Origin of the sequence: Aromatoleum toluclasticum ATCC 700605, from assembly GCF_000378245.1 — a bacterium.
Classification (GTDB): domain Bacteria; phylum Pseudomonadota; class Gammaproteobacteria; order Burkholderiales; family Rhodocyclaceae; genus Aromatoleum; species Aromatoleum toluclasticum.
Genome location: NZ_KB899515.1, coordinates 1 through 56019, shown reverse-complemented (window position 1 = coordinate 56019; position 56019 = coordinate 1). Strand labels below are relative to the sequence as shown.

General features: G+C 66.5%; 57 protein-coding genes and 1 pseudogene. 13 read left to right on the top strand and 45 right to left on the bottom strand.

The annotated features are described in order from the left end of the window. Positions 1 to 129 precede the first annotated feature (129 nt). From F464_RS0126225 to F464_RS0126140, 18 genes are all read right to left on the bottom strand, one after another. Positions 130 to 621: a hypothetical protein gene (locus tag F464_RS0126225; RefSeq protein WP_018992844.1), complete on the bottom strand. Its 492-nt coding sequence runs from the start codon at positions 619 to 621 to the stop codon at positions 130 to 132. Then, a complete protein-coding gene (locus F464_RS0126220) occupies positions 618 to 1118 on the bottom strand; it encodes an SRPBCC family protein (protein ID WP_018992843.1) in 501 nt (166 codons plus the stop codon). Before F464_RS0126220 ends, F464_RS0126225 begins: the two co-directional genes overlap by 4 nt. Before the next feature lie 12 nt (positions 1119 to 1130). Beyond that, positions 1131 to 1751, bottom strand: a complete 621-nt coding sequence (locus F464_RS0126215) for a LolA-like protein (RefSeq protein WP_018992842.1) — start codon at positions 1749 to 1751, stop codon at positions 1131 to 1133. A 109-nt stretch (positions 1752 to 1860) separates the two neighbouring features. Beyond that, positions 1861 to 2133 carry a hypothetical protein gene (locus F464_RS0126210; RefSeq protein WP_018992841.1) on the bottom strand — a complete coding sequence of 91 codons (273 nt, stop codon included), beginning with the start codon at positions 2131 to 2133 and terminating at the stop codon, positions 1861 to 1863. Positions 2134 to 2272: 139 nt separating this feature from the next. Next, positions 2273 to 2674, bottom strand: coding sequence for a cupredoxin domain-containing protein (locus F464_RS0126205; RefSeq protein ID WP_018992840.1), 402 nt, complete (start codon positions 2672 to 2674; stop codon positions 2273 to 2275). 375 nt (positions 2675 to 3049) lie between these two features. After that, complete coding sequence (locus F464_RS0126200) at positions 3050 to 3763, bottom strand: class I SAM-dependent methyltransferase (RefSeq protein WP_018992839.1); 714 nt, start codon at positions 3761 to 3763, stop codon at positions 3050 to 3052. After that, positions 3760 to 4563 (bottom strand): HpcH/HpaI aldolase/citrate lyase family protein, encoded by an 804-nt coding sequence (locus F464_RS0126195; RefSeq protein ID WP_018992838.1) that lies wholly within the window; start codon positions 4561 to 4563, stop codon positions 3760 to 3762. The genes F464_RS0126200 and F464_RS0126195 overlap by 4 nt, the downstream gene beginning before the upstream one ends. Before the next feature lie 53 nt (positions 4564 to 4616). Next, entirely contained in the window at positions 4617 to 5822 is a 1206-nt protein-coding gene (locus F464_RS0126190; RefSeq protein ID WP_018992837.1) for an MFS transporter, read from the bottom strand. Beyond that, a complete protein-coding gene (locus tag F464_RS0126185; RefSeq protein ID WP_018992836.1) occupies positions 5819 to 6592 on the bottom strand; it encodes a GntR family transcriptional regulator in 774 nt (257 codons plus the stop codon). The genes F464_RS0126190 and F464_RS0126185 overlap by 4 nt, the downstream gene beginning before the upstream one ends. Then, a complete protein-coding gene (locus tag F464_RS0126180) occupies positions 6589 to 7779 on the bottom strand; it encodes a CaiB/BaiF CoA transferase family protein (RefSeq protein ID WP_018992835.1) in 1191 nt (396 codons plus the stop codon). Before F464_RS0126180 ends, F464_RS0126185 begins: the two co-directional genes overlap by 4 nt. Further along, entirely contained in the window at positions 7776 to 8927 is a 1152-nt protein-coding gene (locus F464_RS0126175; protein WP_157354215.1) for an acyl-CoA dehydrogenase family protein, read from the bottom strand. The genes F464_RS0126180 and F464_RS0126175 overlap by 4 nt, the downstream gene beginning before the upstream one ends. 42 nt (positions 8928 to 8969) lie before the next feature. Beyond that, positions 8970 to 10373 carry an MmgE/PrpD family protein gene (locus F464_RS0126170; protein ID WP_018992833.1) on the bottom strand — a complete coding sequence of 468 codons (1404 nt, stop codon included), beginning with the start codon at positions 10371 to 10373 and terminating at the stop codon, positions 8970 to 8972. Between the two features lie 13 nt (positions 10374 to 10386). Continuing rightward, entirely contained in the window at positions 10387 to 11658 is a 1272-nt protein-coding gene (locus F464_RS0126165; protein ID WP_018992832.1) for a TRAP transporter large permease, read from the bottom strand. Positions 11659 to 11666: 8 nt separating this feature from the next. Further along, positions 11667 to 12251 (bottom strand): TRAP transporter small permease, encoded by a 585-nt coding sequence (locus F464_RS0126160; protein ID WP_018992831.1) that lies wholly within the window; start codon positions 12249 to 12251, stop codon positions 11667 to 11669. Between the two features lie 10 nt (positions 12252 to 12261). After that, a complete protein-coding gene (dctP, locus tag F464_RS0126155) occupies positions 12262 to 13263 on the bottom strand; it encodes a TRAP transporter substrate-binding protein DctP (protein WP_018992830.1) in 1002 nt (333 codons plus the stop codon). Positions 13264 to 13360: 97 nt separating this feature from the next. Continuing rightward, the gene (locus F464_RS0126150) at positions 13361 to 13873 is read right to left on the bottom strand and encodes a MaoC family dehydratase (RefSeq protein ID WP_018992829.1); all 513 of its coding nucleotides are present in this window, start codon (positions 13871 to 13873) and stop codon (positions 13361 to 13363) included. A gap of 68 nt (positions 13874 to 13941) precedes the next feature. Beyond that, positions 13942 to 14934: a TRAP transporter substrate-binding protein DctP gene (gene dctP / locus F464_RS0126145; protein ID WP_018992828.1), complete on the bottom strand. Its 993-nt coding sequence runs from the start codon at positions 14932 to 14934 to the stop codon at positions 13942 to 13944. A 42-nt stretch (positions 14935 to 14976) separates the two neighbouring features. Next, on the bottom strand, positions 14977 to 16635 hold the full coding sequence (locus F464_RS0126140; protein ID WP_157354212.1) for an amidase: 1659 nt from the start codon (positions 16633 to 16635) through the stop codon (positions 14977 to 14979). Positions 16636 to 16870: 235 nt separating this feature from the next. Here F464_RS0126140 and F464_RS0126135 point away from each other — a divergent pair, with 235 nt between their 5' ends. The 5 genes from F464_RS0126135 (at position 16871) to F464_RS31475 (ending at position 22423) form a co-directional block, all read left to right on the top strand. Beyond that, entirely contained in the window at positions 16871 to 17461 is a 591-nt protein-coding gene (locus tag F464_RS0126135) for a chromate transporter (protein WP_018992826.1), read from the top strand. Continuing rightward, on the top strand, positions 17458 to 18006 hold the full coding sequence (locus F464_RS0126130) for a chromate transporter (protein WP_018992825.1): 549 nt from the start codon (positions 17458 to 17460) through the stop codon (positions 18004 to 18006). Before F464_RS0126135 ends, F464_RS0126130 begins: the two co-directional genes overlap by 4 nt. Positions 18007 to 18345: 339 nt before the next feature. Further along, on the top strand, positions 18346 to 20838 hold the full coding sequence (locus tag F464_RS0126125; protein WP_157354209.1) for a bifunctional diguanylate cyclase/phosphodiesterase: 2493 nt from the start codon (positions 18346 to 18348) through the stop codon (positions 20836 to 20838). Position 20839: 1 nt separating this feature from the next. Continuing rightward, positions 20840 to 21712 (top strand): hypothetical protein, encoded by an 873-nt coding sequence (locus F464_RS0126120; protein ID WP_018992823.1) that lies wholly within the window; start codon positions 20840 to 20842, stop codon positions 21710 to 21712. Positions 21713 to 21718: 6 nt separating this feature from the next. Beyond that, positions 21719 to 22423, top strand: coding sequence for a hypothetical protein (locus F464_RS31475; RefSeq protein ID WP_232429038.1), 705 nt, complete (start codon positions 21719 to 21721; stop codon positions 22421 to 22423). 24 nt (positions 22424 to 22447) lie between these two features. Here the strand turns inward: F464_RS31475 and F464_RS0126110 are convergent, their stop codons facing one another. The 15 genes from F464_RS0126110 to F464_RS0126040 form a co-directional block, all read right to left on the bottom strand. Then, positions 22448 to 23878 (bottom strand): aldehyde dehydrogenase family protein, encoded by a 1431-nt coding sequence (locus F464_RS0126110; RefSeq protein ID WP_018992821.1) that lies wholly within the window; start codon positions 23876 to 23878, stop codon positions 22448 to 22450. 188 nt (positions 23879 to 24066) lie between these two features. After that, the gene (locus F464_RS0126105) at positions 24067 to 25425 is read right to left on the bottom strand and encodes a sigma-54-dependent transcriptional regulator (protein WP_018992820.1); all 1359 of its coding nucleotides are present in this window, start codon (positions 25423 to 25425) and stop codon (positions 24067 to 24069) included. Beyond that, positions 25422 to 27305, bottom strand: coding sequence for a sensor histidine kinase (locus F464_RS0126100; protein ID WP_026296342.1), 1884 nt, complete (start codon positions 27303 to 27305; stop codon positions 25422 to 25424). Before F464_RS0126100 ends, F464_RS0126105 begins: the two co-directional genes overlap by 4 nt. Positions 27306 to 27383: 78 nt before the next feature. Then, complete coding sequence (locus F464_RS0126095; protein ID WP_018992818.1) at positions 27384 to 28112, bottom strand: amino acid ABC transporter ATP-binding protein; 729 nt, start codon at positions 28110 to 28112, stop codon at positions 27384 to 27386. Between the two features lie 53 nt (positions 28113 to 28165). Further along, positions 28166 to 28855 carry a glutamate/aspartate ABC transporter permease GltK gene (gene gltK, locus F464_RS0126090; RefSeq protein WP_018992817.1) on the bottom strand — a complete coding sequence of 230 codons (690 nt, stop codon included), beginning with the start codon at positions 28853 to 28855 and terminating at the stop codon, positions 28166 to 28168. A gap of 1 nt (position 28856) precedes the next feature. Beyond that, positions 28857 to 29594, bottom strand: coding sequence for an amino acid ABC transporter permease (locus F464_RS0126085; RefSeq protein WP_018992816.1), 738 nt, complete (start codon positions 29592 to 29594; stop codon positions 28857 to 28859). A 153-nt stretch (positions 29595 to 29747) separates the two neighbouring features. Beyond that, positions 29748 to 30833 carry a type II asparaginase gene (locus F464_RS0126080; RefSeq protein ID WP_018992815.1) on the bottom strand — a complete coding sequence of 362 codons (1086 nt, stop codon included), beginning with the start codon at positions 30831 to 30833 and terminating at the stop codon, positions 29748 to 29750. Between the two features lie 70 nt (positions 30834 to 30903). Further along, positions 30904 to 31812, bottom strand: coding sequence for a glutamate/aspartate ABC transporter substrate-binding protein (locus tag F464_RS0126075; RefSeq protein ID WP_018992814.1), 909 nt, complete (start codon positions 31810 to 31812; stop codon positions 30904 to 30906). A gap of 276 nt (positions 31813 to 32088) precedes the next feature. Next, the gene (locus tag F464_RS0126070; protein ID WP_018992813.1) at positions 32089 to 32661 is read right to left on the bottom strand and encodes an NADPH-dependent FMN reductase; all 573 of its coding nucleotides are present in this window, start codon (positions 32659 to 32661) and stop codon (positions 32089 to 32091) included. Positions 32662 to 32846: 185 nt separating this feature from the next. Further along, positions 32847 to 33302, bottom strand: a complete 456-nt coding sequence (locus F464_RS0126065) for a potassium channel family protein (protein ID WP_018992812.1) — start codon at positions 33300 to 33302, stop codon at positions 32847 to 32849. 245 nt (positions 33303 to 33547) lie between these two features. Continuing rightward, the gene (puuE, locus tag F464_RS0126060; protein WP_018992811.1) at positions 33548 to 34483 is read right to left on the bottom strand and encodes an allantoinase PuuE; all 936 of its coding nucleotides are present in this window, start codon (positions 34481 to 34483) and stop codon (positions 33548 to 33550) included. A 69-nt stretch (positions 34484 to 34552) separates the two neighbouring features. Next, the gene (locus tag F464_RS0126055) at positions 34553 to 35632 is read right to left on the bottom strand and encodes a porin (RefSeq protein ID WP_018992810.1); all 1080 of its coding nucleotides are present in this window, start codon (positions 35630 to 35632) and stop codon (positions 34553 to 34555) included. A gap of 191 nt (positions 35633 to 35823) precedes the next feature. Beyond that, positions 35824 to 37212, bottom strand: a complete 1389-nt coding sequence (locus tag F464_RS0126050) for an NCS1 family transporter (RefSeq protein ID WP_018992809.1) — start codon at positions 37210 to 37212, stop codon at positions 35824 to 35826. Positions 37213 to 37279: 67 nt separating this feature from the next. Next, the gene (locus F464_RS0126045; protein ID WP_018992808.1) at positions 37280 to 38011 is read right to left on the bottom strand and encodes an aspartate/glutamate racemase family protein; all 732 of its coding nucleotides are present in this window, start codon (positions 38009 to 38011) and stop codon (positions 37280 to 37282) included. A 35-nt stretch (positions 38012 to 38046) separates the two neighbouring features. Then, positions 38047 to 38799 (bottom strand): GntR family transcriptional regulator, encoded by a 753-nt coding sequence (locus F464_RS0126040; protein WP_018992807.1) that lies wholly within the window; start codon positions 38797 to 38799, stop codon positions 38047 to 38049. 343 nt (positions 38800 to 39142) lie between these two features. Between F464_RS0126040 and F464_RS0126035 the strand changes: the two genes are divergently transcribed. The 4 genes from F464_RS0126035 (at position 39143) to F464_RS0126020 (ending at position 42980) form a co-directional block, all read left to right on the top strand. Then, positions 39143 to 40609 carry an NCS1 family nucleobase:cation symporter-1 gene (locus tag F464_RS0126035; protein WP_018992806.1) on the top strand — a complete coding sequence of 489 codons (1467 nt, stop codon included), beginning with the start codon at positions 39143 to 39145 and terminating at the stop codon, positions 40607 to 40609. 213 nt (positions 40610 to 40822) lie between these two features. Further along, entirely contained in the window at positions 40823 to 41857 is a 1035-nt protein-coding gene (gene alc / locus F464_RS0126030; protein ID WP_018992805.1) for an allantoicase, read from the top strand. Continuing rightward, positions 41854 to 42399, top strand: coding sequence for an ureidoglycolate lyase (locus F464_RS0126025; RefSeq protein ID WP_018992804.1), 546 nt, complete (start codon positions 41854 to 41856; stop codon positions 42397 to 42399). The genes alc and F464_RS0126025 overlap by 4 nt, the downstream gene beginning before the upstream one ends. Positions 42400 to 42464: 65 nt before the next feature. Then, positions 42465 to 42980, top strand: a complete 516-nt coding sequence (locus F464_RS0126020) for an AmiS/UreI family transporter (RefSeq protein ID WP_018992803.1) — start codon at positions 42465 to 42467, stop codon at positions 42978 to 42980. Between the two features lie 36 nt (positions 42981 to 43016). On the opposite strand, the gene F464_RS0126015 is transcribed toward F464_RS0126020, so the two are convergent. From F464_RS0126015 to F464_RS0125995, 5 genes are all read right to left on the bottom strand, one after another. Then, a complete protein-coding gene (locus F464_RS0126015; RefSeq protein ID WP_018992802.1) occupies positions 43017 to 43391 on the bottom strand; it encodes a GFA family protein in 375 nt (124 codons plus the stop codon). Between the two features lie 11 nt (positions 43392 to 43402). Next, complete coding sequence (locus tag F464_RS0126010) at positions 43403 to 44038, bottom strand: glutathione S-transferase (RefSeq protein ID WP_018992801.1); 636 nt, start codon at positions 44036 to 44038, stop codon at positions 43403 to 43405. 120 nt (positions 44039 to 44158) lie between these two features. Next, entirely contained in the window at positions 44159 to 44497 is a 339-nt protein-coding gene (locus tag F464_RS0126005) for a hypothetical protein (protein WP_018992800.1), read from the bottom strand. Positions 44498 to 44670: 173 nt separating this feature from the next. Continuing rightward, positions 44671 to 45135 (bottom strand): SRPBCC family protein, encoded by a 465-nt coding sequence (locus tag F464_RS0126000; RefSeq protein ID WP_018992799.1) that lies wholly within the window; start codon positions 45133 to 45135, stop codon positions 44671 to 44673. A gap of 90 nt (positions 45136 to 45225) precedes the next feature. Further along, positions 45226 to 45720, bottom strand: coding sequence for a hypothetical protein (locus F464_RS0125995; protein ID WP_018992798.1), 495 nt, complete (start codon positions 45718 to 45720; stop codon positions 45226 to 45228). A gap of 222 nt (positions 45721 to 45942) precedes the next feature. Between F464_RS0125995 and F464_RS31955 the strand changes: the two genes are divergently transcribed. Together F464_RS31955 and F464_RS30135 are read left to right on the top strand one after the other, a co-directional pair. Further along, on the top strand, positions 45943 to 47628 hold the full coding sequence (locus F464_RS31955; RefSeq protein WP_018992797.1) for an ExeA family protein: 1686 nt from the start codon (positions 45943 to 45945) through the stop codon (positions 47626 to 47628). A 1-nt stretch (position 47629) separates the two neighbouring features. Next, positions 47630 to 48511: a general secretion pathway protein GspB gene (locus tag F464_RS30135; RefSeq protein WP_018992796.1), complete on the top strand. Its 882-nt coding sequence runs from the start codon at positions 47630 to 47632 to the stop codon at positions 48509 to 48511. 115 nt (positions 48512 to 48626) lie between these two features. Here the strand turns inward: F464_RS30135 and F464_RS0125980 are convergent, their stop codons facing one another. Both F464_RS0125980 and F464_RS0125975 read right to left on the bottom strand, forming a co-directional pair. Beyond that, positions 48627 to 49535 carry a LysR family transcriptional regulator gene (locus F464_RS0125980; RefSeq protein ID WP_026296336.1) on the bottom strand — a complete coding sequence of 303 codons (909 nt, stop codon included), beginning with the start codon at positions 49533 to 49535 and terminating at the stop codon, positions 48627 to 48629. Positions 49536 to 49631: 96 nt separating this feature from the next. Next, complete coding sequence (locus F464_RS0125975; RefSeq protein WP_018992794.1) at positions 49632 to 49958, bottom strand: DUF2917 domain-containing protein; 327 nt, start codon at positions 49956 to 49958, stop codon at positions 49632 to 49634. Positions 49959 to 50166: 208 nt separating this feature from the next. On the opposite strand from F464_RS0125975, the gene F464_RS0125970 reads away from it, so the two are divergent. After that, complete coding sequence (locus F464_RS0125970; protein ID WP_018992793.1) at positions 50167 to 51594, top strand: aminotransferase-like domain-containing protein; 1428 nt, start codon at positions 50167 to 50169, stop codon at positions 51592 to 51594. A 161-nt stretch (positions 51595 to 51755) separates the two neighbouring features. Here F464_RS0125970 and F464_RS30130 read toward each other — a convergent pair whose 3' ends face one another. From F464_RS30130 to F464_RS31225, 5 genes are all read right to left on the bottom strand, one after another. Continuing rightward, positions 51756 to 52577: a chitosanase gene (locus F464_RS30130; RefSeq protein ID WP_018992792.1), complete on the bottom strand. Its 822-nt coding sequence runs from the start codon at positions 52575 to 52577 to the stop codon at positions 51756 to 51758. A 95-nt stretch (positions 52578 to 52672) separates the two neighbouring features. Beyond that, entirely contained in the window at positions 52673 to 53224 is a 552-nt protein-coding gene (locus F464_RS0125960; protein WP_018992791.1) for a dihydrofolate reductase family protein, read from the bottom strand. A 65-nt stretch (positions 53225 to 53289) separates the two neighbouring features. Further along, entirely contained in the window at positions 53290 to 53622 is a 333-nt protein-coding gene (locus F464_RS0125955; RefSeq protein ID WP_018992790.1) for a YnfA family protein, read from the bottom strand. A 145-nt stretch (positions 53623 to 53767) separates the two neighbouring features. Further along, positions 53768 to 54799: a tellurite resistance/C4-dicarboxylate transporter family protein gene (locus tag F464_RS0125950; protein WP_018992789.1), complete on the bottom strand. Its 1032-nt coding sequence runs from the start codon at positions 54797 to 54799 to the stop codon at positions 53768 to 53770. A gap of 287 nt (positions 54800 to 55086) precedes the next feature. Further along, on the bottom strand, positions 55087 to 55740 hold the full coding sequence (locus F464_RS31225; protein ID WP_157354206.1) for a hypothetical protein: 654 nt from the start codon (positions 55738 to 55740) through the stop codon (positions 55087 to 55089). Positions 55741 to 55867: 127 nt separating this feature from the next. On the opposite strand from F464_RS31225, the pseudogene F464_RS31220 reads away from it, so the two are divergent. Continuing rightward, positions 55868 to 56019: pseudogene (locus tag F464_RS31220) on the top strand (IS110 family transposase); the annotation flags it as partial.

Sequence of the window (56019 nt, the reverse complement as noted above, 5' to 3'; positions counted from 1 at the left end):
ACCAACGAATCCGCTGCAGCGCTGAAGAGGCGCGAATTATATAGAGCTCAATCAAGCCGTCAAGCGCTTTAGCGCGGTTCATCGAATTTAGTTCGTTTCGGGCTGCGGCAGTCCGTGGGGCTTCGCTTGTTACCGGCTCCCGGAGACGAATCGCTGCGGGGGCATCCGACGGGCGAGGCAAGCGCCGCTCGCGAACAGGGCGGCGCCGAATACCAGATGCGCGAGGATGGTGACCCATCCGCGGGAAACATCGAACCAGGGAAATACGCAGGTGAAGCCGTGGAGGTTGATCACGTAGATTGCGGCGCCGTAGAGGGCGCCGAAACCGACGGCGGCGGCGAGGTTCAGGGCGCGCGCGAGCGGCCAGGCAATCAGTGCGTAGATGAACGACAGCGCAAAGTGGACGGCGGTTGCCCACGCCATGACGTCCCAGCGCCAGCCGGGCCCCTGCTGCAACACGTCGGCGCCCATGATGATGGCGGCGGTCAGGCGGGCGTCGCGCAGGAGCGTATCGATGACGGGCGTCCCCTCGAACCACCACAGCAGCATCTGGGCAAAGGTGGCGACGGTGCCGGCAAAGATGGCGGCGCAGGCCACCGCAAGAGGGTACGGCGGGATCATGAGGATCGGGTCTCGTGGCAATGCAGGCGGGCGCAGACGTGGCGGGCGAGGCCTACGCCGCCGGCGCGCATGAGGGCATCGTGGTTCCAGCGGAACACGGGACGGGCCAGGGGCGCGAGCACGTTCATCCACAGCGACCTGGTGCAGACGAGCCACTCATAGCGGAGGGTCGTCATTCCGTCGCTGACGGCGAAGTGCCAGCGGCCGACGCCTTCGACTTCGCCCACGACGCGCGCTTCGAGGAGACGATGGCGCTCGACACGGGTGACACAGCTGGTAAAGCGCAGGCGGTAAGGCAGGCGCCCTTTCCAGGTGTATTGCTGGCGTGCGCCGATGCCGTCGGGGTCGCCGGCATCCAGCGCGACGACGGATTCGGCGCCGGCCCACCAGTCGGGCCAGCATTCGGGGTGCGTGATGACGTCCCAGACAGTCTCGATGGGCGCATCGAGCTGCCAGAGCGTCGTCAGGTGGTATTGGTTGCTGGCCGGCGGTCGCATGATTGCTCGCTGTCAGGGAGTGAAGAGACGCTCCGGGAAGGCAGGGTCGAGCTCGGCATCGCTCATGTCGACCGATTCGATGAGATCCAGCGCCGCGTCGTAGCTTTGCACCTTCAGGGGAAAGAGGGTCTCCTGTTCGAACCAGACGCGGTAGCGATGCACGCCGTCGACGTGGGCGCTCCCCGCTCCGGTGATTTCGACGAAGTGCGCGGGGCGGCGGGCGACTTCGGCGTCGGCCGGCGCGCCGGCTCCGCCCCTTGAGCGCAGTTCGACGAGTTTTGCGAGCAGCGATCCGACATCGGAGCGATCGACGCTGTGCCCCCCGGCGCTGCGGATCAGGGGGTTGTCGGGGGCAAGGTTGAGGACGGGGAAGTGCCCGGAGCCGAACGGCCGGAGGTGCACGCGGCGTGCGGCGGGATCATAGACGAGCGCCGCGCCGCGATGGGGTTCGACGAAGACCAGGCGTATCCAGCCAGGTTTGCGGTAGGCGTAGACGATCACTTGCCGCTGGCCGTCGGCCGCGAGAGAACGGAGGGTGACGCGGTAGCCTTCGAGCGCACGAAAGCGTTCCTGTGAGTCGTGCAGGAGATCCGCTGCAGCCGGACCGGCCGCACTCAGGGCCAGGGAGAGCATCAGCCAACGCACGTCGCATGCCCGCAGGTCATGATGGCACCGCCCCTAAATCGGGGTATGGCCCGGGGCTTAGGGGCAGGATCACGCCTCGGAGCTCCGGGGCCGGTTCTCAGAATGTCGAACAATGGAAGAATCCGCGATGACCGATGCAGGTGGTGGATGTGGGCATCCGGCTGTAACGCTCATAGCGCTCCTGCGCATTGAGCCGCAGGATGCAGTCTCGCCACGGGTCGGTCTCCTGCTTGTAGCCGAGTCGTTCGCAGGCCGGCCCATACACGGTGATCATCTGTTCGACCTCGCGTTCGACCTGGGCAGCACGCTCGGCGGGGGTGGCGCAGGACGCAAGCAGTGCGGCGAGCGCAAGCAGGAGGGCGGTACGCATCTCTGACTCCGGAGTTGTCGAGGGGGATGGACGCTTATTCGCGACCTTGTCTATTAGAGTGAAACCGACACATGGTGGTTTCCGGGTCGGTCGGGGCCACGCCCGGCGTGGTCCGACGCGGGCGGTGGAGACGGTGGGGCTAGTTGCGGATTTCGAGCGTGCCGGACATGCCGCGTTCGCGATGGCTCTTGAACATGAGGAGGCGGTTCGGACAGCTGAATGCATACTGCCCCGGCGGCAGCTCGATCTGAACCGTCTTCGGTTTCGTGGCGAGCTCGATATCGGCGACCGGTTTACCGTCCGGGCCGTCGAGCACGAAGCGGTGCGGAACGATGCCCTCCTCCATGCTGACGATGAGATGAAGCGGCCGGCCGGCCTTGGCGAGGATGCGATCGGGCCGGAAGAAGTAGCTCCCGCCGACGATGGTGACGCGCTGGACGCCATCGGTGTCGATGGCGGCCGGGACGGGCTGGTCCTGTGCGGGAAGGTTCGGCATCCAGGCGAGGGACAGTGCGATGCAGCCCGCTGTGGCGCAGCGCATGGCAAAAACGCGGGGAGTGATTGCTGAGGCAGGCTGCACACGAATCGTTCCAGGGGCGCCGGGGATTTTCTTCGGGCAGGTTTTGTTCTTCAGTCCGCTGCTCGAACGAGCGTGGCAAGCGGAGTGCCGGGGCCGCGTAGGGGGAACCGCTTCAGCAGGCGGACCATGCCGCTTCAACGTCTTCCCGGCTGCTCTCGCGACTGTGACGTCCGCGGCGCGCAACCTCGGCCCCACGGCACCGGCGTGTACGTTGACTGCGGGATCGAAAAAAATATCCCGGCCGCCGACACGTTGTTCGGGCGGCCGGGGAAGGTTCGGCGACCTCGCGGGAGAGGGAGGGAAGATGGGTCGCCGAAGAGACAGCCGCCGGTCGCTTCAGTCGACCCGGCGCAGGCGGTTGACGCGCATCGGACGCGCGAAGCGGACGGCGCCGGTACCCGCCGACTGAACGAAGCGATGGCGAACGCGTTCGATGCGGTCCGGATCGAGATCGAATCGGGAATGGGTGACGTGCATCATGCGCGCCTCGAAGTCCGCGAAATCGCGGAAGGCGATCGGGGCGACGAAGTGCAGTTCCTCGACCTGCGCGAAGATGCCGGCCCGGGTAGCGCGCTGCGTCGCGGCGAGGGCTGCGGCGCGGACTTCTTCCTCGTCGTGGAAGAGGCGCATGATTTCGTTGAATTCGCCGGCGAAGACGGGTTCGGAGACGTAGAGTTCGCCGCCGGGGCGCAGTACCCGGCGGATCTCGGCGAGCGCGCGGTCCATGAGGCCAACCGGGACGTGGTGCAGCGACTTGAACATGGTCACGAGGTCGAAGGTGGCGTCGGGATGGGCGATGGCTTCGGCGCCGCCGTGCTCGAAGCGAAGGCCGGGGATGGGCGCGGCGGCGAGGTTTGCGGCGTGCTGAACCGTGTCGGCTTCCATCGCGACGACCCGCTCCGCCCCGCCCTCGTTCAATATGCGGCGACTCATGTCGGCCGTGCCGCAACCGAGGTCGAGCACGCGGGCGCCCACCAGCGGGAACATGCGCACGAGTAGCGCGAACTCGTCGGCGATCAGTTCGGGTGGCGCGGACACGGGGGCATTCATGCTGTCACCCGCTCCAGGATCTTGCGTGCGCGTTCGATCACCGGGCGGTCGATGAGTTTGCCGTCGAGCGTGATGACCCCGACTCCGGCTGCGGCGTCCACCGCGGCCATGATCGCGCGGGCGTGGGTGACTTCGGCCTCGGCGGGCATGAAGCCGTGGTTCACGGGAACGACCTGTTTCGGGTGGATGCACAGTTTGGCGCCGAAGCCGAGCTGGCGCGCACGGCGGGTGTCGGCCTGCAGTTGTCCGGCGTCGTGGATTGCAACGGTGACGCCGTCGACCGGGGCATCGATGCGGGCGATCGCGGAGGCGAGGACGAGGCGCGAGCGCGCGTAGAGGAGTTCCTCGCCATCGCCGAGGATGCCGCAGTCGAGCTGGAAATCGACGGAGCCGAAGGCGAGCCGCTCGACGCCGGGGGCGCCGGCGAGTTCGAGCGCGTTCCACAGACCGAGCGCCGTTTCGACGATGGGAACGATGCGCACGCCCGGGCGCAGCCGGGAGGCGAGGCGCTGCAGCTGGTCGGCGCGCTCGGCCTTGGGCAGCACGACGTTGACGACGCCGGACAGGTCGAGCAGCGCGCAGTCGTCGTCGAACCATTCGGTGTCGGTCCCGTTCAGGCGCACGCAGGCTCGCCCCCCGGCCGCAAGCCAGGCCCGGACTGCCTCGCGGGCAGCGGCCTTGCGCTCGGGCGTTACCGCGTCCTCGAGGTCGATGATCACTGCGTCGGCGCCGGCGGCGCAGGCCTTGTCGAAGCGCTCGGCACGGTCGCCGGGGACGAAGAGGTAGGAACGGGGGGACATGCCGGTGTCTCCTTTGTGATTATCGCGAGTCGGGGTCGAGTGGATATAGGGAATCAGGCGGTTTCGGTGCATTCGGCCGGGCGGCGCGCCTGTGTCAGAACCAGCAGGAGGCCGATGGCGAGGATCACGCTGCCGATCGCGGCGTAGCCGGCCGCAAAGGATCCGGTCGCGCCGACCAGGGCAGCAAACGCCGGTGGTCCGGCGACGACCCCGAAGTAGGTGAAGAACAAGGTGCCGCCGGTGAGTGCGCCGGCCTGCCCGACCGGGGCGAGGCGCGCGACTTCGGCGAGGTAGACGCCGTTCCAGCCTATCGCGGTGGCGCCGAAGGCCATGCTGACGGCGATGACTGCGACGAGCGGCCAGTGCGGATCGAAGGCGGCGGTGAGGAGCGACGATGCGGCCATCGCCAGTGCGAGCAGGCTCAGCAGGCGACGCGGCGCGATCCAGCGGTCGGCGACGAGCCCCCACACGAGGCGTCCGCCGATGCCGGCGCCCTGGGTCGCTGCGAGCACAAGGCCGGCGGTGACGAGCGGCATGCCGTAGGCGGCCGTCAGGTAGGTGACGAGATAGGTCGTCAGGCACAGTTGCATCGCACCGAAGAAGAAGGTGCAGATTGCGAGGTCGCGGATGCGCGGATAGGCGAACACCATCGCGAGGGGCTTGAACACGCCGGCGAGCGAGATGCGGCGCGCGGGGTCGCGGTCTGCGTCGAAGCCCGCGCGCGTCGGCTGTGCGAGCAGTGCCATCGCTGCACAGGCGGCACAGACTGCGAAGGCGGCGCCGCGCCAGCCCCACAACATCACGAAGCTCGGTACCAGCGCGCCCGCAAGGGCACCGCCGAGCGGCACGCCCGTCTGCTTGAGCGAGAACATGAAACCCATCAGATGCGCGGGCGTCGTGCGCGCGAGGATGTGAGAGCTCGCGGGCGTCACGGGGCCGTAGCCGAGGCCGATCAGCAGCGCGCTGACGGCCATGAGCCCGGGGGATCCGACGGCCGCCAGCCCCACACCGGCACCGCACAGGACGAGGCATACTTGGCTGACGCGGATCGCGCCGTAGCGCACGACGAGGTTGCCGCTGGCGAGGCTGGAGAGCATCGCGCCGACGTAGATCAGGGCGACGAACACGCCAACCAGCGTGGCGGGGATGCCGAGTTCGGCGCCGGCCTCGGGGGCGAGCACCGGCGCCGTGAGCGCGGCCATGGAGACGAGCGCTTGCACGGCAAGGGTTGCCGCGAGCGGGATGACGACGGCCTTCACCGGCCCTTGCCTCCGTTCTGGAGTTCGAGGCGTTGTGTCGACGAATAGCTGAAGCGCTCGCCGGGGTGAAGACTGACGCCGACTTCGAGCAGTTCGTCGTTGGGGGCGAAATACTTGCGCACGACCTGCAGGCCGGCCGAGCCGGGTTCGACATGCAGCCGCGCGGCGTCCGTGGTGCCGATATTGACCGCGCGCACCTGCTGGCGCACCTCTACGACGCGCAGGCCGTAGCGCTTTTCGATCAACGAGTAGATGGGGACCTGTTCGTCGCCGAGATCCTCGACGATGCCGCGGTAGGCGCGCGCGATATAGACGTCGGTGCGCGCGATCGGCACCGTCTCGTCGGCGACGTAGCGCAGGCCCTCGACGTGCAGCCAGGCCTGCCCGCGTTTGCATTCGAGGAGTTCGGCGAGTTCTTCGTCGGCGATCACGTCGCCGTGGCCGGAGACTGCGAGGCGCACATCGCGGACGAATTTGTAGAGGTCCTCTATGCCATCGCTCGACTGCGTGTAGCGCGAGGCGATCTGGGTCGCCTTGACGCGCGTGCCCACCCCCGGCTGCCGGCTGATCAGCCCCAGGTCGCTCAGTCGCCGGATGGCCTCGCGCACGGTGTGCCGGCTGACGTTGAACTGCTGGCACAGTTCGATCTCGGTCGGCAGCAGGCCGTCGAGCGGATAACGCCCGGACACGATGTCGTCCATCAATGCCTGCGCGAGCACGACATAGCGGGGCTGACCGGAGGCCAGCAGCTGCGGGGGTTGGGGGTTCATATCACCTGATTCCTGCTCAAGTTCGCGATCCATTGGTCATCGTCCCTGATGCTGCCGAGGACGGCGAGTGTATCCGCTCCGAGCCGGGGCGCGGGACGTCTGGGGAGCTCCTCGCCGGGGCAGCGGATCGGGCAGGCGACGGTGCGGATGGTGCCGCGCGCGGGGTGCGGGACATCTACGACGAGGCCCTGCTCGCGCGCGAACGGATTGTCGAGCGCCTGGGCGATGTCGTTGACCGGGGCGGCGGGCACGCTGCCGCCGAAGCGCTGCATCCAGTCGGCAGTTGTGGCCGTCATCAGCACGGCGTCCAGCATCTCGGTGAGTTCGTCGCGGTGCGCGAGGCGCGCGGCGAAGTTCTCGAAACGCGGATCGGTCGCCCATTCGGGCCGGCCGATCAGTTCGCACAGCACGCCGAAGAATTTCTCCTTGTTGCACATGATGAAGATCCAGCCGTCCTGCGTACGGTAGAGCTGGCTGGGCGTAAGCGAGGGGTGGGCGGAGCGCGGCGCGCGGCCGGTGACCACGCCTTCGTTGAGGTACCAGGTGGCGAGGTAGCTGAGGTTGTGCATGGCGACGTCGAAGAGGCTGACGTCGACATCGCGCCCCACGCCGCTCGCGCGGGCGCCGACGATGGCCGACACGAGGCCCAGCGCGGACATGGTGCCGGTCATCATGTCGATGATGGAGATGCCGAAGCGCGCCGGCGGGCCGTCGGGTTCGCCGGTGACGGAGAGGTAGCCGGCTTCGGCCTGCATCAGGTAGTCGTAGCCGGGCCACTTCGCGCGCTCGCCCGTGCGGCCGTAGGCGGAGAGGTGGCCGCAGACGATCTTCGGGTTGTATTCCTTCAGGTGCTCGTAGGTGAGGCCGAGCTTTGCAGGGATGTCGCCGCGCAGGTTGTCGAACACGGCGTCGGCGGTCTTCACGAGCTCATGCAGCACTTCCTGCCCTTCGGGCTTCTTCAGGTCGAGCGTGATGCTCTTTTTGTTGCGGTTGAAGGACTGGTGGAAGTGGCTGTCGCCCTTGTCGAAGAAATAGGGGCCGACGCTGCGGCCGACGTCGCCGCCGTCGCCCGGGTTCTCGACCTTGATGACCTCGGCGCCGAGGTCCGCCAGATGTTGCGTGCCGAAGGGACCCGCGCCGTACTGTTCGACGGCGATGATGCGCACGCCTGCAAGGGGGAGACTCATGCCGGGTTCCTCTCGATGAGTTGCTTGGCGATGATGATGCGCTGCAGTTCGTTGGTGCCTTCGCCGATGGTCAGCAGCGGCGCGTCGCGGTACAGGCGCTCGATGTTGTATTCCTTGGAGTAGCCATAGCCGCCGTGGATGCGCATCGCATCCATCGCGTTGGTCACCGCCGATTCGGTGGCGAAGTACTTGGCCATGCCGGCTTCCATGTCGCAGCGGCGGCCTTCGTCGTAGGCCCTGGCGGCCGATTCGACCAGGAGGCGCGAGGCTTCGACGCGGGTCGCCATCTCGCCGAGCATGAGCTGGATGGCCTGGTGCTCGCAGATCGGCTTGCCGAAGGTCTTGCGCACCTGCGAGTAGCTGGTCGCCTCCTTCAGCGCGGCGCTGGCGACGCCGACGCCGCGCGCGGCGACGTTGATGCGGCCCAGCTCGAGGCCCGACAGCACCTGCTTGAGGCCGACGCCTTCGACGCCGCCGATGAGGCGGTCGACCGGCACGCGGTAGTCCTCGAACACCAGCTCGCAGGTGTCAATGCCGCGGTAGCCGAGCTTTTCGAGCTTGCGGGCGACCTTGAAGCCGGGGCCCTTCTCGGCGATCAGCAGGCTCATGCCCTTGTGGCGCGGCTGGGCGGCGGGGTCGGTCTTCACCAGCAGCGCGATGGTGTTGCCGTACATGCTGTTGGTGATCCAGGTCTTGGTGCCATTGACGACGTAGTGGTCGCCGTCGCGCTTCGCGACCGTGCGGATGGCCTGCAGGTCGGTGCCGGCGTCGGGCTCGGTGAGGCCGATGCCGCCGCGCAGCTCGCCGGTGGCGAACTTGGGCAGGTAGTACGCCTTTTGTTCGGGCGTGCCGTGGCGCTGCACCGCGGCGGCCATGATGAGGTGCGAGTTGATGATGCCGGACAGCGACATCCAGGTCTCGGAGATGCGCGCGACGATCTTCGCGTAGGTGGAGGTCGAGAGGCCCAGGCCGCCGTAGTCGGTGTCGATGATGCAGCCGAAGAGGCCCAGCTCCTTCATCTTCTCGACGATCTCAGCCGGGTAGATGTCGTCGTGCTCGAGCTGATGCACGTGCTGCTTCACTTCGGTCTCGAGGAAGCGGTCGAGCGAATCGAGGATCAGCTGTTCCTCTTCAAGATGCGTAGCCATGTTCATGTCTTGGTCTCTGTGTTCGTCGGTCGGGGTCGGGGGTCAGGCCTGTGCGGCGAGCGCGTCGGAGAAGGCGCCGGCGGGCATTTCGTCGAGCGCGAGCACGGTGTCGCGGATCTGGCGTGCGCGCTGCGGCGACACGGCGAGGCAGGCGTTCTCCATGTACTTGTCGACGACTTCCTCGTTGGTGATCGGGCGGTCGGCGGCGCCGCGGTTGACGTGCTCGCGGTGCGTGAATTCGCGCCCGTCGCGCAGCGTGACGATGACTTCGCCGGAGTAGTACCTGGGGAAGGCCGAGTTCGGGTCGACCTCGTAGGCGACCTTGCCGGCGACTGCCAGCACGGCGGGATCTGCGAGCGCGCCGTCCTCCAGCTCGCCCAGGCCGAAGCGCCCGCGCACGAGGCCTGAGGCCACCGCATACGGGATGCTGAACTGGGCGTCGTAGCTGTTCTGCGGCTTCTGCTTGTTGACGACCGGCTCGCACACGGTCTTGACGACCTCGGCAGGGATCAGCGCCCTCACCTTCTCGATGTCCTCGGGGCGGAAGGTGTGCGCGCGGGCGATCGCCATCGCCGAATCGGCGCAGGAGTGCGTGAAGTGGCAGGCGGGCAGCGGCTTGACCGCAACCTGGGCGACCTCCCAGGCTTCGCCGAGACCTTCGGTGGCGAGCACGTAGTCGCAGTTCTCGGCGAGCGCGCCGAGGTGGCTGTTGTAGAGGCCGAAGCGCCCTTCGTAGGCCGCTTTCGGGCCGACGAAACCGTGCTTCGCGAGCGTGGCCGCAGTGATGCCGGCGACCCCAGCCCAGCCGGGGTGCATGCGCTTGGTCCACGCGCCGTCCTGCAGGAACTCGAGGCTGCCGGAGGCGACCGAGAGCGCGATGCCCTGCGCCATCGCGAGCTGATCGGCGTTCATGCCGTGCAGGCGGCCGGCGATCAGCGCGCAGGCGAAGGTGCCGATGAGGCCGGTCGGGTGGAAGCCGGTCTGGTGGAAGCCGCCCTTCGCGACCGAGCCGAGACGGGTCGCGACTTCCATGCCGACGATGTAGGCGGCGAGGAGTTCGCGGCCGGTGAGGCCCGCTTGCGCGGCCACGCCCAGCGCCGTCGGAAAGCAGCTCGCGGTGGCGTGGATGACGCCGCGGGCGTGGGTGTCGTCGTAGTCCAGGCCATGCACGAGGATGCCGTTCATCAGCACCGCGTCGCGCAGCGTGAGCTTGGCTGAGAGGCCGATGACGTCGGCGTCGCCGCGGCCGAACTCGGACACGGCCGACAGCGAGCGGTGGGCGAAGTCGTAACGGGTCGAGGCGTGGGCGATGCCGACGGCGTCGAGGATCAGGTACTTCGCGCGTTCGCGCACCTCGGCGGGGATGGCATCGTAGTCGAGATCGGCGGCGAATTTTGCGAGGATCGGCGCGATCAGCGCGTCGGCGGGGGATTTAGGAGCATTCATCGGGGGTTCTTCCTCAATCGACAAGGAACAAAGAGATCTGCGGGATGTAGGAGACGAGCATCAGGCCCACAAGGCGCACGCCGTAGAAGGGCAGCACGCCGCGGGCGACTTCATGCACGGGCAGCCTGGTGATGCCGCTCATGACAAACAGGTTGAGGCCGATCGGCGGGGTCAGCGTTGCGATCTCGACGTTGGCGACCATGATCACGGCGAAGTGGATCGGGTTGATGCCCAGCGCGGTGGCAACCGGGAACAGCAGCGGCGCGGTCAGCACGATCATCGCGACGCCGTCGAGGAACATGCCCAGGATCAGCAGCACGACGTTCGCGAGCAGCAGGAACTGCCACGGGCTCATGTCCATCGCGGTGATCGCGGCGACGAGCTGGGCCGAGACGCCCATGCGCGCCAGCACGAAGCCGATCAGGCTCCCGCCCATGACGACCGCGAAGATCATGGTCGTCTGCAGCAGCGAGTCCTTCGCGACCTGCCACACGCCGCCCAGCGTGACACTGCGGTAGACCAGCACGCACAGCAGCACGGCATAGGCGGCGGCGAAGGCGGAGACTTCGGTCGGGGTCAGGTAGCCCGTGTAGATGGCGCCGAGGATCAGCACCGGCATCATCAGCGCCGCGCCCGCTCCCGGAAGGCGGCGCGAGAAGCCGCTCCAGTCCGGACTCTGCGCGCTGGCACCGAAGTTGTAGCGACGCGAAATGACCACCACCGCGATCATCAGCAGGGTCGCTTCCATCAGGCCCGGTAGCACGCCGGCGATGAAGAGCTTGTCCACCGGCAGGCCGACGATGGAGCCGATCAGGATGAAGCCGAGCGAGGGCGGGATCATCAGGCCGAGGGTGCCGCCGACCGCGACGATGCCGGCAGAGAAGCGCGCGGGGTACTTCTCGCGCTTGAGGCCATCGACGGTGGAGGCGCCGATCGCCGCCGCCGAGCCGACGCTGGAGCCGGACACCGCGGCGAAGAACACGCTGGCGATCATGACCGTCAGCGCGAGTCCGCCCTTCACGGCGCGCACCAGGCTGCCGACGAGGTCGATCATCAGGCTCGCGATGTTGCCGCGCATCATCAGGTTGCCGGCGAGCACGAACATCGGGATCGCCATCAGCGGGTAGCTGTTGACCGACTTGAAGGCCGTCTGCGCGATCACCGTGGTGGGCACGCCGTCGAGCATCAGGATCAGGCCCGTGCTGACCAGCCCGAGCGCGACGGCGACATGCGTGCCGACGGCGAGCAGGACCAGCATCAGCACGAGGGAAGTTGCGATGAGCATGATGTCTCCTAGAGTTCGGAGCCGGTCGGGCCGTGCGAGGATGCGTAGGGATCCTCGCCGCGCAGCGCGCGCACGAGACAGCGGAGGTAGTAGCCGAGCAGCAGCAGCGCGCCGAGGGGCATGGCGAGGAACAGGATCCACACCGGCAGGTCCAGGTTCGATTCGGTCATCATCCCCATCGTGTAGTAGCGCTGGACCTGCGGCAGCGAGGCGTAGAAGAGCCCCACGCCGAAGCCGATGCCGACGAGGCTGGCGACGACGTGCATGGCCTTGCGGATGCCCGCCGGCATGTGGTCGACCAGCAACTCGGTGCGGATGTGGTTGCCCGCGGTGCCGGCCGCCCCCAGCGTCAGGAAGAAGGCCCACACCATCAGGTAACGCACCGACTCCTCGGCCCAGAAATAGCTTTCGTCGAACAGCGAACGGCTGCCGCCTTCGATCAGCATGATCGCGGTCGAGGCGAGGAACATCAGCGTCGCAAAGCTCAGCAGCGGGCCGGATTCGAACCACTGCCACCAGCTCCGGCGCGGCTCCGTCACGCGCCCCTGCGGGGCAATCGTCGGCGCGGGCGCCGGGATGGACTCGTGTTTCATGGCTGCAGCCTCAATTGCCATAGCCGCACCGCTTCTCGAGCTCACCGAGCTTCTGGATCGCCTCCGGATACTTGTCGGTGAACACCTTCTCGTTGCTCTTGGCGAGCGCGCGCCAGCGCTTCGCTTCCTCGGGCGTTGCGGTGCGGAACACGGCACCCTGGGCGACCATCTTGTCGACGAGTTGCTTGTCCTCGGCGGTAACTTCCTTCCACTGGCGCGGCGTGATCTCCTTGATCGTATCGGTGATGGCCTTGCGTTGCGCTTCCGGCAGACCGTCGATCCAGCCCTTGTCGACGACGATCGCGTAAGTCGTCAGCGAGAAGCCGGGGACGTACCACGCGTACTTTCCGGTCATGCCTATCATCTCCGCCCAGCCGGCCGGCGAGGTATACACGCCGTCGATCGCCCCTTGCGCGAGCGCGGTGCTCATCTCCGAGGCGGCCATCGACACCGGGCTGGTGTTGAGGCTCTTCATCGTCTCCTGGAACACCTTGCCGCCGGTAACGCGGATCTTCGCGCCCTTCAGGTCCTCCATCTTCTGCACGTCGCGGTTGCGGAACACGAAGAACAGGTCGGCGGTGCGCAGGAAGCCGAGGATCTTCAGGTTGCGGGGCTCGACATACGACGACATCAAGGTCGTGAGCCCGTCGGAAAAGCACTGGTTCGTCATCATGTCGTCGCTGACCGCGAACGGCAGATTGACGATGCCGGTGCGCGGTTCGATCGATTCGACGCGCACCGCGACCGGCCACACCATGTGCACGGCGCCGGTGCCCAGCGCCGCGAGGGCGTCCTGGTCGTTATAGAGCTGCCCCGCGGGGAAGACCTTCACGTTGAGTGCGCCGTTGGTGCGCTTGGCGACGCCCTCGGCAAACTGGTTCATGTACTTGGTCTTCCAGTGGGTCGCGGCGACCTCGCTGGGCAGGACCAGATCGGCGGCCGATGCGCCGCCCGCGTGCGCCATCACGCACAGGGAAGCGATCGCACTTGCGGCAAGACGCTTGAATGTCATCACGGAAGGTCTCCTCTCGGTTGTGTCGGGGCGGTGTCGCCCGCTTTGTGTTTGCGTTGCGCGGCACACCGCTGCCGGGCGGCCCTGCCGCAGCGGCTCAATAACCGGCGTCGGCATCCTGGCTGCCTTCGCGCTTCTGGATCAGCGCGCTGCGCACGAACTCCATGAAAACGGTGCCGTCTGCCTTCTTGCCGAGCGTGCGCACCGTGACGATGCCCTGCGTCGGGCGGGATTTCGATTCGCGCTTTTCCAGCACCTCGGACTCGGCGTAGATCGTGTCGCCGGCGAACACCGGGGCGAGCAGCTTGATTTCCTTCCAGCCGAGGTTGGCGATCGCCTTGCCGCTGACGTCCGGCACCGTCATGCCCAGCACCACCGCGAGCGTCAGGCCGCTGTTCATCAGCAGCTTGCCGAATTCGCTCTTCCCGGCGAACGCCGCGTCGCAGTGCATCGGGTGGTAGTTCATCGTCAGCAGCGAGAACTGGATGTTGTCGTTGTCGGTCAGCGTGCGGCCGGGGCGGTGCTCATACACGTCGCCCACCTCGAAATCCTCGAAGTAACGGCCGATCTGGCCCCGGTAGCGTTGTTCGCCGATCTGTCTGACGCTCATTGATATCTCCTCGTATATTGAATGGATGACCGGCCGCGGCCGGCCCGTCGGGGATCACGCAGCACCGCTCACAGGCAGGTCTTGCGCAGATCCTCGACCTGCCTGAACACGTCCGGATGCTTGTCGCGGAAGCCCTGGCCGGCGCCAAGGAAGCGCTCCTTCAAGCGCTCCGTTTCGGCGGCGGAGAGCACGCGGTAGGTGCCGCCCTGATCGACCATCTGCTTCACCAGTTGCTCGTCCTTGACGACGGTCTCTTTCCACTGGCGCACGATGATTTCGTCGAGCGCGGTCTGGATGACCTTGCGCTGGGCTTCGGGGAGGGCGTCGAACCAGGCCTTGTCGACTGCGACGGCCGAGGTCGCCAGCGCCATGCCGGGGGCGAGCGCCGCGAATTTCGCGGTGCTCCCGAGCACATCCACCCAGCCCGCCGGCGAGGTCATCGCCCCGTCGATCGCGCCCTGCGCGAGGGCCGCGGACATTTCCGAGGCGGCCATCGATACCGGGCTCGCGTGGATCGACTGCATCGCATCGAGCATCACCTTGCCGCCCACGACGCGGACCTTCTGCCCCTTCAGGTCCTCGACACGCTGCACGTCGCGGCTCTTCATGATGAAGAGCAGCTCGGCCGTGCGCAGGAAGCCCAGCACCTTGACGCCGCGCGGCTCGATGTAGCCCGACACCTGGCGCGTGAAGCCGTCGGCGAAGCAGCGGTTGGTCATCTCGCGCGTTCCGAGCAGGAAAGGCAGGCTGATCGCGCCCAGACGCTGGTCCATCAGCTCGAGGCGGCTCGCCACGGGCCAGACCATATGCACGCCGCCCGTTCCCAGCGCGGCGAGCGCGTCGCGATCGTTGTAGAGCTGCGAGGCGGGGAAGTACTTGCCCTGAATCGCACCATTGGTGCGCTTGCCGACCTCGGCGATGAACTGCTCGATATAGGGGCTGGGGTTGGTCGAGATCGGCACTTCGCTGGTGATGATCATTTCGGCCGCTCCGACCTGTGTGCACCATGCGGCGGCAAGCGTCAGCGACCATCGTGCGAGGCGATTCAGTGCAATCTTCATGTCTTCTCCTTGGTGGGTAGGGGTGCCCTGTTGCCGGCGTTCTCAGCGGGCCGGATTCATTGCGTGGCGATCATCGCCGGGGGTGCGGAGGTGCCAGCGGGTGTGGCGCTGGAAGCAGTGTCCGAGGGCGAGGACGCGATCCTCGCCGAGCGGCGGACCGACGAACTGGATGCCGAGCGGCAGCCCGCACGCACCGAAGCCCGCGGGCACCGCCAGCGCGGGTACGCCGAAATAGTTGATGCCGCGGGTCCAGAACGACAGCTTCGCGAACTCGGCTTCCAGACGGCGCTCGTCGTCGCCGACGGTATCGACAACCCGCGGCGCGACATCGGGCGTCACCGGCAGCAGCAACGCATCGACGCCGTCGAGCGTGCGCTCGACGAAGCGGCGCATCAGCGGGGCGCGCAGGCGCAGCGCGTCGTAATAATCGACGCTCGCGGTCAGCAGGCCGCGCGACAGGCGCCGCCGGACCTGGCGCCCATAGCGCTCGGGCTGGTCTTCGAGCCATCGCCGATGCACCGCGGCGGATTCCGTCGCGAGCAGCACGGAGGCGAGTCGCCCGGGCAGATCGAGGTCGGGCAGATCCACCGGCACGATGCGAACGCCGGCATCGGCGAGGCTGCGCGTCGCTTGCTCCAGCGCAACGAGCATGTCCCGCGACAGGAGCGTCCCTACCTCGAAACGGGGCACCGCGACGCTCAGGCAATCGGCCGGCACATCGAGAATCGGCGAAACGACCGCTGCAGCGAGACAGGACGGATCGGCGGAGTCGGCGCCGGCCATCGCCACGTAGGCGTGGGCGCACAACTCCGCGGAGCGCGCGAGCGGCCCGACGCAGTCGAGGCTCGGCGCCAGCGGCATCGCACCGGCCACGCTGATGCGATGCTGCGTCGGCTTCAACCCCGTCACGCCGCACAGGGCGGCAGGCAGGCGCACCGACCCACCGGTATCCGAACCGATCGCAAGCGCGACGTGCCCGGCACCCACCGTCATGCCTCCGCCACTGGAGCTGCCGCCCGAAACATGCTCGACATTCCACGGGTTGCGCCCCGGCCCCCAGGTCGCGTTGAGGCCGGTCGGCGACAATGCGAACTCGGCCATATGCTGGGTTCCGAGGATCACCGCGCCGGCCTGCTCCAGACGCGCGACCACCGTTGCATCGGCCGCGGCGGGAGCGGCGCCCTCGCGCAGCGGCGAGCCCCAGCCCGCCACACGACCGAGCCTGTCGAACATATCCTTCACACCGAGAACAACGCCGTGCAGCGGACCACGGACATGGCCCCGCGCCCGCTCCTCGTCGAGCTGGCGTGCTCGTTGCAGCGCCCGTTCGACATCGATCTCGCGCCACGCCAGCCTTCCCGGCGCGGCCATGTCGATGCAGGCGAGATGCGTGCGCACCGCGTCTTCGCAATGCGCAACGCCCGCGCCCGCTGCCGTCGTCGCGCAGTTCCCCCCGGCAAGCGGCGGGCGCGCAAGCCGCTGCAGCGCGTCGGCAAACGGCTCCGGGGCAACTCCCGGCGCGAGGGCCGCAACCGCGCGGTCGACCGTCGCCGCCAGCTCGTCGGCGGCAGCCAGCACATCGGCGCGGTCCGCATCGGGGATGGAGAAGCCTCGTCCCGCAAGCAGCGTCGCGCTCGCATCGGACCGGGCCTGCAAGCTCGCCGAATCCCCGGCGTGACACACACCCTCGACGCCACTCATCTTTGCCTGCATCCTTGTCTGCACCTTGTTTGTACGTATGTCCGTTTGTCCGGACAAACTATGCAGCCGATGCCTGCTACCTGTCAACGGCCTCGATGGATCGATAAGAATTTTTGATACACCCCGCTGCACGCCCCTCCTTCCGGGCCGCGCCGCCCGCTCCGCTTTGCGCTAAGCTCTCGCGTTCGATCGCGGCCGATGCCCGGCCCGCCCCCACCGCAAGAACACACCGCCCGTGACACCCGCCACGCCAGACCATCCCCGCCCGCACTCGCCGTGGCATCTGTTCATCGCCTTCACCGTGCTTGCGCTGCAAGGCTTCGGCGGGGTGCTCGCCGTGGCGCAGCGCGAACTCGTCGATCGCCGACGCTGGATGACGCGGGAGGAATTCGTCGATGCCTATTCCGTCGCGCAGCTGCTGCCCGGCCCCAACGTCGTCAATCTGTCGCTGATGCTCGGTGACCGCTTCTTCGGCTGGCGCGGCGCGTTCGCGGCGATCAGCGGGATGCTGCTTGCGCCGCTGGTGCTGGTGATCGTGCTGGCCGCCAGTTACAACCAGCTCGCGAGCTTCCCGGCCGTCGCGGGCGCGCTGCGCGGGATGGGGGCCGTCGCTGCAGGGCTGATCCTCGCGATGGCGCTGAAGATGCTGGGCACACTGCGCCGCAATGCGCTCGGGCCCCTGCTGTGCGCGCTGCTCGGGCTGACGACGCTGGTCGCGGTGACGGTGTTCCGCGCGCCGCTCGCGTGGGTCGTGATCGGACTGGGCACGGCGGGCTGGTGCCTCGCGCGTTGGCGCATCGCGCGCCGGGAAGGAGCCCGGCCATGAGCAGCCTGCCCCTGGCCGATCTTTTCGACCTTTTCCTGCGCTTCCTGATGCTCTCGCTGCTGTCGATCGGCGGCGCGATGTCGACCGCGCCCGAGATGCACCGCTTCCTCGTCGCCGAGCGCGGCTGGCTCGACGACGCCGACTTCACGACGGCGATCGCGCTGGCGCAGGCCGCGCCGGGGCCGAACGTGTTGTTCGTGCCAGTGCTGGGCTTCCAGGTCGCCGGCGTGGTCGGCGCCGCCGCCGCGCTGGTCGGCATCCTGCTGCCGTCGACGCTGCTGTCGCTGGGCGTGAGCCGCTGGGGAGCGCAGCGCCGCGATACGCCGGCAGTGCGCGCCTTCACCGCAGGCCTCGCACCGGTGTCGGTCGGACTGGTGTTCGCGACCGGCTGGCTGCTGAGCCTGCCTTTCATCGCGGCGCCGGATCACCGGCTTGGCGCACTCGCCTTGATCGCCGCGACCATGGCGGTGACCTTGAAGACGCGGCTCGCGCCGATCTGGATGATCGTCGTCGGCGCAACGGTCGGCGGGCTGGGCTGGGTATAACCGGAATGAAGCCGGAACGCGCCTGTCGATCGCCTTGCCGCCGCGGGGACTCGCGAACGGCACCCTACAACTACGTAACAGTCCGCATTGATCGAAGTCAAAGATCTCTCGTACCCTTACCGCAAGAATCGGTAACCTATCAGGCACTCCCGTACATACACACGGGAGAGACGGATGCGGTGCGTTCGCGGTAGCAGAAGCGCCGGAGACGCCCGCACCCATTCCTTTGGCTTTCACCGGCGGCGCCACCCGCCCCAGGACGAGCGCCAGTACATGTCACCGAACGCCGTCGCGGAACGAGGCACGCCGCCCCCCCTGAACAGAGGGGGCGCCTGACTCATGGCGGCTCACCTGCCCTGCTCCTCTCCGTCGTGCATCCTCCAGCGCCTTAGCCCCCTCCTGTGCGCCGCGCGGAAGGCCGTTCGCGGGCTGTTCGCCGACCGCGTGAGCATGGCGCGCTTCGTCGCTCATCAGGTCATCGTCTTTGTCGCGCTGCTGCTGGTGGCGATCCAGCTCGTGACCCTGGTTGCGCTGAACTGGGCGGTATCGGAGAACGCACGCGAGTCGGTGCGCAAGGAAGTCGACGTCGGGCGGCGGATATTCGGCCGCGTGATGGAGGACCGCACCCAGCAGCTGACGACGGCCGCGAGCGTGCTCGCGTCGGATTTCGGCCTGCGTCAGGCGCTGATGAGCAACGACCATGCGACCATCGTTTCCGCAATGGCCAACCACGCGGCGCGCATCGGTGCCGCGAAGATGATGCTGATCGGGCTCGACCGGCGGGTGATCGGTGAAACCGCTGCACAGGGCAACCAAGGCGAACGGCCGCTGTTTCCGTTTCCACACCTGATCGAAAACGCCGAACGCAAGGGTGCTGCATCCGCGATCGCGCTGATCGACGATGCGCCCTTCCAGCTCGTCGTCGTGCCGGTGCTGGCGCCGGTTCCGGTCGCGTGGGTGATGGTGGCGTTCACCGTCGACAACAAGCTCGCGCAGGATCTCAGCCTGCTCACCGGCCTCGACGTTTCTTTCGCCACGTGGGCGCGCGGGCGCGGCTGGCACGTTGCTGCGACGACGCTGCCGCCGCCGAAGACCAGCGCGCTACTGGGGGCGCTCGCCCCCCCGGCGGGAGCCGCCGTGCCGCCGATCAGTCCCGACCTGCTCGGCGCCGATTTCCTGTTGTCCGGTTCGGTCCTCGGCCGGGAGGACAACGCTGCGGTCGTCGCCATCCTGCAAAGCTCGCTGGGCGCCGCGATCGCGCGCTTCGACGGGCTGCGTGTCATCCTGCTCGCGCTCGCTGCCTTCAGCCTGTGCGCGACGGTGGTCGGCAGCCTGCTGATCGCGCGCAGCATTTCACGGCCGGTATCGGCACTGGCCGAATTCGCGCGCCGCATGGAACGCGGCGAATATGACCAGGGACCGCCTGCGACACGCTCCGACGAGCTCGGGGAGCTCGCGGCCAGTTTCAACCGCATGCGGCTGGCGATCGCCGCACGCGAGCAGCAGATCAAGTCGATGGCTCTGCAGGACGCGCTGACCGGCCTGCCCAACCGTGCGCTGTTCAACGAGCGCCTGCAGCAGGCGGTCGGGCTCGCCCGCCGGCTCGCGCAACCGGTGAGCGTGCTGCTCATCGACCTGAACCGCTTCAAGGAGGTCAACGACACGCTCGGCCATCACGTCGGCGACCGCCTGCTGTGCGAGGTCGCGGAACGCCTGCGCGCAGTGCTCGTGCGCGCATCCGATACACCCGCCCGCCTGGGCGGCGACGAGTTCGCGGTGCTGCTGCCCACCGCCAGCGAGGCGATGGCCGAAGCGACCGCACGCAAGATCCTGCAAGCCTTCGAAGCGCCGGTATTCGTCGAAGGCCGCCAGCTCGACGTGGGCGGCAGCATCGGCATCGCGACCTTCCCCGACCACGGCGACGACCCCAATGTGCTGATGAGCCGGGCGGATGCGGCGATGTACGTGGCCAAGCGCAAGCGCATGGGCTGCGCCGTCTACGACGTCGCCTTCGATACTGAAGCCGAAAGCCACGGCCGGCTGTCGCTGAGCGGCGAACTGCGCCAGGCCGTCGACGAAGATCAGCTCGTGCTCTACTACCAGCCGCGCCTCGACCTCGCCAGCGGCCGGATCACCGGCGTGGAGGCGCTGGTGCGCTGGCAGCATCCGGTGCGCGGCTTCGTGCCGCCCGACCAGTTCATTCCCTTCGCCGAGCAGACGGGCTGTATCCGCGAGATCACGCGGTGGGTGATGGGCCGCGCCTTCGAGCAATGTGCCCGCTGGCGCGCGGCGGGGCTGGCGCTGGAGGTGTCGATCAACCTTTCCGCACGCGACCTGCTCGGCCCCGAACTGCCACAGCGCTGTGCCGAACTGCTGGCGAGCCATGACGCATCGCCGCAGTGGTTCCGGCTGGAAATCACCGAAAGTGCGCTCATCGATGACCCGGCGCGCGCGCTCGACACGGTGGCACGGCTGCACGAGATGGGCTTCAGCCTGTCGATCGACGACTTCGGTACGGGCTATTCGTCGCTCGCGCAGTTGAAGCGCCTGCCGGTGGCCGAACTGAAGATCGACAAGAGCTTCGTCATCGACATGGCGCGCGATCCCGACGACATGACGATCGTGCGCTCGGTGATCGACCTCGCCCACAACATGGGGCTGAGCGTCGTTGCCGAGGGCGTCGAGACGGACGAGGTGCGTCAATTGCTGTGCGCCATGGGCTGCGACTACCTGCAGGGTTATCACATCTGCAAGCCGCTGCCGGTCACGCAGCTCGAACCCTGGCTCGCGCGCCGTGGGGCGCCGCACGGCACGACGGCGAAGGAGACTTGACATGAAGTACGGTGAGAAGCTGGCCTGCCTCGCGCTGGTCCTGTGCGCAAGCCAGGCATCGGCGGCAGTGCTCGACGACTTCGGCGTCGAGCTCGTCTATGACGACAACCTCACGCGGGCGCAACTGGGGCGCGACATCAAGGGCGACCTCGCGCTCTCCGTTTCCACATCGGGCGGCCCGCGCTTCCAGCTCACCGACTACGACAGCCTGTCGCTGAAGGGCACCCTGGCGGGCACCAAGTACCGCCATTACGACGGGCTCGACAACATCAACGCCAGCCTCGCGCTGGGCTACCGCCGGAAGTTCGGGCTCGGCCCCTACGTACCGCAGTTTGCGCTGACGGGATCGGCAACGCGGTTCGAATACGACAGCCGGCTGCGTGATGGATGGCTGTATGCGGCCGAAGCCGAGGCGAGCAAGCGCGTGTCGGACCGCCTCGCACTGCGCGCCTTCGTGCGCAGCGAGCGGCGCGAATCGGACGACGTGCCCGAACGCGTCGTTCCCTTCATCCGTGCCAACGTCTTCGACCTCAGGAGCCGCAGCGTGGGCATCGGCGCCGACTTCGCGTACGACCCGCGCCACCTCGTCTCGGTGGGCTACACCTGGCATCGCGGCGACATCGTATCGACGACGCAACGCAACCTGCCGATCTTCCTCGCATCGAGCGCGATCGCGCCCGACCCGGTGTTCGGCGACAATACCTACGCCTACACGATGCAGGCGCGGACGCGGGTGTTCAGCATCGGCGTGAGCCGCGAAGTGGGCCGCCAGTCCTCGGTCAGCCTCGGCTACGAATACCGCGACAGCCATGCGGACGGCGGCATCGACTACAGCGGCAACCTGTTCCGCGCGTCCTATTTTTACGGGTTCTGAATGGCGATGAAGAAACGCACCCTGATCCCGGCCCGGCGCCGCGACCGCATCGCGAACGACGCCATTCGCGGCCTGCTGATACTGTCGGCCCTTGCGCTGCCCGTAGCGCCCGCCCTCGCGGGGGATGTGCGCGCGACGGTGCGCGACCGCGACGGCAAGCCCGTCGCCGATGCGGTCGTGGTCGCGGTTCCCGCCGGCGGCGCGGCCGGTGCCGGCAACCCGCCAGGCGTCGCGGAAGAAGACCAGCGCAACAAGGAGTTCGTCCCCTACGTGCTGCCGGTGCAGGTGGGCACGCGCGTCCATTTCCCGAACAACGACAACATCCGGCATCACGTCTACTCGTTCTCGCCGCCCAAGACCTTCGAGCTGCCGCTCTACAGCGGCACGCCGACCGCCCCGGTGCTGTTCGACAAACCCGGCGTCGTCATCCTCGGGTGCAACATCCACGACTGGATGGTCGGCTACATCTACGTGTCCGAAAGCGCCCACTTCGCCAAGACGGGCGCCGACGGCAAGGCCACGCTCGGCGGCCTGCCCGGCGGCGACTACACGTTGCGGGTCTGGCATCCGCAGCTCGAAGGCAGCGAACAGGCGACGGCGCGGCAGCTCGCGGTGCCATCGAACGGCGCTGTCGACGCCGCCACGACGATAGGGCTGACGCCGGACTTCCGCGCCCGGCGCGCACCGACACCGGGTCGCGGCGGTTACTGAGGGCGCCGGTGCGCGGCGCGACGCTCAGGCCTTCTGCGGCAGCTGGATCGCCTTGAATTCGAGGAACTCTTCCAGCCCGTAGACGCCGTTCTCACGGCCGAGGCCGGACTGGCGGAAACCACCGAAGGGCGCACGCGGGTTCCACGGCGCACCGTTGATGTCGATCTGGCCGCTACGGATGCGCCGCGCGACCGCCAGCGCGTGGTCGTCGCTGCCCGCCCACACGCCGCCACCCAAGCCATAGATCGAGTCGTTCGCGAGCGCGATCGCGTCCTCGTCGCCGTCGTGCGGCAGGATCACGAGCACCGGGCCGAAGATCTCCTCCTGTGCGACGGTGGCCTTGCGGTCCTCGACGACCAGCACGGTCGACGCGACGAAGAAGCCGCTGCCGGCGGGCGCCGCGTCGGGGCCGCCGGCGACGAGCTTCGCCCCTTCGGCGATGCCGCGGCGGATGTAGCCGACCACGCGCTCGCGCTGCACGTCGGACACGAGCGGGCCCAGCTTGCTGTCTTCCGCGAACGCCGGCCCGACCCTGAACGATGCCGTCGCCGCGGCGGCGAGTTCGGCCGCCTGCGCGAGCTTCGCGCGCGGTACGAGCATGCGCGTGTGCGCCGAGCAGGTCTGGCCGGAGTTCAGCAGGCAGTTCGACACCGTACCCTTCACCGCGGCGGCGAGGTCTGCGTCGTCGAGGATCACCGAAGCCGACTTGCCGCCGAGTTCCAGCGCGACCTTCTTGACGGTGGCCGCGGCGAGTTCGGCGACGCGACGGCCGGCGCGCGTCGAGCCGGTAAAGGACACCATGTCGACGCGCGGATCGGACGCCAGCACCTCACCGACGACCGGACCGTAGCCGGTAACGAGGTTGAACACGCCCGCGGGCAGGCCCGCCTCGGCGATGACTTCGGCGAGGATGAAGGCGTTGATCGGCGCCACCTCGGAGGGCTTCAGCACGACCGTGCAGCCGGCCGCGAGCGCGGGGGCGACTTTCAGCGAGATCTGGTTGAGCGGGAAATTCCACGGCGTGATCGCGCCGACGACGCCGATCGGTTCGCGCACGACGAGCGAATTGCCGACGCGCTCCTCCCACTGGAATTCGCGTGCGAGCTTCGCGTAGTGCTTCCAGCTGCCGACCGGCCCGGCGACCTGGAAGCGTCCGGCCATCTTCAGCGGCATGCCGACCTCGTGCGCGATCGCAGCGGCGAGCTCGTCGCGGCGGGCCTCGAGCCCGGCGGCGATGCGTTCGATGTATTCGGCGCGCTCGCTCGCGGGCAGGCGCGACCAGGAATCGAAGGCGGCATGGGCGGCGACGATCGCGGCCTCGGCGTCGGCCGGCGTACCTTCAGGGATGCGGGCATAGACCGAGGCGTCGCTCGGATCGATGACGTCGATGAGGGCGGGGCCGGAGGGGGTGGTCCAGCGGCCGCCGATGTAGAGCTTGTCGCGCAGGATGGTCATGGGGTTGTGCTCGAGGAAGGGAAACCGGTCGATTCTAGCCGCTGAAGGATCCGGGCGCCGATGGCCGCATGGCGCGTCGCCGGCGCAGAGCGAGGCGCCATGTGGGAGCGGCTTCAGCCGCGAATCAGCGGTGTCGCACGTGGCGCGGCCCATTCGCGGCTGAAGCCGCACCCACAGACCCGCGCGGGCTACCCCGCGAGGCCGTATTTCCGGATCTTGTCGTGCAGCGTGGTCTTCGCGATCTGCAGCGCCTCGCTGCTGCGGGCGAGGTTGCCGTTCTGGCGGCGCAGCTCGGCGGCGATCAGGGAGCGCTCGAAGTTCTCCACCGCCTCGGCCAACGACGCGCCGCGCGCTTCCGGCGAGGGCGTCGCGCCGAAATCGCGGCGCAGGCCCAGCACCAGGCACTCTGCCGCGTTGCGCAGTTCGCGCACGTTGCCCGGCCAGTCGTGCGCCATCAGCTGCTGCATCTGGTCGCGCTCGATTTCGGGGATGGCGCGCTGGTGCACTTGCGCGGCGTGCAGCATGAAGTGCTCGAGCAACAGCGGGATGTCCTCGCGGCGCTCGCGCAGCGGCGGCAGCTCGACACGCGCGACGTTGAGGCGGTAATACAGGTCGGCGCGGAATTTCTGGCGGTCGGCGAGTTCGCGGAGGTCTTCCTTGGTCGCGGCGACGACGCGGCAGGCCACCGGGATCAGCGCGTTGGAGCCGAGGCGTTCGACCATGCGCTCCTGCAGCACGCGCAGCAGCTTGATCTGCACCGCCATCGGCATCGATTCGACCTCGTCGAGGAAGAGCGTGCCGCCGTTGGCGTGCTCGATCTTGCCGATGCGCCGCTTCTGCGCGCCGGTGAAGGCGCCTGCCTCGTGGCCGAAGAGCTCGCTGTCGATGAGGTTGTCCGGCAGGCCGCCGCAGTTGAGCGCGACGTAGTTGGCCTTGCTGCGGCTGCTGAGGTCGTGCAGGCAGCGCGCCACCATCTCCTTGCCGGAGCCGGTCTCGCCGACGATCAGCACGTCGACGCTGGTGTCGGCGATTTCCAGCAGCAGGCGGCGCACCTTCTCCATCTGCGGCGAACGGCCGATCAGGCGCGTCTCGATCGCGTCGCGGTGATCGAGGCGGCGGCGCAGGCTCTCGACTTCCATCGTCAGCGCGCGCTTCTCCAGGGCGCGGCGCACGACTTCGACGAGGTGCTCGGGCGAGAAGGGCTTGGGGATGAAGTCGTAGGCGCCGCTCCTCATCGCCTCGACGGCGAGGGTCACGTCGCCGTGGCCGGTGATCATGATGACCGGCAGCGCGGCGTCCTGTGCGATCAGCGCGCGCAGCAGCTGCATGCCGTCCATGCCCGGCAGGCGCATGTCGGTGACGACGACGCCGGGGAAATCCGGGCCGACGAGGCGCTGCCCCGCTTCGGCCGAGGCGACCGCCTGCACCGGGATGCCGGCGAGCTGCATCGCCTGCTCGCAGCCGAGGCGCACGTTCGGGTCATCCTCGATGATAAGGACCTTGAGGTCCGCGGTCTGCTTGGGTTGGGACGCGAGCGAGGGGGTCATGCCTGTTGTTCTCCGGCCGTCGGCAGGTCGAGCGTGAATACCGCACCGCCGGCGGGATGGTTGGCCGCGGAGAGGTCGCCGCCGAAGTCGCGGACGATGTCCTGCGAGATCGCGAGGCCCAGCCCGAGGCCGACGCCGGCCGGCTTGGTCGTGAAGAAGGGTTCGAAGATGTGCGCGAGCGCATCATCCGACAGGCCGGGCCCGCTGTCGATGACGCGCACGAGGAGCCGCCCGGACGCCGCGGCCTCCGCTTCGAGGCGCAGCGTGCGCACGGGACTTTCGCCCATCGCATCGACCGCGTTGCCGATGAGGTTCACCAGCACCTGCTCGAGGCGGTTCTGGTCGCACCACGCGAGCGCCCTGCCCGGCTCGCAGCGGTTGTCGACCGTGACGCCGGCGCGGCGCAGCTTCTGGTCGAGGAGGAAGAGCGCGCTGCGCAGCGCGTGCGCGACGTCGACGGACACGGGGCGCGCGGGCGACTTGCGCGCGTAGGTCTTCAGCGGATCGATGATCTCGCCCATGCGATCGACCAGCGTCGCCATGATTTCCAGGTTGCCTTGCGCCGTCGCCTGATCGCCGCGGCGCATGAATTCGATCGCGTTGCCGCCCAGCGTGCGCAGCGCGCCCAGCGGCTGCGTGAGCTCGTGCGTGATGCCGGTCGCGAGTTGGCCCAGCACGGCGAGCTTGGCCGCCTGCACGAGTTCGTCCTGCGCCGCGCGCAGCGTCTGTTCGGCGCGTTCGCGCTCGGCAACTTCGGCGCGCAGGCGCTCGTTCGCCTCGGTGAGATCGCTCGTGCGCAGGCTCACCTTCTGCTCCAGTTCGGCGTTGGCTCTCTGCAGCAGGACCTGCGCTTCGGCGCGGCTCTTCAGCGTGCGCCGGCGCTGCTGCAGGAACAGCCCGAGCAGCAGCACGCAGCCCGTCGCGGCGGCGCCGAGCGCGGCGTCGGTCAGCGCATCGGCGCGGCGTGCGCGCAGGTCGGCGAAAGTCACCAGCTGCGAGCCGATGCCAGGCAGCAGGCGCGTCTCGACGAGGAAATCGCGCGCCTTGAGGCGGCGCTCGCCGGCGAGCGTCGGCGCCTCCGGGAAGGCGACGAGCGTCGTCTGGCCCGCGCCGGCCGTGCCGAGTGTGACGGGGAAGGCGCGGATCACGTGATCGCCGTAGCGGCGCGTCGCGCCGATTTCGGCAGCGACTTCGCCGCTAAGCGGGCGCAGCGCGGTGTATTTCCAGTCCGGCACGGACGCGACGATGACGACGCCGTTGGCATCGGCCAGCAGCACCGGCTCGTCGCGCGGCATCCAGCGGCGTTCGAGGTCGGCAAGGCCGATCTTCACGACCGCGACGCCGACGACGCGCCAGTCCTGGCCTTCGTCGCGGATCGGCTGAGCGAAGAAATAGCCCGCCTCGCTGCGCGTTTCGTCGATCGCGTAGTAGCGGTCCGGCGCGCCGCGCACGGCGGCCTGGAAGTAGGCGCGCAGCTTCTGGTTCTGGCCGAGCAGGTTGTCGGAGTAGATCCAGTCGCTGGACGCAACCACCGTGCCCTCGGTGTCGAGGACGAAGATCGCGAGGCCGCCGAAGAAACTGTTGAGCTGCTCGAGGTAATGGTTCGCCGCGGGCTGCAGCGGATCGCGTTCCGCCCCTCCGGCGCGCAACAGGCGGAGAACCTCGCTGCTCAGCGCGACGGCACTGGGTAGATGCTCGTAACGGGTGACCGAGCCGTCGACCGCAGTCGCCAGCAGATCGAGGTCGTGGCGCGTGTCCGCACGCAGCGCCGCGAGGCCGGCGCGGGCGCTAAAGTGGTAGACCGCGACGCCGGCCAGCAACATGCAGGCTGCGACCAGCGCGAGGCGGACAGCGACGTGGATACGTGGGCGGGGGGGCATCGAAAACGATCGGGCGGACGGTGCGGGGATTCTAGTTCAGTCCGGGCGGCGAATCCCCGCCTCGCCGCGCCGACGACATCAGTGCTGCAGGATCTTCGCGAGGAACTGCTGCGCGCGCTCCGAACGCGGGTTGGCGAAGAAGGCTTCCTTGCTGTCGTCCTCGACGATCTTGCCGTGGTCCATGAAGATCACGCGGTGTGCGACACGCTTGGCAAAACCCATCTCGTGCGTCACGCACATCATGGTCATGCCTTCCTGCGCCAGCTCGGTCATCACGTCGAGCACCTCGTTGATCATCTCCGGATCGAGCGCCGAGGTCGGCTCGTCGAACAGCATGCAGATCGGGTCCATCGCGAGCGCGCGGGCGATCGCGACGCGCTGCTGCTGGCCGCCGGAGAGCTGGCCCGGGAACTTGTGCGCATGCGCCTTGAGGCCGACGCGGTCGAGGAAGTACATCCCCTTCTCCGCCGCCTCGTCCTTGTCGCGCTTGAGCACCTTGATCTGCGCGAGGCCCAGGTTGTCGCGGATGGTCATGTGCGGGAACAGCTCGAAGTGCTGGAACACCATGCCGACGTGGGCGCGCAGCTTCGAGAGATTGGTTTTCGGCGCACCGACCGAGGTGCCGTTCACATGGATGTCGCCCTGCTGGAAGGGCTCCAGGCCATTCACGCACTTGATGAGGGTGGATTTACCCGAACCCGAGGGGCCGCAGACGACGACCACCTCGCCCTTGTTCACGTGGGTGGAGCAATCGGTGAGGACCTGGAAATTGCCGTAATGCTTGCTGACTTTGTCGATCGTGATCATGACGATGCCCTTGAAGTCGATGTGTATTCGTTAGGAACGGAGTGCGGTGGCGCTCAGGCGCCCTGCAGGCGTTTCTGGAAGTGGCGCACGGCTTGCGAGGCGGCGAAGCACAGCACGAAGTAGACGGCACCGGCGAAGAGCACCAGCTCCACGAGCCGTCCGTCGCGGTCGCCGACCTTGTAGGCCGCGCCGAAGAAGTCGGCGAGCGCCGACACATAGACCAGCGAGGTGTCCTGGAACAGGATGATGGCCTGCGTCAGCAGCAGCGGCACCATGTTGCGGAAGGCCTGCGGCAGCACGACGTGCAGCATCGCCTGCGGGTAGCTCATGCCCAGCGCGTGGGCGGCGGCGAGCTGGCCCTTGGGCACGGACTGGATGCCGGCGCGGATGATCTCCGCGTAGTACGCGGACTCGAACAGCGCGAAACCGATCATCGCGGAGGCGAGGCGCACGTCGGAACCCGGCGGCAGGCCGAGGAAGCTCTCGAGGAACTTCGGCACGATCAGGAAGAACCACAGCAGCACCATCACCAGCGGGATGGCGCGGAAGAGATTGACGTAGCCGGCCGCGGCCCACGCCAGCGGCTTGATCGACGACAGGCGCGCCATCGCCAGCAGCGTGCCCCACACGATGCCGGCGACGATCGCCAGCGCGGTGATCTCGAGCGACACCATCAGGCCCTGGCCGAGGAAGTTCAGCGAGCCGGGGATCGACGACCAGTCGAATTCGTAAGAACCGAACATTTCACTTGCCTCCGAGGTAACCGGGAACGCGCACGAGCGCTTCCGTCTTGCGCATCAGGAGCATCACGACGACGTTGATCGCGAGGTAGGCCACCGTCACCGCGACGAAGGACTCGTAGGGCTGCGCGGTGTAATCGACCAGTTGGCGGCCCTGTGCGGCGAGTTCGAGGAGGCCGATCGTCGAGCACACGGCCGAGTTCTTGAACACGTTGAGGAACTCCGAGGTCAGCGGCGGCACGACCAGGCGGAAAGCCATCGGCAGCATCACGTGGCGGTAGGTCTGCGGCAGCGTCAGCCCCAGCGCGAGGCCTGCGTTCTTCTGCCCGCGCGGCAGCGCGTTGATGCCCGAGCGCACCTGCTCGGCCACCCGCGCGCTGGTGAAGAAGCCCAGGCACACCATCGCCGCGATGAATTGCTGCGCGACCGGGTTCATCGCCTTGAAGGCATCGCCGACGGCAGCCGGCAGCATCTCCGGCAGCACGAAATACCAGAAGAAGAGCTGCACCAGCAGCGGGATGTTGCGGAACATCTCGACGTAGGCGGTCGCAGCGAAGGAAAGTCCGCGGTGCGGTGCGGTGCGCAGCACGCCGACGACCGCACCGACCAGCAGCGCGATCACCCAGGCCGACAGCGACAGCGCGAGCGTCGTCTTCAGACCCGCGAACATCCAGTCGAGATAGGTGCCGTCATTGACGGCGCTGGGGAGCAGAAACACGCCCCAATTCCATTGGTATTCCATGCATGACTCCAGAAACGTCGGAGGAAAAGGCCCCGGCGGATGCAACCGGCGCAGCCGTCCCCTGCCCCCGGCGCACGAGGCGCCGGCGGTACGGGATGCTTCAGGGGCGGGAGATCGGGTGCTTACCCGGACTTGAAATCCGGGGACAAGCTCTTAGTATTCCCAGAAGATGCGCTGCAGTTCCTTGCTGTCCTGCGTCCGGGTCAGGGCGACCGCGGCGAGGATGCGCGCCTTCTGCGGATTGAGGTCGTGGGCGACGACCCAGTCGTACTTGTCGTCGGGCTGTTCGGCGTTGCGCAGCACGAAGCCGCCGCCGGTGACGCGCGCCGAGCGGATCACCTGCACGCCCTTGCCGCGCAGCTCCTGCAGCACCGGCACGATGTGCTTCGCGACCGAGCCGTTGCCCGTGCCGGCGTGGATGATCGCCTTGATGCCGGCCTTGTCGAACGCGCGGTAAGCCGCGTCGCTCATGTTGCCGTAGCCGTAGGCGACCTCGACCGGCGCGAGCTTCTCGATCTTGTCGATGTCGAACTCGGAGTTCGTCGTGTGGCGCTTCACCGGGCCGCGGAACCAGTAGCTCTTGCCCTCGACGACCATGCCCAGCGCGCCCCACGGGCTCTTGAAGGCCTCGGTGCGGATGTTGACCGCCTTGGTGACATCGCGCCCGCTCTGGATCTCGTCGTTCATCGTCACCAGCACGCCCTTGCTGCGCGCATCCTTTGCCGCCGCGACGGACACCGCGTCGTACAGGTTCAGCATGCCGTCGGCCGACAGCGCGGTACCCGGGCGCATCGCACCGACCACGACGATGGGCTTGTCGGTATGCACGACCAGGTTCAGGAAGAAGGCCGTCTCCTCCAGCGTGTCGGTGCCGTGCGTGACCACGATGCCGTCGACGTCGTCCTGCTTCGCCAGCGCCGCGACGCGCTTGCCCAGCGTCATGAGTTGCTCGTTGGTGAAGCTCTCGGATGCGATCTGGAACACCTGCTCACCGCGCACGTCGGCGACGTCGGCGAGTTCCGGCACACCGGCGATGAGCTTGTCGACCGGCACCTTCGCGGCCTGATAGGTCGCGCTGTTGGCGGCGGTGGCCCCCGCTCCGGCGATCGTGCCGCCGGTGGCGAGGATGACGACTTTGCTCTTGGCATCGGCGAAAGCGGTGCTGCTGGACAGCGCCAGCGCGGCGATCAGCGCCAGCGTGCGGCCGGCGGTCCAGCCCTTGTGGTTGCGAACTTGCATCTCGAGTCTCCTTGCGCGGCCCCGCATGGGGGCCATTTATATTTTTCAGTTGGGGTCGGGACCGGACCGATCACTCGAACGCGCGGTCGTTCGGCTCCTTGAAGAGCTTCTTCATCACATCCGAGATCGGGAAGCCGAGGTTGATGTTCTTCGGCGGGATCGCCGCGAGGAACCATTTGTTATAGATCGCCTCGGCCTCGCCGGAAGTCATGGTCTTCGCGATCGCCGCATCGACCACCTTCTTGAAAGCCGGATCGTCCTTGCTCATCATGCAGCCGTAGGCTTCATATGATTGCGGCGTGCCGGTGATGGTCCAGTCGGCCGGGCGCTTGGCCTTCGCCAGTTCGCCATAGAGCAGCGCGTCGTCCATCATGAAAGCGACCGCGCGCCCGGTTTCCAGCGTGAGGAAAGACTCGCCGTGGTCCTTCGCGCTGATGATATTCATACCGAGTTTCTTTTCCTCGTTCATCTTGCGCAGCAGGCGCTCCGAGGTCGTGCCGGCGGTCGTCACGACGTTCTTGCCGGCGAGCTGCTCGAAGTCCGTCACGCCCGACTCCTTCTTCGTCATCAGACGCGTGCCGACGACGAAGATCGTGTTCGAGAAGGCCACCTGCTTCGCGCGCTCGCTGTTGTTCGTCGTCGAACCGCACTCGATCGACACGGTGCCGTTCTGCACCAGCGGAATGCGGTTCTGTGAGGTCACCGGCATCATGCGCACCTGCAGGTTCGGCATCTTCAGCTCGGCTTTGATCGCCTCGACGACCTTCAGCATCATCTCCTGCGAATAGCCCACCACCTGCTGGTTCTGGTCGTAGTAGGAGAACGGGATCGAGGATTCGCGATGGCCGAGCGTGATGCTCCCGGTTTCCTTGATCTTCTGCAGCGTATTGGCCTGCGCGACGGCGGGCACGAGGGCGACGGCACCGACGGTGATCAGGGCGGCGAGGGTGGCATTCAGGGGCTTGCGCGGCAACATCATGTCTCCTTTGGTATGGCGGGATAAATAATCCCGATGGCCATATCCATTGCAGACGGCGTGCCAGCTTTTTTGCTGCACTGCGCAAGGCGCCCAGCCCTTGGCGCGCATGGAACAGTGGAATCGGAGTTGTGCGCGGCCGTTCGGAAATCCGAATTTCCGGCCGCAGATCCGTTCGGTTTTCCGAACGGATGGGTCGTGCCGAAACGCCACCCCACGACCGGATCGACGGGCGGAATGCCCGCCCCGCCGATCATCGGGTGACGTCCGGCCGACCGATCAGGTGGTGCGCGGCAGCACAGTCAGCACGCGCACGATGAAGGCATGGAACTCGTTCATGTAGTTGCGCAGGAACTCGGCCGTCGAGTCATCCGTGACCTGTCCGTCCTCGGTGATGAGGCCCGGCTTGAACTGGATGTATGCCTCGACCGTGTTCATCAGCGGCGCGTTGCAGTAGCACAGCACACCGCGCAGGCTATGCTGGGCTACGGCCGTGCCGATCGAGCCGGGTGAGGCTCCGATCACGGCGGTGGGCTTGCGGGCGAAGGAGTTCTGGCCCCAGGGGCGGCTCGCCCAGTCGATCGCATTCTTCAGGCCGCCGGGAATGGAGCGGTTGAATTCCGGTGTTACAAACAGGATGGCATCCGAATCACCGATCGCCTTCTTGAAGGCGCGAGCGACCGGCGGGAAGTCGGCATCGTAATCCTGGCTGTAGAGCGCCAGGTCCCTGATCGGGATTTCGGTCAGCTCCAGTTCAGGGGGCGCCAGACGTACCAGCGCCTTCGCCAGCATGCGATTGATCGAGGTGCTCGAGAGGCTGCCGACAAAGTACCCAACCTTGTACCTGGTCATACGAATCTCCTTGCTGTTCAGTGTTCCGCGCCTGCCGCTGCGGCAGTGCGCAGGCGAGGTGGCCGCCGCAGCCGGGATCGGCCATGCATCGACCATATATCACCATAGGTGTGGCGAACCTCGTCGGCAAGTGGGACGGTACGGCACGGAACTTCGGCGCGAAACGCCTGCTGACGGGGGGATCGCTATTGTCCGTCCCCGTCGCGCGGCGCTGCGGGATCGACGCTCCAGAACCGCTCCATGGCGATGTAGGTGAAGGAGGCCGACCAGCCGATCAGCAGGAGTCCGTTGAGCGCCTCGACGCCCGCCAGCAGGCGCACCGGCCCGGTCGGCGTCAGGTCGCCGAAGCCGAGCGACGTGTAGGTTTCCGCCGAGAAGTACAGGCAACTGGCGAGAGAAAAACCCGCCTTACCGGACAACTCGCCGGCGTTCAGGAAGCGGACAAGGATGTAGAGGGCCGCACCATACAGCGCGATCTCGACCGCATGCGCGAGGAAGGTCCCTCCCATGACGACGAGGAGCTTGGTGCGGTTCGGTATTCCCAACCGCGGGAGCGTCGAATTCAGCACCCGCAGGGCTTCGTAATGCAGCACCGTGCTCGACACGATCAGCAGGGCGCAGGCGAAAAACACGATGTACACGGACGCGGATCTCCCGACAGTGGCTCACGATGCGCCGGCCGCATGAACTGCGGGCCGTGCCGCCCCCATGGGCAACCGGAAACAGATTCCGCGCACATCGATGCGGAGTCTATGCGAGCATGACTTAACCGTGTCTTAAGGCCCTCACGCCGCGCAACCTGCGGCACGGCACGGGCGCGGATCGCACGCAGCGCGTACCGGACGCGGAGGCGGCCGTCCAGCGGCGACCGGCCTTCCGCAGGGGTTCAGCGTGCCGGCGCGTAGGGGTGATGCTCGCGCCAGTGGCGCGCGATGTCGACGCGGCGGCATACCCACACGCGGTCGTGCTTCTCGATGTGGTCGAGGAAGCGCTGCAGCGCGCGGAAGCGGCCGGGGCGGCCGAGCAGGCGGCAGTGCATGCCGACCGACATCATCGCGGGGCGCTCGTCGCCTTCCGCATACATCACATCGAAAGCGTCGCGCAGGTATTCGAAGAACTCGTCGCCGTGCGAGAAACCCTGCGGCAGCGCGAAGCGCATGTCGTTGGTGTCCAGCGTATAGGGGACGATGAGCTGCGGCACGGTCGCGCCGTCGCTCTTCTGCACCTCCATCCAGAACGGCAGGTCGTCGCCGTAGTAGTCGGCGTCGTACAGGAAACCGCCGTAGTCGGCGACGAGGCGGTGCGTGTTGGGGGAATCGCGGCCGGTGTACCAGCCCAGCGCGCGTTCGCCGGTGAGTCGTTCGATGATCTCCATGCCGATGCGCATGTGCTCGCGCTCGGTCGCCTCGTCGACGTTCTGGTAGTGGATCCAGCGCCAGCCGTGGCAGGCGATCTCGTGGCCGAGTTCGCGGAAGGCGGCGGTCACTTCGGGATGGCGCTGCAAGGCCATCGACACGCCGAAGATCGTCAGTGGCAGGCCGCGGCGCTCGAACTCGCGCAGGAAGCGCCACACGCCGACGCGCGAACCGTATTCGTAGATGCCTTCCATCGACAGGTGGCGGTCGGGGATCGCGGGCGGATTGAAGAGTTCGGACAGGAACTGCTCGCTGCCGGGGTCGCCGTGCAGCACGCAGTTCTCGCCGCCTTCCTCGTAGTTCAGCACGAACTGCACCGCGACGCGCGCGCGGCCGGGCCAGTTCGCGTAAGGCGGGTTGCGGCCGTAGCCGACGAGGTCGCGGGGGTAATCCTTGTTCATGGTCATGCTTCTCTCCTGCAGGTTTCCGCGGGGCGGGCGGTGCGCCCGGCCGGTCGCACCGCCCCGCTCGCCCGCTCAGTAGTAATGGATCATGCCGAGCGCTATCCCCCTCGGATCCGCGCCGGCGGCCACGCCGCCCACGGCGGCGTCGAAGTCGTTGCTCGCAGCTGCACCGTTCTTCAACCGCGCGTACTGCGCATACAGCTCGGTGCGCTTGCTCGCGTGATACGCGTAGCCGAAGGCCCAATGGCTGCTGCGCGTGTCGCTGCGCGACAGCTCTCCCCCCTTGACGCCCGAGTCGCGCGCATAGTTCGCGCGCAGCTCGTGCGGGCCGAAGGGCCAGGACATCGTCAGCGCCCAGTCGTTGATGCGGAGCGTATCGCCGGTGAAGTCGGCGCGGTGGTCCTCGTAGATCGCGCCGAGCTTCGGTCCGCCCTGGATCGCATAGGTCGCGACCAGTCCGAGCGAATTGCCGCTGCCTTCGAGCGTGCCCTTCTGGTGGCGATAGCCGAGGCCCGCGTGCAGGCCGCCGAGCTCGTAAGTGGCGGCAACGGAGTATTCGTCGGTAGCGTGCGTCGTCGCCGTCTTGTTCTCGCCGGCGCTGAACTGGCCGCGCACGCGCAGGCCGTTCCAGTCGGGCGACCAGTAATTGACGCTGTTGAGCGCCTGGAAGCCGCTGGGCGGAGCGCCGAGCTTGAGCGGCGCGACATACACGACGGCGTCGATGCTGCCCAGCGTGAGGATGTCCCACGGGTCCGCGCTCAGGCTGGAGATGTAGAACGGCCGGTGGCGCTTGCCGAGCATCAGCTCGCCCCACCCGCCGCCCAGTCCGACGTAGCCTTCGGCCCCTTCGTTGCCGAACATGCCGCCGCGGCCATCGACCGGCGTGTTGCCCTCGATCCAGAAAAAGGCGCGCTGACCGCCGCCGAGGTCTTCCTTGCCCGAGAAGCGGATGCGGCTCGCGATGTCGGTGACGCGGGTACGTTCGTCCAGGTCGGCCGCGTCGCCGGCGGTCGCGCCCTTGGCCGAGACCATGTCGATCTGCGCCGCGGCGCGGCCCGAGATCGTGACGTTGCTCTGCGCCTGCGCCGCCCCCGCCGCGAGCAGGGCGACGGCCCCGAGGGCCGCGGCGCCTGCCTTGATATTTGCTTCCATGCTGTCTCCTCTTGTTCTCTTGTCTGATGGTTTGGTGTCGGGCTTAGTAAGCTTGCGATTCGGTGCCGCGCAGCCCCCGGCACCCGGGTAGGGGCGCAGACGACGGCACAGCAAATCCCCTGCCGGCCGGATCGCGGCCATGCATCGGGCACTGCGGCGCGGTGGAAGCAGCCACCGCGCGGTACTGCGGATCAGTTGTGGCGGAAGCGCTGGCAGGCGTCCCAGTGGTTCATCAGCAGCCAGTACGTAAACCCGGCCGGAGGCAGGCTCGCGTACCAGGACACCGAAGGGAAGCTCAGCGCCACCATCGCACCCACGGCGGTCGCAACGATGCCGGCCCAGTTCACGCCGCGGTACGGGCCGTCGGCGTCGTAGAAGTGCTGCAGGTTGAGCGTGCGGCGGCGCAGGATGTAGTAATCGACGACCAGGATCGCGAAGATCGGGCCGAGGAAGGCCGAGTAGGTCTGCACGAAGATCTGCAGCCCTTCGGCCGACTCGTCCTTGACCAGCACCCACGGGAAGGTCGCGAACGCGAGCAGGCCCACCAGCACCGCCGACTTGCGGAACGACAGCTTGAACACGTCCATCAGCACGTAGGCGGGCGGCACGACGTTGTTGAGCACGTTGGTCGTGACCTGCGCGAAGGCGATGAAGAGCAGCGTCACGACGAGCAGCGGCTTGTTGTCGACGGCGCTCGAAAACACCTTGATCGGATCGGCGGTGCCGGTCGCACCGGACACCATCAGGCCGATCAGGCCCATGAAGAGCGTCGCCGGCAGGATGCTCATCGAGTAGATTGCGGTCAGCGCGCCGGACTTCACGTCCTTGTGCAACTCGCGCGAGTAGTCGCTGACGTTGAGCATCATGGTGCTGTAGATGCCCAGGAAGAGCATCGTCGCGCCCCAGAACGGCAGGCCCCAGGTGCCTTCGATTCCGGTGATCTTCGCATCGACCTGCCCGCCGAACTTGGTGATCACCGCGTAGAACATGTACACGAGCGAGAACAGGATGAAGCCGCTGCCGATGTTCTCCAGCCACTTGATGCCGTGGAAACCGTAGATCGACAGCGCGACCTGGATGAGCTGGAAGGCGATGAACCACATGACGAGGTTGTCGTAGCCGAACATCGTCGCCGACACCGCATTCAGCGCGCCGGCGCCGATCCAGCTCTGGAAGCCGAACCACACGACCGCCGGGATTGCACGCACAAAGCCGGGAAAGCGCGTGCCGGCGAAGCCGAAGGCGCTGCGCGCCTGCACCATGAAGGGAATGCCGTATTTGTGGCCGGCCGCGCCGTTGATCGCGAGTGCGATGCCGATGACGAAGCAGCCGATCGCGATCGCGGTCGCCGCCTGCAGCATGTTGAGCTGGCCGACGAGGCTCGAGCCCATCGCGAAGGTGCCGATCGACACGCAGCCGCCGAGCCAGGCCAGGAGGTAGGACCAGCGGTCCATGATGCGCGTCTGCTGCGGCGCGAGCGATTCCTCGCCTGCCGCCTTGTGCTGCGACGCGTCGGGCGCCGCCGTCCCGGCACCTGCGCCCAGTCCGGGCGCAACGATCTTCTGTTGTGCAACAGCCATCTTCCGTCTCCTTCGGTGCAAGCCGGACGCCTCTTTGCGGACGTCTCGGCGCTGTCGTCGCGGTGCTTCAGGAACTCAGGTGCTCGAATCTCCCGGTGAAGCGCTTCGGCGGCGGGAAGGCAAGATCGCCGTGCTTGCTGGTGCCGAGCTTGAGGCTCGCAAGCGTCTCGGCGAGCTTCACCGCAGCAGTGACGCCTTCGACGATGGGCAGGCCGACCGCTTCGCGGATCTCGTCGGCGAGGTCCGCCATGCCGCCGCAGCCCAGCACGATCGCGCCGATGTTGTCCTCGGCCTTCGCGCGGAGGCATTCCTCGACGATGCGGTTCACTGCGCACGCGCCGTCGTCCTCCAGATCCAGCACCGGAATCTCGGCCGCGCGCACGCGGCGGCAGTGGTGGGCAAAGCCGTAGGACTGCAACAGGTGCTCGGCGATGATGCCGGTGCGCGAGAGCGTCGTGACGATGGAGAAGCGCGTGCTGATCATCGTCGCCAGATGGAAGGCGGCTTCCGCGATGCCGAGCACCGGTGCGCGGGTGAGCTCGCGTGCCGCCAGCAGGCCGGGGTCGCCGAAACAGGCGATCACGTACGCGTCCGTCGCCTCCAGCTCGCCCTTGCGCACTTCGTCGGCGACGCCGACCGCACTGATCGCCTCGTCGAAATGGCTCTCGATCGATACCGGACCGCTGTCCGGATTGGTCGCGACGATGCGCGTGCCGGGGGCGGCAACGCGCTGCGCCGAGACGCCGATCTTCTCGGTCATGCTGCGGGTGGTGTTGGGGTTGATGACGCGTATCAGCATTGCTGTCTCCTTCTTTGTAATAAGGGAGAACGTCCTCAGCGCAGCTTGGGGCGGCGCTGGGCGACCTCCTCGAGAATCTTCTTCAGGTCCGCCGGGGCGGGTTCTTCCTCGACCAGGACGACGGTGCGCTCGACGTCGCGCAGGTGGCGATCCATCCAGCGCGTTGCACCTTCGACATCGCCGCGGGCGATGATCTCGATCACGTCGTCGTGCTCGGAATGGCGGCAGCTCGCGGTCTGCGGTGAGCCATAGGTGGCGATCACGAGCGATGAGCGCGACACGAGCTGGGTCAGGAAGTCGGTCAGCGTCTCGTTGCCCGCAAGCCGCATCAGTTCGACGTGGAAGGCGCCGGACAGGTAGATCGATTCGCGCCAGTCACCACCGTCCTGCGCGGCATGTTCGCGGCGCACCAGATCGCGCAGCGCTTCGAGCGCGGGCGGCGTCGCCTTCGCGACGACGAGCGGTATCGCGCCGCACTCGATGACGCGACGCGCGGAGAAGATGTCGCGCGCCTCGCTCACCGAGGGCTGCGCCACCGCGGCGCCACGGTTCAGGCGCACGTCCACCAGACGCTCATGCGCGAGACGCTGCAGCACCTTGCGGATGCTGGTGCGGCTGACGCCATAGGTTTCGGCGAGCGTGTCCTCGGGCAGCTTGGTGCCGGGCGCGAGGTGGTTCTCGACGATCGCGACGAACAGGTTGCGGTAGATCGCCTCGTCACGGCCGTTGCCGCCGAGTGCTTCGTCGGCGCGCGTGGTCCCCAGTTCGGCAGATGCTCGTTTTCCCATCATTGTCTCCATGCACGGGCAGGACACGTCCGGCCCGTCGTTAAACCAAGTCTAGAACCGCTTTGGACACAATTCAATATTTTTTTGTATCCACTCAAACAAATCAACGCACACATTAATTCGCTCTGCTGTTACATACTCCGGACACCAATATCGACGCGGATCACTTAGCAAAGCCATAAAAACTTCTTGACTTCATCTATTGGATACACTTTTATATCAACACGGATACAGTTAATGAGCTCATAAGAGAAATTATACGTTCCTGCCTCGACGACTGTAGGACCGCACAATCCACAAAGGTAGCCGTCGCGGCATTCGCCGCGGCCATGAGGAGACAAGCATGTCAGAGCACCTGCCGGCGGGTTACAGCGACCGCCTGTACAACGAGGACCTCGGTCCTCTGAAAGACAAGAACTGGAACTGGTACAACATCTTCGCGTTCTGGATGTCCGACGTTCACAGTGTCGGTGGATACGTTTTCGCTGGAAGTTTGTTCGCACTCGGCCTCAGCAGCTGGCAGGTCCTGGTATCGCTGATCGTCGGCATCTGCCTGGTCAACGTGTTCTGCAACCTGGTCGCACGCCCCAGCCAGCAGGCCGGCGTGCCCTACCCGGTTGCCTGCCGCCTCGCCTTCGGCGTGTGGGGCGCAAACGTGCCAGCCATCATCCGCGGCCTGATCGCGGTGGCGTGGTACGGCATCCAGACCTTCCTCGCCTCGTCGGCGCTGACGATCGTGCTGTTGCGCTTCTTCCCCGGCCTTGAGAGCCTGGCGCATAGCAGCTTTGCCGGCCTCTCGTATCTGGGCTGGCTCGGCTTCTCGATCATGTGGGTGCTGCAGGCGATCGTGTTCTGGCACGGCATGGAAGCGATCAAGCGCTTCATCGACTGGGCCGGTCCCGCGGTCTACATCGTGATGTTCCTGCTCGCGGGCTGGATCGTCTGGAAGGCCGGCATCGACAACATCAGCCTCAACCTCGGTGAGGTGAAGTACGAAGGCTGGGGCGTCGTCGGCCCGATGATCACCGCGATCGCGCTGGTCGTGTCCTACTTCTCGGGCCCGATGCTGAACTTCGGCGACTTCTCGCGCTACGGCAAGACCTTCGACGAAGTGAAGCGCGGCAACTTCTGGGGCCTGCCGGTGAACTTCCTCGCCTTCTCGATCGTCACCGTCGTCATCACCTCGGGCACGATCCCGGTGTTCGGCCACATGATCACCGACCCGATCGAGACCGTCAGCAAGATCGACAACACCCTGGCCGCGGTGCTCGGCGCCTTCACCTTCGTCACGGCCACGATCGGCATCAACATCGTCGCCAACTTCGTGTCGCCGGCCTTCGACTTCTCCAACGTCGCACCGAAGCACATCAGCTTCCGCACCGGCGGCTTCATCGCTGCGGTCGGTTCGATCTTCATCACGCCGTGGAACCTGTTCAACTCGCCCGACGTGATCCACTACACACTCGACATGCTCGCCGCCTTCATCGGCCCGCTGTTCGGCATCCTGCTGGTGGATTTCTACCTCGTGCGCAACAAGAAGATCGTCGTCGATGACCTCTACAGCGACAAGCCGGGCGGCGCCTACTGGTACGACAACGGGGTGAACAAGCGCGCGATATGGGCGCTGGTTCCCGCTGTGCTCGCCGGCGTCGTGATCACGCTGTCGGGCACCAAGGTCATGGCCGACTTCAACTGGTTCATCGGCTGCGCGCTCGGCGCCCTGTTCTACCACCTGGCGATGAAAGGCCAGAGCGTGTCCGAAGGCGAACTTGAGATCACGCCACGCCTCGCTACCGAGTCCGCATCCTGAACGCGCGCGGCGGATACGCCGGATGAACAACAGGCGTAGGGCGGGAGGAGCGAAGCGCATCCCGCCAATCACCGGCCGAACTCGTGCCGACCGTCCGATTGGCGGGTTACGCCTACGGCTCCGCCCGCCCTACGTTCGAGTCCGCTAATTCGCCCACTTGAAGCACGGTGGCACTCGATCCCGCCCGCCCCCAACCCCACGGAGAACCATCGCATGAGTCACAACGCCGGCAGCATCCGCATCGCCGAACCCGCCAACCTGCCCGACTGGGCCACCCGCTCGGTGGATCTCGCCAATCCGCGCATCGGCGCGAAGGCGCTGCATGCCTCCGACGACTTCTTCGCCGAAGTCTCGCGCATGCTCAACCCCGAACCGGCCCAGTTCATCCCCGGCAAGTACGACGACAACGGCAAGTGGATGGACGGCTGGGAAACCCGTCGCAAGCGCACCACCGGCCACGACTGGTGCTTCGTGAAACTCGGCCGCAAGGGCACCATCCGCGGCTTCGACGTCGACACCAGCCACTTCACCGGCAACTACGCGCCCGCCGTCTCGATCGAGGCGACCGTCTCGGACTGGGACGACGTCGCGGCGCTGAAGGACGCGAAGTGGGTCGAGATCCTGCCCTCGACCTCGCTCGCGGGTAACAGTCACCACCTGCTGCAGGCGAACTCCGACGCGGCGTACACGCACCTGCGCGTGAACATCTACCCCGACGGCGGCATCGCGCGTCTGCGCGTGTATGGCCAGCCGGTGGGCGTGTTTGAGAACGTCGGCGATCAACTCGTCGATCTGGTCGCGCTGGAAAACGGCGGCCGCCCCGTGGCGTGGAACGACGCGCACTTCGGCACCGCCGCCAACCTGATCCTGCCCGGACGCGGCATCAACATGGGCGACGGCTGGGAAACCCGCCGCCGCCGCGAGCCCGGCTCCGACTGGTGCATCCTGCAGTTGGGTGCGGCCGGCACGATCGAGAAGATCGAAGTCGACACCGCCCACTTCAAGGGCAACTACCCTGACCGCTGCTCCATCCAGGCCGCCTTCGTCGAGGGCGGCACCGACCAGTCCGTGATCACCCAGAGCATGTTCTGGCCCGTGCTGCTGCCCGAACAGAAGCTCTCCATGGACGCCATCCACAGCTTCGCCGAACAGATCGCCAAGCTCGGGCCCGTCACCCACGTACGCCTCAACATCATCCCGGACGGCGGCGTCTCCCGCCTGCGTCTGTGGGGGAAAGTAAAAAAATGAGTGGCACGATGAACGCCCTGCCCTTGCGGGCGGAGGTGCCTGAACCACGCCACATCGTCGCCGAAGCGCTCACGCCCGAGGCCTTCGCGCCCTTCGGCGACGTCATCGCGGCACGCGACGACGTGCGGCGCTTCGCGATCAACGGCGGCAACACGATGCGCTTCCACGATCTCGCGCACATCGACCCGGGTCCGGACGGCCGCAGCATCGTATCGGTCTTTCGCGGCCAGCCGCGGCGGCTACCCTTCACGCTGCGGATGATGGAACGACATCCGCTTGCCAGCCAGGCCTTCATGCCGCTGTCGGGCGCGCCCTACCTCGTCGTCGTCGCCCCTGCCGGCGAGGCGCCCGGCGTCGAAGGTCTGCGCGTATTCCTCGCACGCGGCGACCAAGGCGTGAACTACGCGCGCGGGGTGTGGCACCATCCCCTACTCGCACTTAACGCGGTCGCTGACTTCCTCGTCATCGACCGCGACGGTCCCGGCCACAACTGCGACGAGGTGATTCTCCCCGAACCCGTCGTGATCGATCTGTCGCACTGAAAACCGGGTCCGGCCCAACGCCGGACCCGCCCCGAACCACCCCCAACTGCCTCCCCCAATCGATCATGCTGCTCGGCCTTACCCTCTTCTACGTCGGCGCTGTCCTGATCCTCAACGGCCTGTGGATGCTCGGCCGCATCGGCGACCGCGAGATCCCGACGATCAACATCTTCGCCGGCGGCATCACGCTGCTCGTCTCGCTCAAGCTCGCCTTCGGCGAAGGCGCCGACGCCGCCTCGATCAAGGCCGCCGCATTTTCGCTGCTCTTCTCCTTCACCTACCTGTGGGTCGCAGTCAACCGCCACAACGGCGCCGACGGACGCGGCCTCGGCTGGTTCAGCCTCTTTGTCGCAATCACCGCCGTCCCGGTCGCGATCGACACGCTCGCCGGCGCACATACCGTCTGGGATCTGTGGCTGGGCGCCTCATGGGCCGCCTGGAGCATGCTGTGGCTGCTGTTCTTCCTGCTGCTCGCGCTGCAGAAGCCGCTCGCCCGCGTCACCGCGTGGACTGCCATCGTCCAGGGCATCTTCACCGGCTGGCTGCCAGGCTACTTGCTGCTCAACGGCACGATCCGCTGAGCGGATGCGACACCCCGTCCGGGCGGGCAAGGCCGCCTAGCGCGAGCGCCCGTCGTAGTGCTTCACCGGCAGCGACGCCAGCTTCACACCTTCGAGGCAGCGCACGTTGATCGCCGCCATGCGGTTGCCCTGCGGATCCGTGCCTTCGCCGAAGGTATGGATACCGCAGATCGGGCAGAAGCGGTGCTTGATCGTGTGCGTGTTGAACGTGTAGGTACCGAGGTTCTCTTCCGGCGTCAGCAGACGCAGCTTGTCGCGGGGGACGAACCACAGCAGCGCCCCCTTGCGGACACAGATCGAGCAATTACAGTCCATGACCTGCGTGAGTTCGCCTTCGACCTCGAAGGCGATCCGGCCGCAATGGCAGCTCCCCTTGTAGATCATCGCCGCGCTCCCATGATCGAAACTCATCCAGTTGTTCGCTAGGCGTGCGCCCGGTAGGTGCCCGCCCCGTGCGGCGCGGCAAGAAACTCGGGCAGCGCTTCGGCCCGGGACGAGTACGCCGCGAGCGTCGGAAAATCGGCTGCAGGGACGGCATCCGGGACAAGCTGCTGCGCGAAGTGCCACGCGATCGCCGTCGTCACCCCCGCCTGGTCGATCGTCTCGCTCGTCACCGCAAGCGGTCGCCGCTTCACCTCCTGCTCCAGAGCGCCGAAGGCGGCAAGCAGCTGCCCCGTCACGCGCTCGACCCACGGTTCGTACTGCTTCTCGGGCGGACGCTGGCCGCGTTCGTAGATGATCTGCACGCTCTTCTCGCAGGCCGCCAGCGCGAGCCCGATCACGCGCAGCGCATGCTGCATTTCCGGCAGCGGACCGGGCATCAGGCTGCGTGGCCGGGCGAGCGCCTCTGCGTACTGCAGGATCAGCGTCGAATCCATCAGCACCTCGCCGTCGTCGCAGATGAAGGTCGGCGCCTTGACGACGGGGTTGATCTCGCGGAACTGGTCGAAGGTGCGGAACACCGACAGCGACTGGTGTTCGAAGCGCAGCCCGAGCAGCTGCAGCGACACCGCCACGCGGCGGACATAGGGTGAATCGAGCATGCCGATCAGTTTCATCGTGGTTCCTCCTGGTCAGATCCCGCGCGAGCGGATGCGTTGATGATGCCGGCACGCTGCCGCCCGCGCAGCAATGCGAAATGGAAGCTTACACTCCGGGTCACCGATCCTCGGCTGAACTCACCGGCTGCAGGACGTCCGCACGTGGGACGGGAAGGCCAGCACGAGGAAAGTCAGCATCAGCACCGCGACGAGCAGCGGCCAGAAGGCCGGCGGGCGCGAAAAGCTGACGTGATCAACGATCAGGCTGCCTACCCGGTAGAGCTCGTAGGCGGCCGCCCCCATGCCGAGCCACCAGGCCCAGCGATAGTGCTTCAGCAGCCCCCACGCGACCAGGATGCCGGTCAGCCCCATGATCCACGTCAGCGGCTGCGAGAAGCTGAAGCGCAGCATCAAGGCATCGCCCGGCAGGGCGATTCGGATCACGGTGCCGCCGAGCACGATGACGGAAAAGGCCACGGCTGTCGCCGCGGCAAGGTGAATGCGGGTAATTGCCATAAGACTCGCTGTGAGTTGAACGACTGTCGCGCCCGACGAACCGGACCATCCGCCGCAGCGTGCAGCAATTCTGCATCAAGCCGCCCGCATTCTGCATGCCCGATACACATCTGCCGCATCGCGGCACGCCCGGCTCAGGCGACATTCCACACTTCGGCAGCCAGGCGGTCGAGGTTCTGTTCGTTCGCCTCGGTCACGAAATCGGCGATGCGCTGCCGCTCCGCCGCCGTGTCGAATACCTGGCGCCAGCCGACGAGCGTCTGTTCGCCCTGTGCCGTCAGCGTGATCGTCAGCTCGAAATGATGGCCGACGACATGCTCGACCACGATCCGCTCCGGCGCGACGACTTCGACGAACACGCTCTCGTTCGGGTAGTTCCTGCCATCCGGCCCGTGCATGATGAACTGCCACCTGCCGCCGGGCCGGAAATCGAACGCCTGAAACGTGTTGCTGAAGCCCTTCGGTCCCCACCAGCGCGCGAGGTGCGCGGGGTCGCTGAAGGCCCTGAAGACGCGCTCGCGCGGCGCGTCGATCAGGCGCGCATGCACGAATGCGCGGTCGGCCGCGGAGTCGATGCCGCTTGCGGGTTCTTCGTTCATGTTCGTCCTCCTCACGTTGCCACACCCGGGGCGGAACATGAGCGCCCGGTGCGGCCTGCGCGCCGACGTCGGTTCGACATGCGACGCCCCTCAGCCCACGATGTTCCCGCAAAAGATGCTTCGGTCACCGTCCGCCGGGCCTGTGAGGACATTGATCGCGTGAGGGGTTTCGCGCAGTTTCTGCAGCGATACCGGCGCGACGTTGCTGAGCGTGACCGGTCCGCGAAAGGCCGCGATGGCGCCTTGCCGTCCGAGCGGACTCGCGAGCACGTGGTCGGTCAGCGAGTAGGCGGGGCGCTCGCTCATGGCATCGCAGCGGCCTCCGTGGATATACGTGTAGAGATGGATCGGGCGCGAGGCATAGCTCGGCACGCTGCTCAACTGCAGCGTGACGGTCGTCTCGCCGCCATGCGAAACAAGCGTCGCGCTGCCGATACGTCCCGCGTTGTACCGTGTCGCGGTCAGCGGCACGCGCAGGATCTCGCTGCCCGCCGCCCCCTGCATGTCCCGTTCCGCGCCCATGCCGGCGCATCCGGCGAGGGCAGCGATCAGCGCCACCCCCGGCATCAACCAAGTCTTGCCCATTGTCGTCTCCTTCCAGGCAAGGGAATCACGTTCCTTTGACCGCCAAGGCGGCCATTCGTCCGCCGGCGCGCCCCGTCGGCCGTGCGTGACGGTTCAGGGGGCCGGCCAGCCTTTGCGAATCCGCCGCTTTGATGTGACACTAGCGTAGCGTCCCACCCTGCGGGCGCGCTGGCGATTCCCTGCAACGACGCCTGGCCGCTCCGGCGGAGACGAGACGCACGCATGTACAACGAGTATTTCGGGTTTTCCGCGGCGCCCTTCTCGATCGCGCCCGATCCGCGCTATCTCTTCATGAGTGAACGTCACCGCGAGGCGCTCGCGCACCTGCTGTACGGGCTGCGCGTCGATGGCGGCTTCGTTCTGCTTACGGGCGAGGTCGGCACGGGCAAGACGACCATCTGCCGCTGCCTGCTCGAACAGGTGCCGGACGACTGCGACATCGCCTTCATCCTCAATCCCAAGCTCGACACGGTGGAACTGCTCGCGACGCTGTGCGACGAGCTGCACGTGCCGGTCGCGGCGGGCGAACGCTCGATCAAGGTGCTGGTCGATAGCATCAACCGGCACCTCCTCGACGCGAATGCGCGCGGGCGCAAGACGGTGCTGATCGTCGACGAGGCGCAGAACCTGTCGACCGAAGTGCTCGAACAGCTGCGCCTGCTCACCAACCTGGAGACGCACGAGCGCAAGCTGCTGCAAATCATCCTGCTGGGCCAGCCGGAGCTGCGCGAGCGCCTCGCGCAGCCCGAACTGCGGCAGCTCGCACAGCGCATCGTCGCGCGCTACCACCTGGAGCCCCTGTCGCGGCAGGAAGTGGGCGCGTACGTGAATCACCGCCTCGCGGTCGCCGGCGGGCAGCAGCGGCTGTTTGCGGACGCGATCATCGATCGCCTGTACCGTCTGAGCGGCGGCACGCCGCGCCTCATCAACGTGATCTGCGACCGGGCGCTGCTGGGTGCCTACGTGGAAGGCAAGACGAGCGTCGGGCGCAGCACGCTGGACAAGGCGGCGGGCGAGGTGCTGGGCCCCATGCCGCAGGCATTCCCGGCACGGCGGATCGTGCTGGCCGCCGCGCTCGGCGTCGCGCTCGCAGGCGGAGCGGCGGCGACCTGGCACTACGGCCTTGCCGTTCCCGCAGCGGAAACGACGGCACCCGTCGCAACCGCCCCCACGGCATCCGAACCTGCGCCGCCCGCCGCCCCCGAAGGCAAGGCGGCGGACGCGGGCATCACGGCGGCAGGTGCTCAGCCCGTCGCCGCCGAAGCGGCCGCGGCAACGCCGGAGAAACCGATCGCCTGGCCGAAGCCCGACGAACACTGGCTGCACGAGGTGATGGCCGTGCGCAGCCTGTTCGCTCAATGGGGGCTGGACGCGCGGCTGATGGGCGTCGAGGATGCCTGCCGCCTCGCCGCTCGCCGCGATTTCGACTGCCTGCGGCGCGAAGGCAGCCTCGACGAGCTGCGGGCAATGAACGCGCCGGCCATCGTCGAACTGCGCCAGCCCGACGGCCCGAATTTCCTTGCGACGCTGCTTGCGCTCGACGGCGAGCGCGCCCGCATCGCGTTCGCCGGCGACACACACGACGTATCGCTCGACGCCCTGCGGCGGCAATGGCACGGCAACTACACCCTGTTGTGGCGGATGCCGTCCGGATGGCACCGCACGGTCGGCGCCGGCATGCGCGGCAGTGACGTCGCGTGGGTCGTGCGCCAGCTCGCACGCTGGGAGGGGCTCGCGGAACCGGACGCACCTGCCGGCACCTACTCCGCCCGGATCGAAGAGCGCATGCGCGCCTTCCAGCGCAGCACCGGACTGCCCGAAGACGGCGTGGTCGGCCCGATGACCGTCGTGCGCCTCGCTGCCCTGTCCGACCCCGGCACGCCCGTCCTGACGAAGCAGGCCCAATAGCATGTCCTACATCCTCGAAGCCCTGCAGAAATCCGAGCACGCGCGCCACCGCGGCAAGGTGCCGGACCTGAACACCGTTCCCGAGACCACACCGAACGTCACGGGGCAAGCCGCAACGTCCCGCCCGCCGTACCTTGCAGCAGGTTTCGCGGTCGCACTCGCGGCGGCGATCCTGGGCTGGTGGCGGCCGTGGCAGGCACCCCAGCCGGCAACGCCTGCCCCCACCCCAACGGCCGTCGCAACCGCCGCCGAAGCGCCACGCCAGCCCGCGGCGGGGGAGCAAACCGCACAACGGCCGGCGCAGGCGAAGCAGGACGTGCTGGCAGAAGCGGGCCAGGCTGCCACCCCGGCTCCGCTTGCAGCCCCCTCATCAGTCGCGCCCCGGACGGCTCCGTCCGAGCCCGCGCCTGCCGCGGCCGCGCCTGCAGCACCACCGGCACTCCAACCCCTCGCCCCCGTGCGTACGCCTGCCGCGGCACCCGAACCGGCCAAAACCGTTGCGCCCGTCGCGAAGGCACGCCGCGAACCGCCCGAATCCGAGCGCCCGGCACCGACCGCGGAGGCCGCCCCGATCCGCCGCAGCGAATCGAGCCCGGGGAAATCAACCGAGGGCACGCCCCCAGCGCCGACCACAAACCGCAAGGGACCGGACGGACGCATCCTGAACATGCACGAGCTACCGCCCGCGGTGCGCAGCAGCCTGCCGCGCCTCAGCATCTCCGGCTTCGCCGCAGCGCCCGATTCGGGCAAGCGCATGGTCGTGATCAACGACCGGCTGGTGCAGGAAGGCGAGGAGGTCGTGCCAGGCGTGACGCTCACCAGCGCCGAGAAGGACGCCGTGGTGCTCGACTACCAGGGCTACCGCTTCCGCGCGCAGCAATAGACGCGGCGTGCCGACTATTGACCGGGCCAGTCGACAGGCCCGGACACCTTTCCCCCCTTCAAGGGGCGAGGCTGAGCGTGCAGCACGCAACCCGCGTCACGTAAATGCCTGCCGGCTAGCCGCGCTCCCAGTAGCCCGGCGTGTTGTAGATCCCCTTCAGGTACTCGATGAAGTGCCGCACCTTGGCCGGCAGGTAGCGCTGCTGCGGATACACGGCCTGGATGTCGTAGGTGGGCGCGGCAAACTCGTCGAGCACGGTCACCAGCTCGCCGCGCTTGAGCTCGGCCTGGATCTCCCAGGTCGAGCGCCAGCCGATTCCGAGGCCCTGCTTGACCCAGCTGTAGAGCAGCTCGCCGTCATTGCAGTCGAGGTCGCCATCGACGCGCACCGCGACCAGCTTGCCGTCGCGCACGAAGCTCCAGCCGCGCTGTTGCCCGCCCTGCAGGTTGAACGCGAGGCAATTGTGGCGTGCCAGATCCTCCAGCACGCGCGGCTCGCCGTGGCGCGCAAAGTATCCCGGCGTGCCGCAGACGGCGCGCCGGTTCGGGAACAGCCGGACGGCGACGTAGTTGGGATCGGTGACCTCGCCGATGCGGATGCCCATGTCGTAGCCCTCGCGCACCAGATCGACGACGCTGTCGGTTAGATTGAACGACAGCTTGAGTTCCGGGTAGCGCGCCTTGAAGGCCGGCGCGTGCGCGGCCACGTGGCGGCGTCCGAAGGCCGCGGGGGCGGAAACGACAAGGTGCCCGCGCACCGTGTCGCGCCCGGCGCTGACGCTGGTTTCGGCCTCGTCGAACTCGTGGAGCAGGTGGCGGCACTGCTCGAGGAACTGCTCGCCGAGGTCGGTCAGCGTGAGGCCGCGCGTCGAGCGGTGCATCAGGCGCACGCCGAGGCGCTTTTCCAAGCCATCGAGGCGACGCCCCATGACCACCGGCGTGACGCCCTCGACCAGCGCCGCAGCAGCAAAGCTGCCCTTCTCGGCGACGAGGACGAAGCTGCGGATTTCGGTGTAGCGGTCCATGCGCGCCATGCCAGGTTGGGGATGCCACGCACTGTACCGCATGCGGGCCTCTCCCCGCTTACCGCTCCGCGCTCCCCCGCTTGCTCGACCCGCCGATCAGATCGCCGCGCCCGCGGGGCCGGCGGAACGCAGCGCACGCGGCCGATGCAGGCGGCCGAGCACGCGGCTCGCCCAGCGCACCGGCCACGGCGCGTCGGCGACGAGGCGCACGCTGCCGCGCGGCACCCCTTCGATGAGCACCAGACCGCCGCTCGTTACACGCATCCCCTCGCCCGCATCGAGGAAGAAGTCGCCCGCCTGCCCTTCCACCGTCACCCAGATCCGCCCCCGGGTGCACTCCACGCGCAATCCGCTCGCATCGCGCAAGGCGAGCGGACTCCATTCGTCCAGCTTGATCGTTCCGCTGCTCGATAACACCCGCATGTTCGCTCTCCTGAAATCGTCATTGATCGCGCAATGCCAGTCTAGGAATCGCGAACAGTCCAGTACAGACACACGGAAACGAAATTGACATCGATACACTTTGCACTTTTCCAAAGTGTACTGGTCGGAAATGGACGCAACTGTGCCTTTCGGTCGTGGACGGCCGGCAGGACAATGCGCGACAACGCCTTGCCGGGACGGAACGCAAATGGACCAGCGCACGCTGCGCTACGAACAGCTCGCCGACGAACTGGGCGGCATGATCGCCGAGCGCATCCTGCGCCCGGGCGACCGCCTGCCCTCCGTACGCACGATGGCGCGCGAGAAGAAGCTGTCGATCTCCACCGTCGTTCAGGCACTGCGCCAGCTCGAAGAACGTGGCCAGATCGAGGCCCGGCCGCAGTCGGGCTTCTTCGTGCGGCCGCCCGCCGCCTGTCACACCAACCAGCTCGAACCGCAAGCGCGTCCGCGCCGCACCCGCCCGGTGGCGGTCGACATCAGCAGCCGGCTGATGCGCGTCGTGACGCTCAACAGCCGCCCCGACATGGTGCCCCTCGGTGCCGCCCTGCCCGCCCCCGAACTGCTGCCGATCGCGGCGCTGCAGCGCCTGTACGGGCAGATCGGGCGGCACGCCGGGCACCTCCTCGAAGCGGCGAGCCACTCGATGCTCAACCACCCCGAGCTCGTGCGCCAGCTCGTGCGGCATTCGCTGACCTGGGGACAGGCGCTCGCCGCCGACGAGATCGTCGTCACCAATTCCTGCACCGAAGCCCTGCTGCTGTGCCTGCGCGCGGTCACGAAGCCCGGCGACACGGTCGCGGTCGAATCGCCGTCCTACTACCTCATGCTGCAGCTGCTGGAACAGCTCGGCCTGAAGGCGCTGGAGATCCCGACCCACCCGCGGCTCGGCCTGTCCGTCGACGCGCTGGAAATCGCGAGCCGCGAACGGCGCATCGCTGCGTGCCTGCTCGTCACCACCTTCAACAACCCCCTGTGCAGCCTGATGCCCGACGACGAAAAGCGCCGCCTCGCCACGCTGACCGCCGAACGGGGCATCCCGGTGATCGAGGACGACATCTTCGGCGAGCTGTATTTCGGCCTGCAACGCCCCTGGCCGCTCAAGTCCTTCGACGCGACCGGCAACGTCATGCTGTGCTCATCGCTGTCGAAAACGCTGATCCCGTCGCTGCGCCTCGGCTACGTCGCAGCCGGGCGCTACCACGCCGACGTACTGCTGCAGAAGACGCTCACCTCCGGCGCGACGAACCCGGTGACGCAGGCGGTTGCCGCGCGCTACCTCGAATCGAGCGCCTCCGACCGCCATCTGCGCTTCTTGCGGCGAGCCTTTCACAAGCAGGTCATGCAGATGTCCGAAGCGGTGCTGCGCTACTTCCCCGCAGGCACGCGCATCTCGCAGCCGCAGGGCGGATTCGTGCTGTGGGTCGAACTGCCGGCCGACGGCGACGGCATGGCGCTGTTCGAACAAGCCGCACAGGCCGGCATCGCCATCGTGCCGGGAGAACTGTTCTCGCCCGGCGGGCACTTCAAGAACTGCCTGCGCCTCAACTGCGGCCACCCGTGGTCGCCGCGCATCGAGGACGCAATCCGGCGCCTCGGCGCATTCGCCGCAGGGTGACGACCGGCCGTCCAAAAATAGGGGACAGACCACGATTTTGCGGTTTCACATCCGTCTTGTCTGGCTCGACTTCTCGTTCCCGACTACGTTCACCGTCAAAAAAACGTGGTCTGCGCCCTATCTCGTCCCCCACAAGGGGCTCGCGGCTTCTCTCCATCCAGCTAAGGTGAGGGGCGCGTCTCATGCGGCGCGCCCGCCTCCACCGATCCGTTGGCCGTCGCGACCGTATCGAGGTCCCAGTCTCCCTTCTCCACTAGCCCCCGGAGCCGATCAATTCGTGGCTTGATCGACGGGTAAAACTTGGCCAGAGCCCCCTGCTGCATTGCCTTATCGCGCAGGTCGAGGAACGCATCCAGCCACGCCGCCTCCTTCTCTCTCGAGCTTAGCGGAGGCGGCACCCTCTCAGAGGCTGCTGCCTGTAGCTTCCGGGCACGGCCCTGGCCAATCTGAATGGCTGTATCGTAGAGGATCGCAACCCCCAATTTCGATGACACGCCGAGATCCCTAGCGGTTTGCTGTGCCCACCTCGCATAAGGAACTCTCTGTTCAGGGCGTTCCGTCTTGAGCTGAGCCTCACTGGGTTCTGGCGTACCGAATTCAGCAATATTTACGAGTTTCTGAGCTTCATCGAGTGACCGCAAAGCATCGGCCGCATTTGCCTGCACTTGCGGCGAACCGACTCTCTGCAGTTCAACCAGCACGGATCGCCCTGATTCATCCTTCTTGAGCTGCACGATTCTCACTGCAATGTCTTCATAGCCCAAGGCAGCAAAGGACGCGTAGCCAAATTCCCGTTCCTCCGGCTTATCAGAAGTCAGTAACGGACGGAGCTTGTCGAGGGCCGCAATTTGATTCAATTGCAGTTGGCGAAAATTGTACACCTGAGTGAAAAGGGCACCGACCCCCGTAACAGCGATTCCAAGTACCAGCGGCGTCACTGAGGCCACTTTATCCCACAGATCCTTGCGTCTTTCGTCTGCCACGGGTACCTCCTGGATTGCAGCCGTTCCGATGCGCGCGCCGGAGCAGCCGCCCGTGCCGATGGCGTTGTCAGACGAACCGTCTCGGGACGAGGTTGTCACTCCATTCTTTGATAGCGAAGGATCACGCAGCCGACCGAAAGCGGGCGTGATTCGAGCAACTGAAGCCCTTGTTGTTTTAATCCGTCAGCAAACAAGAGTCTGCCGCTGCCATGAATCACCGGGGCAATACCAATACGATATTCGTCAAAAAGCCCCTCGTTCATAAGAGTCCTCGAAAGATCGGCACTCCCGAAGACGAATATGTTTCCATTTCCCTGTTGCTTCAGCCTGGCCACTTCCTCTGCGACCTTGTCCTTTACCAATGTCGTGTTGTTCCACGCCGCAGTCTGCAGGGTGCGCGAACAGACCACCTTCGGAAGACTGTTCATGTAATCCGCAATATTTCCCTGTTCCGTCTGCCAATATGCGGCCATGCCCTCATAGGTTACGCGTCCGAACAAAAGCGCATCGGCTGACTCCAACTGCTCAAGCGAGAATCGTTCGAGTTCTTCGCCCCAGACCCGCTCGTGCCAAGGCAAGTCCCAGCTCTTCGCACCCTCGAAGTAACCATCGAGGGTGACGAGATTCCACATGATCAGTTTTCGCATCGCATGATCTCCTTTGCGTTCCGCTCGACTGCCGGGTTGGGCCACAGACGCGAAGACTGTGGAGGCTATCCATGCCTTGGAGCAAACATAATGATTGCCATGCCAACCACCGCAACGAGAGAACCGGCAATATCCCAAGCGGTGGGTTTGATTCCATCGACGAGCCATAGCCACATGATCGCGACGAAAACGTAAACGCCGCCGTAGGCAGCGTAAACACGCCCCGCTGCTGCAGGATGGAGCGAAAGCAGCCATGCAAAAAGCGCCAGACTCAGAGAAGCGGGAACGAGAAGCCACGCGCTCTTGCCTTCTTTGAGCCAAAGGTATGGAAGGTAGCAGCCAACAATTTCGGCGACTGCCGTAACGAAGAACAGTGCAATAGTTTTTAGCTCAAACATTCGAATGCTCCACAGGCCGCAGAGAAGAATACAAGAATCGGCACTGGTGGTACGGCATGCAACGCTCGGTCAAAAATGAAAGGTGGCTCATGGGGCCCAACGCTTTTGCTAATCCCTTCGTCAGCTCCTTTGCGCTGGAGAATATCTAGAAACGAAATGCATTGACGTGTCGCAGGAGATAGCGGGCAAACCCCGCGAATACCGTTATCCACGCAGCCAGCGCGATGTACACGAACAGCTCCGGCAGGAAGCCAAGGAATTCGAAACCCATCGCCTCGATCATCCGGTGCGTGCAGGTCGCGTACATGCCCAGGGGGAACACCGCGCCCCAGTAAAGCGGATCGTACCGCAGGGGGAAACGCCGATAGCCGTGGCGCCACACGCCCAGGAGCAACAGCATCGGTATCCACCATGTGCCGGTCGCCCAGTAGAAGACGGTGAACCCCTTGATGAAAGGCAGCAGCGACAGCAGGAAAGGCGCGTCATGCCCGTTCAGGATGAGCAGCGACCCCGCCAGCGTCGAGATCGCCATCGCGCCCATGTTGATCCAGTACGGCGGCGACAGATCACTGGGAGAGAACGGAAAGAATGTGTAGCGGTAGAAGATCAGCGACATCATCCAGATATAGAGCATGCCGCCCCATAGCCACATCGAAAGCACCAGGAAGTTCATCTCCAGTCGACCTGGCTGCTCGATATGCGCCGCCAGCAATGCGCCGAGCACCGCGATCGATTGCGTCGCCACCACGGCGAGCAACCAGGCGCCACTGATCCCCTGATGCAGCGGCGGCTTGTCCTTCTTGACCGTGAAGCCGGTGAAGATCGCGTAGGTGAGTCCGATCCACAGCACGGCCGCTCCTCCCCAGAGCACCATGGCGATGCGGTATTCCCCCTCCAGCAGCACGAACTGGCTGCCGAGGATGCATGTGGCTGCCACGGACGTGAAAAAGCCGGGCCCGCGAAGGTGATCGATCAGGTCATCGAAGAGTCGCCGCGGGTAGCGCACGACGCGCAATATGGTAAGAAACCACAGCACGATATAAACGACGCAATTGAGCAGGAACAACGCCCTGGCTACGGATCGCATCTCCAGCAGGTGTGCCGCGAGCGAGACAATGCCCGTCGCCATGACCATGCCGAAATATGCCGGCGACAGCCCCGCGAGCTGAGCGACCACCGGTTCCCCCTGCGACGCAGGCCCTAGCAAGCTTTCTGATTCGTCTGGAATGGTTCTCATGACGTGGGCAGCAGGAAGAGATTTGGCGGCTTCGCGGCAAGCTTACTACCGACGAGGCTCGAGTGCATAAGTGTGCAGCCGGGGGCAGGCCATTTTGACCGGTCGGCTGCAGCGTAGTGTTGGGCGACATCGCTTCGGCTGGACTCGTGGTATTTTCGCAATCGCTGGTATCGAACGCTAATTCCCGTTGATCGTTCACGCATATTGAGTTGGCTAAATGCATAAATTTAGTCCGAACGATAAAAGCCTGAACCATCCTGAAATCTCCACCATTGCAAAGAGTTCCAGTCACATTCGCACTCTGCACGTCCAGGGCAGAGACGTGCATACGTGTTTTCCTCAGAATAATAGTGGAGGGTAACCGTATAAAACGATTTGCCGCGGTTCCTTGCAAGGGGGATAGCCTTCCTTTCACCATAGTGTGACAGCATGAACAGGCTACCCCATGCCTCTTTAGGTGCGGTAGTCACCTCGATTCCAAACTTGCAGGGAAACGGTTTGATGCAAGCATCGAGCCCAGCGTATTCGTAAGCGGGCCTTGTTGGCGCGATATCTTTCGGGTTGTACGGGTAGGTCTTGACTCTACACCCATCGCGAGAGGCCCAGTGTTCTGGAGATAGCGAAGAATAAATGGCCCTACAGATTTCCGCTGGCGCCATATCGGAAGAAAACAACTTCCTGATCTCGGCCATTTTGCACTTACGGCTTGCGCTGCCTTCCTCGTAGACAAGCGTGCCCATCGAAGGAAACGGAAGCTCGTTGTACTTCGATGCGACGATTTCACGCAGACGATTGTTCTCTTCATCATTGTCTGCTTCCCGTGCTCTGAAATATTCGGTAGCGAGATAGATAATAGAAAGGACAGTGAAAATCGCAGCCAATACAGGTAGCCGAAGCCTCGCTTTTATCATGGCGCCCAACGAATGAAATGGACTCCCCCTGCACCTGGGGCATCGGTGTGCCAGATTGGGATTGCGAAAGTCTCAATCACGGTGAGGAGGAGTCGAAATGAACGTTACCACTGTCGGTGTCGACCTGGCGAAGAATGTATTCAGTGTGCATGGGGTCGGGAGGGATGGCAAGGTGCTGCTCAGGCGAAGTGTCGGACGTGCCGATCTGCTGCCGCTGTTCGCGCAGATGCCGCCGTGTCTGATCGGCAT

Coding starts and splice junctions, on each gene's coding strand:
- F464_RS0126225 (WP_018992844.1), bottom strand. CDS start 621: ATGATCCCGCCGTACCCTCTTGCGGTGGCCTGCGCCGCCATCTTTGCC.
- F464_RS0126220 (WP_018992843.1), bottom strand. CDS start 1,118: ATGCGACCGCCGGCCAGCAACCAATACCACCTGACGACGCTCTGGCAG.
- F464_RS0126215 (WP_018992842.1), bottom strand. CDS start 1,751: ATGCTCTCCCTGGCCCTGAGTGCGGCCGGTCCGGCTGCAGCGGATCTC.
- F464_RS0126210 (WP_018992841.1), bottom strand. CDS start 2,133: ATGCGTACCGCCCTCCTGCTTGCGCTCGCCGCACTGCTTGCGTCCTGC.
- F464_RS0126205 (WP_018992840.1), bottom strand. CDS start 2,674: ATGCGCTGCGCCACAGCGGGCTGCATCGCACTGTCCCTCGCCTGGATG.
- F464_RS0126200 (WP_018992839.1), bottom strand. CDS start 3,763: ATGAATGCCCCCGTGTCCGCGCCACCCGAACTGATCGCCGACGAGTTC.
- F464_RS0126195 (WP_018992838.1), bottom strand. CDS start 4,563: ATGTCCCCCCGTTCCTACCTCTTCGTCCCCGGCGACCGTGCCGAGCGC.
- F464_RS0126185 (WP_018992836.1), bottom strand. CDS start 6,592: ATGAACCCCCAACCCCCGCAGCTGCTGGCCTCCGGTCAGCCCCGCTAT.
- F464_RS0126180 (WP_018992835.1), bottom strand. CDS start 7,779: ATGAGTCTCCCCCTTGCAGGCGTGCGCATCATCGCCGTCGAACAGTAC.
- F464_RS0126175 (WP_157354215.1), bottom strand. CDS start 8,927: ATGGCTACGCATCTTGAAGAGGAACAGCTGATCCTCGATTCGCTCGAC.
- F464_RS0126170 (WP_018992833.1), bottom strand. CDS start 10,373: ATGAATGCTCCTAAATCCCCCGCCGACGCGCTGATCGCGCCGATCCTC.
- F464_RS0126165 (WP_018992832.1), bottom strand. CDS start 11,658: ATGCTCATCGCAACTTCCCTCGTGCTGATGCTGGTCCTGCTCGCCGTC.
- F464_RS0126160 (WP_018992831.1), bottom strand. CDS start 12,251: ATGAAACACGAGTCCATCCCGGCGCCCGCGCCGACGATTGCCCCGCAG.
- dctP (WP_018992830.1), bottom strand. CDS start 13,263: ATGACATTCAAGCGTCTTGCCGCAAGTGCGATCGCTTCCCTGTGCGTG.
- F464_RS0126150 (WP_018992829.1), bottom strand. CDS start 13,873: ATGAGCGTCAGACAGATCGGCGAACAACGCTACCGGGGCCAGATCGGC.
- dctP (WP_018992828.1), bottom strand. CDS start 14,934: ATGAAGATTGCACTGAATCGCCTCGCACGATGGTCGCTGACGCTTGCC.
- F464_RS0126140 (WP_157354212.1), bottom strand. CDS start 16,635: ATGAGTGGCGTCGAGGGTGTGTGTCACGCCGGGGATTCGGCGAGCTTG.
- F464_RS0126130 (WP_018992825.1), top strand. CDS start 17,458: ATGAGCAGCCTGCCCCTGGCCGATCTTTTCGACCTTTTCCTGCGCTTC.
- F464_RS0126125 (WP_157354209.1), top strand. CDS start 18,346: ATGGCGGCTCACCTGCCCTGCTCCTCTCCGTCGTGCATCCTCCAGCGC.
- F464_RS0126120 (WP_018992823.1), top strand. CDS start 20,840: ATGAAGTACGGTGAGAAGCTGGCCTGCCTCGCGCTGGTCCTGTGCGCA.
- F464_RS31475 (WP_232429038.1), top strand. CDS start 21,719: ATGAAGAAACGCACCCTGATCCCGGCCCGGCGCCGCGACCGCATCGCG.
- F464_RS0126110 (WP_018992821.1), bottom strand. CDS start 23,878: ATGACCATCCTGCGCGACAAGCTCTACATCGGCGGCCGCTGGACCACC.
- F464_RS0126105 (WP_018992820.1), bottom strand. CDS start 25,425: ATGACCCCCTCGCTCGCGTCCCAACCCAAGCAGACCGCGGACCTCAAG.
- F464_RS0126100 (WP_026296342.1), bottom strand. CDS start 27,305: ATGCCCCCCCGCCCACGTATCCACGTCGCTGTCCGCCTCGCGCTGGTC.
- F464_RS0126095 (WP_018992818.1), bottom strand. CDS start 28,112: ATGATCACGATCGACAAAGTCAGCAAGCATTACGGCAATTTCCAGGTC.
- gltK (WP_018992817.1), bottom strand. CDS start 28,855: ATGTTCGGTTCTTACGAATTCGACTGGTCGTCGATCCCCGGCTCGCTG.
- F464_RS0126085 (WP_018992816.1), bottom strand. CDS start 29,594: ATGGAATACCAATGGAATTGGGGCGTGTTTCTGCTCCCCAGCGCCGTC.
- F464_RS0126080 (WP_018992815.1), bottom strand. CDS start 30,833: ATGCAAGTTCGCAACCACAAGGGCTGGACCGCCGGCCGCACGCTGGCG.
- F464_RS0126075 (WP_018992814.1), bottom strand. CDS start 31,812: ATGATGTTGCCGCGCAAGCCCCTGAATGCCACCCTCGCCGCCCTGATC.
- F464_RS0126070 (WP_018992813.1), bottom strand. CDS start 32,661: ATGACCAGGTACAAGGTTGGGTACTTTGTCGGCAGCCTCTCGAGCACC.
- puuE (WP_018992811.1), bottom strand. CDS start 34,483: ATGACCATGAACAAGGATTACCCCCGCGACCTCGTCGGCTACGGCCGC.
- F464_RS0126055 (WP_018992810.1), bottom strand. CDS start 35,632: ATGGAAGCAAATATCAAGGCAGGCGCCGCGGCCCTCGGGGCCGTCGCC.
- F464_RS0126050 (WP_018992809.1), bottom strand. CDS start 37,212: ATGGCTGTTGCACAACAGAAGATCGTTGCGCCCGGACTGGGCGCAGGT.
- F464_RS0126045 (WP_018992808.1), bottom strand. CDS start 38,011: ATGCTGATACGCGTCATCAACCCCAACACCACCCGCAGCATGACCGAG.
- F464_RS0126040 (WP_018992807.1), bottom strand. CDS start 38,799: ATGGGAAAACGAGCATCTGCCGAACTGGGGACCACGCGCGCCGACGAA.
- F464_RS0126035 (WP_018992806.1), top strand. CDS start 39,143: ATGTCAGAGCACCTGCCGGCGGGTTACAGCGACCGCCTGTACAACGAG.
- alc (WP_018992805.1), top strand. CDS start 40,823: ATGAGTCACAACGCCGGCAGCATCCGCATCGCCGAACCCGCCAACCTG.
- F464_RS0126025 (WP_018992804.1), top strand. CDS start 41,854: ATGAGTGGCACGATGAACGCCCTGCCCTTGCGGGCGGAGGTGCCTGAA.
- F464_RS0126020 (WP_018992803.1), top strand. CDS start 42,465: ATGCTGCTCGGCCTTACCCTCTTCTACGTCGGCGCTGTCCTGATCCTC.
- F464_RS0126015 (WP_018992802.1), bottom strand. CDS start 43,391: ATGAGTTTCGATCATGGGAGCGCGGCGATGATCTACAAGGGGAGCTGC.
- F464_RS0126010 (WP_018992801.1), bottom strand. CDS start 44,038: ATGAAACTGATCGGCATGCTCGATTCACCCTATGTCCGCCGCGTGGCG.
- F464_RS0126000 (WP_018992799.1), bottom strand. CDS start 45,135: ATGAACGAAGAACCCGCAAGCGGCATCGACTCCGCGGCCGACCGCGCA.
- F464_RS0125995 (WP_018992798.1), bottom strand. CDS start 45,720: ATGGGCAAGACTTGGTTGATGCCGGGGGTGGCGCTGATCGCTGCCCTC.
- F464_RS31955 (WP_018992797.1), top strand. CDS start 45,943: ATGTACAACGAGTATTTCGGGTTTTCCGCGGCGCCCTTCTCGATCGCG.
- F464_RS30135 (WP_018992796.1), top strand. CDS start 47,630: ATGTCCTACATCCTCGAAGCCCTGCAGAAATCCGAGCACGCGCGCCAC.
- F464_RS0125980 (WP_026296336.1), bottom strand. CDS start 49,535: ATGGACCGCTACACCGAAATCCGCAGCTTCGTCCTCGTCGCCGAGAAG.
- F464_RS0125975 (WP_018992794.1), bottom strand. CDS start 49,958: ATGCGGGTGTTATCGAGCAGCGGAACGATCAAGCTGGACGAATGGAGT.
- F464_RS0125970 (WP_018992793.1), top strand. CDS start 50,167: ATGGACCAGCGCACGCTGCGCTACGAACAGCTCGCCGACGAACTGGGC.
- F464_RS0125960 (WP_018992791.1), bottom strand. CDS start 53,224: ATGCGAAAACTGATCATGTGGAATCTCGTCACCCTCGATGGTTACTTC.
- F464_RS0125955 (WP_018992790.1), bottom strand. CDS start 53,622: ATGTTTGAGCTAAAAACTATTGCACTGTTCTTCGTTACGGCAGTCGCC.